The 57,671-nt window shown below is 64.5% G+C and carries 49 protein-coding genes (2 of these 49 cut by a window edge); 24 read left to right on the top strand and 25 right to left on the bottom strand.

Annotated features, from left to right (window positions below):
- The 4 genes from JQ591_RS00465 to JQ591_RS00450 all read right to left on the bottom strand — a co-directional run.
- A protein-coding gene (locus tag JQ591_RS00465) for a TIGR03809 family protein (protein WP_211394782.1) crosses the window boundary here: on the bottom strand, positions 1-459 show its 5' portion. It extends 183 nt beyond the left edge of the window; 459 of the gene's 642 nt are visible here — the first part of the coding sequence; the start codon lies at positions 457-459; its stop codon lies beyond the left edge, outside the window.
- Between the two features lie 510 nt (positions 460-969).
- Entirely contained in the window at positions 970-2,676 is a 1,707-nt protein-coding gene (locus JQ591_RS00460; protein WP_211394078.1) for a S8 family serine peptidase, read from the bottom strand.
- 15 nt (positions 2,677-2,691) lie between these two features.
- On the bottom strand, positions 2,692-3,387 hold the full coding sequence (locus JQ591_RS00455; protein ID WP_211394077.1) for a hypothetical protein: 696 nt from the start codon (positions 3,385-3,387) through the stop codon (positions 2,692-2,694).
- On the bottom strand, positions 3,384-3,953 hold the full coding sequence (locus JQ591_RS00450) for a sigma-70 family RNA polymerase sigma factor (RefSeq protein ID WP_211394076.1): 570 nt from the start codon (positions 3,951-3,953) through the stop codon (positions 3,384-3,386). The genes JQ591_RS00455 and JQ591_RS00450 overlap by 4 nt, the downstream gene beginning before the upstream one ends.
- A gap of 435 nt (positions 3,954-4,388) precedes the next feature.
- Here JQ591_RS00450 and JQ591_RS00445 point away from each other — a divergent pair, with 435 nt between their 5' ends.
- Together JQ591_RS00445 and JQ591_RS00440 are read left to right on the top strand one after the other, a co-directional pair.
- Complete coding sequence (locus JQ591_RS00445) at positions 4,389-5,546, top strand: GGDEF domain-containing protein (RefSeq protein ID WP_211394075.1); 1,158 nt, start codon at positions 4,389-4,391, stop codon at positions 5,544-5,546.
- Positions 5,547-5,609: 63 nt separating this feature from the next.
- Positions 5,610-6,713 (top strand): DUF2336 domain-containing protein, encoded by a 1,104-nt coding sequence (locus JQ591_RS00440; protein WP_211394074.1) that lies wholly within the window; start codon positions 5,610-5,612, stop codon positions 6,711-6,713.
- Between the two features lie 11 nt (positions 6,714-6,724).
- Here JQ591_RS00440 and paoC read toward each other — a convergent pair whose 3' ends face one another.
- The 5 genes from paoC to JQ591_RS00415 all read right to left on the bottom strand — a co-directional run bounded on the left by paoC (position 6,725) and on the right by JQ591_RS00415 (position 11,964).
- Positions 6,725-8,929, bottom strand: coding sequence for an aldehyde oxidoreductase molybdenum-binding subunit PaoC (gene paoC / locus JQ591_RS00435; RefSeq protein WP_211394073.1), 2,205 nt, complete (start codon positions 8,927-8,929; stop codon positions 6,725-6,727).
- Between the two features lie 3 nt (positions 8,930-8,932).
- A complete protein-coding gene (locus JQ591_RS00430; RefSeq protein ID WP_211394072.1) occupies positions 8,933-9,883 on the bottom strand; it encodes an FAD binding domain-containing protein in 951 nt (316 codons plus the stop codon).
- Positions 9,880-10,542 carry an aldehyde dehydrogenase iron-sulfur subunit PaoA gene (gene paoA, locus JQ591_RS00425; RefSeq protein WP_211394071.1) on the bottom strand — a complete coding sequence of 221 codons (663 nt, stop codon included), beginning with the start codon at positions 10,540-10,542 and terminating at the stop codon, positions 9,880-9,882. The genes JQ591_RS00430 and paoA overlap by 4 nt, the downstream gene beginning before the upstream one ends.
- A gap of 235 nt (positions 10,543-10,777) precedes the next feature.
- Positions 10,778-11,416, bottom strand: coding sequence for an NrsF family protein (locus JQ591_RS00420; protein ID WP_211394070.1), 639 nt, complete (start codon positions 11,414-11,416; stop codon positions 10,778-10,780).
- A gap of 2 nt (positions 11,417-11,418) precedes the next feature.
- Positions 11,419-11,964, bottom strand: coding sequence for a sigma-70 family RNA polymerase sigma factor (locus tag JQ591_RS00415; RefSeq protein WP_211394069.1), 546 nt, complete (start codon positions 11,962-11,964; stop codon positions 11,419-11,421).
- A 292-nt stretch (positions 11,965-12,256) separates the two neighbouring features.
- Between JQ591_RS00415 and JQ591_RS00410 the strand changes: the two genes are divergently transcribed.
- The 6 genes from JQ591_RS00410 (at position 12,257) to JQ591_RS00385 (ending at position 17,925) form a co-directional block, all read left to right on the top strand.
- Entirely contained in the window at positions 12,257-12,940 is a 684-nt protein-coding gene (locus JQ591_RS00410; protein ID WP_211394068.1) for a hypothetical protein, read from the top strand.
- 162 nt (positions 12,941-13,102) lie between these two features.
- Positions 13,103-13,882, top strand: a complete 780-nt coding sequence (locus JQ591_RS00405) for an enoyl-CoA hydratase (RefSeq protein ID WP_211394067.1) — start codon at positions 13,103-13,105, stop codon at positions 13,880-13,882.
- A gap of 188 nt (positions 13,883-14,070) precedes the next feature.
- Positions 14,071-15,501, top strand: coding sequence for a TolC family outer membrane protein (locus tag JQ591_RS00400; protein WP_433995192.1), 1,431 nt, complete (start codon positions 14,071-14,073; stop codon positions 15,499-15,501).
- 25 nt (positions 15,502-15,526) lie between these two features.
- Positions 15,527-16,084, top strand: a complete 558-nt coding sequence (locus tag JQ591_RS00395; RefSeq protein ID WP_211394065.1) for a hypothetical protein — start codon at positions 15,527-15,529, stop codon at positions 16,082-16,084.
- Positions 16,085-16,135: 51 nt separating this feature from the next.
- A complete protein-coding gene (locus tag JQ591_RS00390) occupies positions 16,136-17,098 on the top strand; it encodes an amidohydrolase family protein (RefSeq protein ID WP_211394064.1) in 963 nt (320 codons plus the stop codon).
- Between the two features lie 200 nt (positions 17,099-17,298).
- The gene (locus tag JQ591_RS00385; RefSeq protein WP_211394063.1) at positions 17,299-17,925 is read left to right on the top strand and encodes a LysE family translocator; all 627 of its coding nucleotides are present in this window, start codon (positions 17,299-17,301) and stop codon (positions 17,923-17,925) included.
- A 9-nt stretch (positions 17,926-17,934) separates the two neighbouring features.
- Here the strand turns inward: JQ591_RS00385 and JQ591_RS00380 are convergent, their stop codons facing one another.
- The 3 genes from JQ591_RS00380 to JQ591_RS00370 form a co-directional block, all read right to left on the bottom strand.
- Positions 17,935-21,051 (bottom strand): efflux RND transporter permease subunit, encoded by a 3,117-nt coding sequence (locus tag JQ591_RS00380; protein WP_211394062.1) that lies wholly within the window; start codon positions 21,049-21,051, stop codon positions 17,935-17,937.
- Positions 21,052-21,080: 29 nt separating this feature from the next.
- Positions 21,081-22,325, bottom strand: coding sequence for an efflux RND transporter periplasmic adaptor subunit (locus tag JQ591_RS00375; protein ID WP_211394061.1), 1,245 nt, complete (start codon positions 22,323-22,325; stop codon positions 21,081-21,083).
- 145 nt (positions 22,326-22,470) lie between these two features.
- Entirely contained in the window at positions 22,471-23,883 is a 1,413-nt protein-coding gene (locus JQ591_RS00370; RefSeq protein ID WP_211394060.1) for a CoA transferase, read from the bottom strand.
- Between the two features lie 55 nt (positions 23,884-23,938).
- Here JQ591_RS00370 and JQ591_RS00365 point away from each other — a divergent pair, with 55 nt between their 5' ends.
- Together JQ591_RS00365 and JQ591_RS00360 are read left to right on the top strand one after the other, a co-directional pair.
- On the top strand, positions 23,939-24,226 hold the full coding sequence (locus tag JQ591_RS00365; protein ID WP_008136644.1) for a hypothetical protein: 288 nt from the start codon (positions 23,939-23,941) through the stop codon (positions 24,224-24,226).
- 229 nt (positions 24,227-24,455) lie between these two features.
- Positions 24,456-25,226: an SDR family NAD(P)-dependent oxidoreductase gene (locus JQ591_RS00360; protein ID WP_211394059.1), complete on the top strand. Its 771-nt coding sequence runs from the start codon at positions 24,456-24,458 to the stop codon at positions 25,224-25,226.
- A 249-nt stretch (positions 25,227-25,475) separates the two neighbouring features.
- On the opposite strand, the gene JQ591_RS00355 is transcribed toward JQ591_RS00360, so the two are convergent.
- Genes JQ591_RS00355 through JQ591_RS00345 form a run of 3 tightly spaced genes read right to left on the bottom strand, consistent with a single transcriptional unit; the run spans position 25,476 to position 31,220 of the window.
- Positions 25,476-28,946 carry an error-prone DNA polymerase gene (locus JQ591_RS00355; RefSeq protein WP_211394058.1) on the bottom strand — a complete coding sequence of 1,157 codons (3,471 nt, stop codon included), beginning with the start codon at positions 28,944-28,946 and terminating at the stop codon, positions 25,476-25,478.
- Positions 28,943-30,535 carry a Y-family DNA polymerase gene (locus tag JQ591_RS00350; RefSeq protein WP_211394057.1) on the bottom strand — a complete coding sequence of 531 codons (1,593 nt, stop codon included), beginning with the start codon at positions 30,533-30,535 and terminating at the stop codon, positions 28,943-28,945. The genes JQ591_RS00355 and JQ591_RS00350 overlap by 4 nt, the downstream gene beginning before the upstream one ends.
- The gene (locus JQ591_RS00345) at positions 30,432-31,220 is read right to left on the bottom strand and encodes an ImuA family protein (protein WP_211394056.1); all 789 of its coding nucleotides are present in this window, start codon (positions 31,218-31,220) and stop codon (positions 30,432-30,434) included. The genes JQ591_RS00350 and JQ591_RS00345 overlap by 104 nt, the downstream gene beginning before the upstream one ends.
- Before the next feature lie 167 nt (positions 31,221-31,387).
- Here JQ591_RS00345 and JQ591_RS00340 point away from each other — a divergent pair, with 167 nt between their 5' ends.
- On the top strand, positions 31,388-32,797 hold the full coding sequence (locus JQ591_RS00340; RefSeq protein WP_211394055.1) for a UdgX family uracil-DNA binding protein: 1,410 nt from the start codon (positions 31,388-31,390) through the stop codon (positions 32,795-32,797).
- 98 nt (positions 32,798-32,895) lie between these two features.
- Complete coding sequence (locus JQ591_RS00335) at positions 32,896-34,524, top strand: inorganic phosphate transporter (protein WP_211394054.1); 1,629 nt, start codon at positions 32,896-32,898, stop codon at positions 34,522-34,524.
- 87 nt (positions 34,525-34,611) lie between these two features.
- On the opposite strand, the gene JQ591_RS00330 is transcribed toward JQ591_RS00335, so the two are convergent.
- Positions 34,612-35,784 (bottom strand): M20 aminoacylase family protein, encoded by a 1,173-nt coding sequence (locus JQ591_RS00330; RefSeq protein ID WP_211394053.1) that lies wholly within the window; start codon positions 35,782-35,784, stop codon positions 34,612-34,614.
- 200 nt (positions 35,785-35,984) lie between these two features.
- On the opposite strand from JQ591_RS00330, the gene JQ591_RS00325 reads away from it, so the two are divergent.
- The 8 genes from JQ591_RS00325 (at position 35,985) to JQ591_RS00290 (ending at position 42,098) form a co-directional block, all read left to right on the top strand.
- Complete coding sequence (locus JQ591_RS00325; RefSeq protein WP_211394052.1) at positions 35,985-37,604, top strand: GMC family oxidoreductase; 1,620 nt, start codon at positions 35,985-35,987, stop codon at positions 37,602-37,604.
- 10 nt (positions 37,605-37,614) lie between these two features.
- Positions 37,615-38,505 carry an alpha/beta fold hydrolase gene (locus tag JQ591_RS00320; RefSeq protein WP_211394781.1) on the top strand — a complete coding sequence of 297 codons (891 nt, stop codon included), beginning with the start codon at positions 37,615-37,617 and terminating at the stop codon, positions 38,503-38,505.
- Positions 38,506-38,677: 172 nt separating this feature from the next.
- Positions 38,678-39,622, top strand: coding sequence for a metallophosphoesterase family protein (locus JQ591_RS00315; protein ID WP_211394051.1), 945 nt, complete (start codon positions 38,678-38,680; stop codon positions 39,620-39,622).
- Positions 39,623-39,645: 23 nt separating this feature from the next.
- Complete coding sequence (locus tag JQ591_RS00310) at positions 39,646-39,972, top strand: cupredoxin domain-containing protein (RefSeq protein ID WP_211394050.1); 327 nt, start codon at positions 39,646-39,648, stop codon at positions 39,970-39,972.
- A 157-nt stretch (positions 39,973-40,129) separates the two neighbouring features.
- Positions 40,130-40,678 carry a sigma-70 family RNA polymerase sigma factor gene (locus tag JQ591_RS00305; RefSeq protein WP_211394049.1) on the top strand — a complete coding sequence of 183 codons (549 nt, stop codon included), beginning with the start codon at positions 40,130-40,132 and terminating at the stop codon, positions 40,676-40,678.
- Complete coding sequence (locus tag JQ591_RS00300) at positions 40,675-41,442, top strand: anti-sigma factor family protein (RefSeq protein WP_211394048.1); 768 nt, start codon at positions 40,675-40,677, stop codon at positions 41,440-41,442. Before JQ591_RS00305 ends, JQ591_RS00300 begins: the two co-directional genes overlap by 4 nt.
- A 58-nt stretch (positions 41,443-41,500) precedes the next feature.
- Positions 41,501-41,782 carry a type II toxin-antitoxin system RelE/ParE family toxin gene (locus JQ591_RS00295; RefSeq protein ID WP_211394047.1) on the top strand — a complete coding sequence of 94 codons (282 nt, stop codon included), beginning with the start codon at positions 41,501-41,503 and terminating at the stop codon, positions 41,780-41,782.
- Between the two features lie 10 nt (positions 41,783-41,792).
- The gene (locus JQ591_RS00290; RefSeq protein WP_211394046.1) at positions 41,793-42,098 is read left to right on the top strand and encodes a HigA family addiction module antitoxin; all 306 of its coding nucleotides are present in this window, start codon (positions 41,793-41,795) and stop codon (positions 42,096-42,098) included.
- 8 nt (positions 42,099-42,106) lie between these two features.
- Here the strand turns inward: JQ591_RS00290 and hpnO are convergent, their stop codons facing one another.
- Positions 42,107-43,498, bottom strand: coding sequence for an aminobacteriohopanetriol synthase HpnO (gene hpnO, locus JQ591_RS00285; protein ID WP_211394045.1), 1,392 nt, complete (start codon positions 43,496-43,498; stop codon positions 42,107-42,109).
- Between the two features lie 141 nt (positions 43,499-43,639).
- Here hpnO and JQ591_RS00280 point away from each other — a divergent pair, with 141 nt between their 5' ends.
- Entirely contained in the window at positions 43,640-44,272 is a 633-nt protein-coding gene (locus JQ591_RS00280; RefSeq protein WP_211394044.1) for a DUF2147 domain-containing protein, read from the top strand.
- Here the strand turns inward: JQ591_RS00280 and JQ591_RS00275 are convergent.
- Entirely contained in the window at positions 44,240-46,828 is a 2,589-nt protein-coding gene (locus tag JQ591_RS00275) for an MMPL family transporter (protein ID WP_211394043.1), read from the bottom strand. The genes JQ591_RS00280 and JQ591_RS00275 overlap by 33 nt on opposite strands.
- A 461-nt stretch (positions 46,829-47,289) precedes the next feature.
- On the opposite strand from JQ591_RS00275, the gene ispH reads away from it, so the two are divergent.
- Together ispH and hpnH are read left to right on the top strand one after the other, a co-directional pair.
- Positions 47,290-48,216: a 4-hydroxy-3-methylbut-2-enyl diphosphate reductase gene (gene ispH / locus JQ591_RS00270; RefSeq protein ID WP_027516858.1), complete on the top strand. Its 927-nt coding sequence runs from the start codon at positions 47,290-47,292 to the stop codon at positions 48,214-48,216.
- 35 nt (positions 48,217-48,251) lie between these two features.
- Entirely contained in the window at positions 48,252-49,412 is a 1,161-nt protein-coding gene (hpnH, locus tag JQ591_RS00265; protein WP_211394042.1) for an adenosyl-hopene transferase HpnH, read from the top strand.
- Between the two features lie 108 nt (positions 49,413-49,520).
- On the opposite strand, the gene JQ591_RS00260 is transcribed toward hpnH, so the two are convergent.
- From JQ591_RS00260 to JQ591_RS00235, 6 genes are all read right to left on the bottom strand, one after another.
- Positions 49,521-50,270, bottom strand: a complete 750-nt coding sequence (locus JQ591_RS00260) for a phosphorylase (protein WP_211394041.1) — start codon at positions 50,268-50,270, stop codon at positions 49,521-49,523.
- The gene (gene shc / locus JQ591_RS00255) at positions 50,267-52,234 is read right to left on the bottom strand and encodes a squalene--hopene cyclase (RefSeq protein ID WP_211394040.1); all 1,968 of its coding nucleotides are present in this window, start codon (positions 52,232-52,234) and stop codon (positions 50,267-50,269) included. The genes JQ591_RS00260 and shc overlap by 4 nt, the downstream gene beginning before the upstream one ends.
- Before the next feature lie 73 nt (positions 52,235-52,307).
- Positions 52,308-53,564, bottom strand: a complete 1,257-nt coding sequence (hpnE, locus tag JQ591_RS00250) for a hydroxysqualene dehydroxylase HpnE (protein WP_211394039.1) — start codon at positions 53,562-53,564, stop codon at positions 52,308-52,310.
- Positions 53,564-54,403 carry a presqualene diphosphate synthase HpnD gene (gene hpnD / locus JQ591_RS00245; RefSeq protein WP_211394038.1) on the bottom strand — a complete coding sequence of 280 codons (840 nt, stop codon included), beginning with the start codon at positions 54,401-54,403 and terminating at the stop codon, positions 53,564-53,566. Before hpnD ends, hpnE begins: the two co-directional genes overlap by 1 nt.
- A complete protein-coding gene (gene hpnC, locus JQ591_RS00240; RefSeq protein WP_211394037.1) occupies positions 54,393-55,277 on the bottom strand; it encodes a squalene synthase HpnC in 885 nt (294 codons plus the stop codon). The genes hpnD and hpnC overlap by 11 nt, the downstream gene beginning before the upstream one ends.
- 193 nt (positions 55,278-55,470) lie before the next feature.
- Positions 55,471-55,704: a hypothetical protein gene (locus tag JQ591_RS00235; protein ID WP_007593627.1), complete on the bottom strand. Its 234-nt coding sequence runs from the start codon at positions 55,702-55,704 to the stop codon at positions 55,471-55,473.
- Positions 55,705-56,164: 460 nt separating this feature from the next.
- Between JQ591_RS00235 and JQ591_RS00230 the strand changes: the two genes are divergently transcribed.
- A complete protein-coding gene (locus JQ591_RS00230; protein WP_211394036.1) occupies positions 56,165-56,662 on the top strand; it encodes a hypothetical protein in 498 nt (165 codons plus the stop codon).
- A 121-nt stretch (positions 56,663-56,783) separates the two neighbouring features.
- On the opposite strand, the gene JQ591_RS00225 is transcribed toward JQ591_RS00230, so the two are convergent.
- Positions 56,784-57,671, bottom strand: partial view of an efflux RND transporter permease subunit gene (locus JQ591_RS00225; RefSeq protein WP_211394035.1) — the final stretch only. The gene runs 1,479 nt beyond the window's last position; 888 of the gene's 2,367 nt are visible here — the last part of the coding sequence; its start codon lies off the right edge, out of view — the gene reads right to left on this strand; it ends in the stop codon at positions 56,784-56,786.

Here is a 57,671-nt window from a genome sequence, read left to right as displayed (position 1 = left end):
CATCGCAACGGGCGCGGTGGGCGGCGCCATGGCAGCCGGCACCTGGAGCGGCGCCATCTCAGCAGGCGCGGCGGCCGGCGCGACCGGGGCTTCGGAGATTTCGGCGAGAACGCCCGGCTTAGGATCGAGCCTGACCGGCACGGCGCTCTCCGGGGCGATGTGCACGGCCTTCGGTTGCACGGTCTGCGCCTGCTGCTCGCGCGGAAACACGCGGGGCATCGTCGCCGGCGACCAGCCGAATGCGGGCGACACACTGGCGGCCGCCGTGGCGACGTCAGCGCCGGTGGCAAGCGCGCGCCAGGTCTGAACGGCGCGCTTGGCTTCCTGGATGTTTTCGAGAAATGCGATCTCGGAGTGATAGCGGCGCCAGCGCCCGGTCTCGAACATTTCGGAAAGATGCACCAGCCGCTGCTCGGCGAGAGCGCACCAGCGTGCCGCAATGTCGCGGCCAATAGCCACGTCGCGAACAGCCTCTTGGCGATGTGTCATAAACCAGCCCGTCAGGAGAAAAATACGGACGCGACGCAACGCACACGAATCAATTTAGACGCGACATGAATATTTTGTGGAAAAGTTTTGACTTGTCCAGCAACGACAAGGTTTTCGTCGCCAAACTCCGTAGTCGTGCGGAGATTCAAGCGGTTTTGGAGTCAAGCTTCGCACAAGCATAGGGCGCCTGCGGTGTGCCGGCAGAGCGACGGCGATGAGTGAGCCGCGATCTCTCAACCAGAAGCTGATCTCGCGCAGGGCTTCGAGGAATCGGACATCCAAAAAGAAAAGACCCGTCCGGGGGGACAACCGGACGGGTCGAGCCATATGGGCGCTTGGGGTGGATGGGCGCTCGCGCCTGATATGACTTATGGGGAGGGATGACCGCTCCCACATAATTTGGTCGTGGCAGCGGGCCGAACGTTCAATGCAGCGTTTGATTTTTCGACCTTCGCGCCGCGCGCAAAGTTGTCGCAGCCGCTATCGCGTCGCCGGCCTATCCGCCTGAGAAACCGTGGCTTTATCGCCGGTGCCCGACAACGAGGGTTGCTCTATTGCGCGGATGCCAGGCTCGTCGCGACGCTTCTCGGAATCTTCACGTTTTGTTGTACCGGACGCGGCCGCGACCGGCGTCGCGCCGTCGGCGGGAACGGCCATGACTGCGGCAAACGCATCGGCCTCGCCATCGCCGAAGAGATCATCACGCCCGGGTGAACCGAGGTCGCGCGCCGTCTTCGCCAGCGTCATGCGCAGCGCTTCCGGCTTCAAGGCGTAGTTGCGCTCGAGCAGCAGCGCCGCGACGCCGGAGACATAGGCGGCCGAGAACGAGGTGCCCGACGTCATCTGGTATTTGCCGTCGGGCGCCGGCAGGAAGATATCGACGCCGGGTGCCGCGACCGCGATGTAGTTGCCGCGGTTGGAGGCGGTGAACAGCCTGTCCTGCTGATCGGTCGCGCTGACCGCGATCACGTTGGGATTGGCGGCCGGATAGAGCGGCGGCGACTTCGCGCCGGCATTGCCGGCGGCGGCGATCAGCACCAGGCCACGCCCGGCGGTCGCCGCGATGGCCCGCTCGATCACCGCGTCTTTCGGACCGGCAAAGCTCATGTTGACGATCTGCGCGCCGTGCTCGGCGGCATAGTTCAGCGAGCGCAGGATGATGTAGGACGAGCTCTGGGCCCCGCCGGTGGTGCCGCCAAAGGCGCGGATGGCGATGAGGCGCGCTTCTGGCGCGCTGCCCATCAGCTTGGCATGCGCCACGATGGCGCCGGCAATGCCGGTGCCGTGAACGTGCGGACCCTCGGCGCTGCCGAGCGCATCGAAATTGTCGGCAATGGAATTGGCAAGTTCCGGATGTTGGGCGTCGATACCGGAGTCGATCACGGCAACCGTCACATTGACGCCATGCGCCAGCGCATGTGCCTGTGGCAGGCGGAGCTTGGCCAGCGCATATTGCGCGGGATCTCCCTCGGTCGGCACCGACGATTTCTGGTCCTGGAGCAGGTAGCGGAAGTTCGGCTGGACCGAGCGCACGCTGCCGTCGGCGGCGAATTCGCGCCGCACCGTCTCGTAAGCGCGCCCGTCGGTGATGCGGAACAGTCCGAACGTTGCCCCGATCAGCGGAAAATTCTCGGAGGACACGCGCGTCAGGCCATGACGGCGCGCAAGCTCGTCGGCCTCGGTCAGCGACAGCCCGCCGTCGATCTCGGCGACGAATTCGTTGGCGAAGGTGCGCAAGTCCACGGCGACCGGCGTATTGCTGCCGCGCCCCTTCCCGCTGGTCTTCTTGCCCGATTTGCCCGAGCCATCGCCGCCTGCGTTCTGCTGCGCCAGGCACTCGCCGGCCGCGTCGCGATAGGGCGCGGTACAGGCGGGATAGAGGTTCGGGGAGTAGCGCGCATAAGGCAGCACCGGCGTCGGCCCCATCCGCGCCGAAATCCTCGTCGTCACGATCGGACCGGGTCCGCGGCCGACGGCCACCACCCTGGCGGCAACACCCGGACTGACGCGGGCGGCGATGCCAGGAGAAATGGTCGGCGTGCGGGAGGGGACGCTGATCGTCGGCGTGCGCATGATCGCCTGCGCCTGCGCAACCTCGACGCCGAGACAGGCGGCGAGCAAAAGCGCCGCTCCGACCGACGAAGCGTAGGCCCCGGCTCGCGACTTACTCTCGGACTTGCGCGTCATCGGTTTGGAAGCGCCTTACGGCGCCGCGACGGCGAGGTTGACGAACTTCTCGCGCTGCATCTTGCCGAGCAGCGAGGCGAGTTCGTCCCGGCTCATCGCCTTGTCGAACTGGAGACGGAACATGCCGCCCCTGGCATCACCGATGATCGAAGCCTGGTAGCCGTCGAGCAATGCCGTGATGTCGGCGACGCGCGCTTCGGGCGTGAAGCGCACCAGCGCGCGCGCTGGCGGGACAGTCGCTCCGAGTTCGCGTGTGATCGGAGCACTGGTCGAGAGCGAAGCAGTCTCGAAGGTCGCAGTCTGGGTCTTCGTCAACACGGCGCCGATGATTCCGGCTTGCAGCACGAGCGCCATGGCGCCAAGGCTCGCCGACCAGGCCAGAGTGCGCGGCGACAGGCTCGCAAAGAAGGTGGCGATGCGCGCCGACAGCGGCAGCGAACCGGCCGCCCGCGCCGGCTCGGCGTCGATCGAGGCGAACAGCTTCTGCATCGCGCGCGCCGACGGAGCACCCAGGCTCTCGTTCAGATGGATGGTCTCTTCGTACTCGCCGCGGATCGCGGCATATTGCTTCGCGAGCTGGGGATCGCTCGCCAGCGCTTCCTCGACGCGGCGCGCATCGCGCGCGTTCAGCGTCCCGGCGGCGTGCCACGGCAGCAGCAGTTCAATTTCACTGGGCTCTTGCTCCAGCATCTTCTTGCTCAAAGCCATCATGGCCAGCCTCGCTCAATGCCGGCTGCCTTCAGCAGTTCGGCCAATTTCTTGCGCGCATAGAACAAGCGCGTCTTCACAGTGTTCTCCGGGATGCCAACGATTTCGGCCACCTCTTCCACGGACTTCTCGTGGTAGTAGACGAGATCGACGATTTCCCGATGATCCGGCGAGAGGCCCGTCAGACACTCTCGCAACGCTTCACTGGTATCCTTCTTCTGCACCACCGTTTCCGGATCGTCGGACGTATCCTCGATCGCGTTCGCGGCTTCGTCGTCCAACTCAAAATCCTTCCTGCGCCGGAGCGCAGACAGGGCCTTGAATCGGGTGATGGCCAGCAGCCAGGTGGAAACGGCGGATCGGCCCTCGAACTTGCCGGCTTGACGCCAGACGTCGAGAAACACCTCACTGATGAGGTCTTCCGCCGCCTGCTCGTCCCGCACGAGCCGGAGGCCGAACCGATACACCCTGACATGGTGCCGCCCGTACAGCACCTGCATGGCGAGCCGGTCGCCTTGAGCGATCCTGGCGATCAGGACCTCGTCCGAAGCCGCTTGTGTCACGCTCAAAGGCCGTCTCGCAAGATTGGTCGGGTCGATGCGGCAGACGGTTCGACGGGAGGGGCAAAATTGTTCAACCTACCGCAGTCATACGGGAGGCTGTGTGATCTACCCCACATACGCGAAATTTCCTTTTGCCACCCGCGGCTGGGCGCCTCGCTCAAGAACGGTAACATAGTAATGAAGCACTTTCCTGCGCAATGCCGTCCCGGCGTAGACGGCCCCGACGTGCATGGAACCATAGCAGCCTAGCACGACGTATGTCTTCCGAAGCCCCGCTTTGGCTCGACCGCATCGCACACGATGCCTAATCGACGTCAAATTCCTCGGTTGGTCGACGTCCTCCGCTCCCGCGCTGCACAGTGCGGATTCGGTTTCTAAGGATACCAAACCTAAAGGCTTGCCACGTAGATTTTTGGGCTGAGATCCACCACTGGCGGGACCATGAGCACGGCTGCGACGTCCTTTCCCGAGAGGAATGCCGCTGAGGTCGCGGATCTCGTCCTCGTGCCCGATGCAGCTGCGCCCCAGGTGCGGGCGCGTCGGGTGCGGCAGCGCCGCCAGATATATATCGGCCAGGTCGCCAGCTACTCGCTCGGCGCCTTCGTCCTGCTGCTCTACGGCTACGACGGCGCCGTTGCGATGAACGTTCCATCGCTGTTCTGGGTCGGCGGTCTCTCGATCATCGGCATCTTCGTCGTGATGTCGGAAGCGGGCGTCGGCGACAAGCATACCGACCACTATCTCACCGTGTTCCAGATCTCAGCGCATATGGCGCTGCAATTCGTGTTCCTGCTGTCGGTGCCGGCCATCGGCGTCGCCTTCCTCAGCGTGCTGTTCCTGATCTTCGCTTTCGGCACGCTGCGCATGACATCGGCCCAGGCGATGCTGACCTGGGCGATCGCGACCGCCGGCCTCGCCGCCGTCTTCCTCGCCTCCGACCTGCCGATCGGCATGCCCGTTGCAACGCGGCTGCAGCGGACCGCGTCGATGCTCTGCTTCGTGCTGGTGATCGGCCAGTGCGCCTTCCTCGGCCTGTTCGGCGCCACGCTGCGCAAGATCCTGTACCGGCGCAGCATCGAGCTGAAGGCCGCCTATCAGCGCATCGAGGAGCTGGCGGAGCTCGACGAGCTCACCGGCTCCTACAACCGCCGCTGCATCATGCGGCTTCTCGACGCCGAGATCGAAAAATCGCGGCATGCATCGACACCTTGCGCGATCGCACTGATCGATCTCGACTGGTTCAAGCGCATCAACGACGCCCACGGCCATCCCGTCGGCGACGAGGTGCTGCGCACCTTCGCGATCACCATTTTTGCCAATATCCGCCCGGCCGACTGCTTCGGCCGTTACGGCGGCGAGGAATTCCTGCTGCTGCTGCCGGAAACGGACGGCGAAGCGGCGTCGCGCATGCTCGACCGGCTGCGCGGCATCGTCGCCGATCTGGACTGGAGCGCATTCTCCCCGGGCATGCGCGTGACCATTTCCGCGGGCGTCGTGACGCTACGCGACAACGATACTGCCGACACATTTCTCGTGCGCGCCGACAGCGCGCTCTATTCCGCCAAGGCACAAGGGCGCAACCGCATTGCAACGAGCTGACCAATCCATTTTCTCCCGGCGCGACAGAAGCCGCCGCCGGGCCGAACGCTCCAGGACAGGGCAATGAGATCCAAATCCGCGAAATCATCCGAGAGTCTGCTCGAGGAATTGCAAACGGCGCTCTCGCACGGCACCGTTGCGCACCGGGTCGAGACGCTGCGCCGCGTCACCGATCTCTTCTTGGGCAACGTGGTGGACTATTCCGACGACCACGTCCGCGTGTTCGACGACGTGTTCCAATGCCTGATCGAGCAGATCGAGACGTCCGCCAGGGCGCTGCTCGCCGACCGCCTCGCACCGATCGCGGCTGCGCCGCCGAAGACCATCCGCACGCTCGCGCTCGACGAGGTGATCGAGGTTTCCGGCCCCGTGCTGTCGAAATCCGAACGGCTGGACGAGGCGACCCTGATCGAGATCGCGCGCACCAGGGGCCAGGCCCATCTCAAGGCGATCTCGCTGCGGCGGGTGCTGTCGGAAGCGCTGACCGACGTGCTGGTGACCCGCGGCGACGAGGACGTGGTGCAATCGACCGTCGGCAATCCGGGCGCGCAGCTGTCCGAGGGAAGTCTCGCCGACCTCGTGACCCGCGCCGAACGTGACGACGACCTCGCCACCTGCATCGGCCTGCGGCCCGACCTGCCCCGCCATCATTATTTGAAGCTGGTCGCGAAGGCGTCCTTGACCGTGCGCAGGAAGCTGGAGGCAGCGCATCCGGAGCTCGCGGAGGACGTGTCCAGCGTGGTCCAGGAAGCCGCCCAGCGGATCCGTGCCGCCACAATGACCAGGCAGACCGAGATGGCGCGGGCGCTGGTGAAGTCGCTGCACGCGGACGGCCGCCTCACCGAGCTCCAGGTCGCCACCTTCGCGGAGCAAGGCAAGTTCGACGAGACCAATGCGGGGCTCGCGGCGCTTGCTGGCGTCGCGGTCGAGACCGCCGAGACCATGATGATCGAAAGCCGGACCGAGGGCGTGATGATCCTCGCCAAGGTCGCGGCCATGCAATGGTCGAGCGTGCGCGCCATCATCGCCCTGCGCGAAAAGCTGTCAGGCGGCTCGCAGACCGACATGTTGACGCTGCGCGACGCTTACGAGGCGCTGCGCAGCTCGACCGCGCAGCAGGTGCTGCGCTTCCACCGCATGCAGCAGGGCGCGACGCCGGCGGCGTGAAGCCGTCACCGTCATGCGTCGGGCATGCGTTGCAGCAGCTTGTCGAGCGTGATCGGGTAGTCGCGCACGCGTATGCCGGTCGCGTTGTAGATGGCGTTGGCGAGCGCGGCAGCGACGCCGCACAGCCCGAGTTCACCGATCCCCTTGGCCTTCATCGGCGAAGACATCGGGTCCGTTTCGTCCAGGAAGATGGTGTCCTGGTGCGGAATGTCTGCATGAACCGGTACTTCGTAGCCGGCGAGATCATGGTTGACGAAGAAACCGGTGCGCTTGTCCACCGCCAACTCTTCCATCAGCGCCGCGCCGACGCCCATCGTCATTGCGCCGATCACCTGGCTGCGCGCCGTCTTCGGATTGAGGACACGGCCTGCGGCACAGACGGCGAGCATGCGGCGGACACGAATCTCGGCCGTCGCCACATCGACGCCGAGTTCGACGAAATGAGCGCCAAACGTGGATTGCTGATGCGTCTTGGCGAGATCACCATACTCGATCGAATCCTCCGCCAGAAGTTCGCCGTCCGACGCAGCCTGTCCCAGCGGGACGCTTCGGTTGCCCGACGACACCTGCCCGTCTGAAAACGCGACGTCAGCGGAATTGAAGCCGAGCTTCTGCGCCACCGTCTCGCGCAACTTGACGCAAGCGGCATAAACGCCTGAGGTCGAATTGTTCGCACCGAACTGCCCGCCGGAGCCGGCGGATACGGGGAAGCTGGAGTCGCCGAGGCGCACCACGACCTTTTCGAGTGGCAGCCCCATCATCTCTGCCGCGGTCTGGGCGATGATGGTGTAGCTGCCGGTTCCGATGTCCGTCATGTCGGTCTCGACGGTGACGGTCCCGCTTCTGTCGAGACGAACGCGCGCGCCCGACTTCATCAGAAGGTTGTTGCGGAACGCCGCCGCCATGCCCAAGCCCACCAGCCAGCGGCCTTCCCGCCGCTTGCCGGGCTCGGCATTTCGCGCGCTCCACCCAAAGCGTTCCGCACCGATCTTCATGCACGCGACGAGCTGCCGCTGCGAGAAAGGACGGTTCGTGTGTTCGGGATCGACCTGGGTGTCGTTGCGCGCGCGGAATTCGATCGGATCGAGATTCAGCCGCTCCGCCATCTCGTCCATGGCGATCTCCAGCGCCATCATGCCGGGCGCCTCGCCAGGCGCACGCATGGCGTTGCCCTCGGGCAGGTCCAGCATGGCCAGACGCAACGCCGTCATCCGGTTCTCGCCGGCATAGAGCAGACGGGTCTGCTGGACCGCCGTCTCCGGCCTGCCTTCCGGCAAATTGCCCGACCAGCTTTCGTGTCCGATCGCGGTGATCTTGCCGTCCCTGCCCGCACCGATGCGAATCCGCTGGATCGTCGCCGGACGATGCGTGGTGTTGTTGAACATCAGCGGGCGCTGCATCGCGACCTTGACCGGACGGTTGGCAGCGCGCGCGCCCAATGCTGCGAGGATCGCGTCCGAACGGAGAAACAGTTTTCCTCCAAAGCCCCCTCCGATGAAGGGTGAAATCAGGCGAACGTTTTCCTTGGGCAGACCGAGCGTCTTCGCAACGTCCCCGGTGGTCCAGGCAATCATCTGGTTGGATGTCCAGAGCGTAAGCTTGTCGCCGTCCCACGCCGCCATCGACGCATGCGGCTCCATCATGGCATGGGCTTGATCCGGGGTGGTGTAGGTCGCATCGAGTTGCACCGGCGCGGCGGCGAAGGCACTGGGAAAATCGCCGACATTCGTGTCCGGCTGGTCGTCGCCGCGACCGGGAGGTTTTGCGGCGCCGTCCCGTCCGGCGGCCAGGTCGAACGAGCCCTTCGCCGCGCTGTAATTGACCTGGACAAGCTGGGCCGCGGCGCGGGCCTGTTCAAAGGTTTCGGCAACGACGACCGCGACGGCCTGGTGGTAGTGGTCGATCTCGGGGCCGCCGAGCAGCTTCGCAGTGTTGTAATTGCCTTTACCGAGCTTGCCGGCATTTTCTGCGGTCACGATTGAAATGACGCCCGGCGCGGCCTTGGCGCGCGACAGGTCGATCGACACGATCCGGCCCTTGGCGATGGCCGAACCGACGATGTAGCCATAGGCAGGGCGCGAGCCGGCATCGTGCCATTCATAGGCGTAGGTTGCCCTCCCCGTTGTCTTGAGAGGGCCGTCGATCCGGCTGGTCGCGTGGCCGATGATCTTGAGCTGGTCGATCGGATTGGTGGTTGCGGGCGTATCGAACTTCATGGCTCAGCCCTTTGCTTCGGTGAGCACGGCGGCGAGCGTGCGCTCGACCAATGCCAGCTTGAACGCGTTGTCCCGGGTCGGCTTGGCACCGTCGAGCAAGCGTGTGGCGACGGCCTTGGCACCGCGCGGAATCTCCGCGTCGGCCGCCTCGACCCGCCACGGCTTGTGAGCGATTCCCCCGACAGCGACCCGTCCCGTTCCATCGCGCTGGACGATCGCTCCGACCGAAACCAACGCGAATGCATAGGAGGCGCGGTCACGCACCTTCCGGTAGACGTGCGTTCCGCCAACGGGCTTCGGAAGCGTCACGGATGTGATCAGCTCGCCGGCCACGAGCGTCGTCTCGAGATGCGGCGTGTCTCCCGGCAAGCGATGGAGATCGGCAATCGAAATATTTCGGGTCGTGCCATCAGGGCGAACCGTCTGGACGGTCGCATCGAGCGCGCGCATGGCGATCGCCATGTCGCTCGGGTGGGTCGCGATGCAAGCGTCGCTGGAGCCGATCACCGCGTGCTGGCGGGTGATGCCGCCGATGGCCGCGCAGCCGCTGCCGGGATTGCGCTTGTTGCAGGGCTGGTTGGTGTCATAGAAATACGGGCAACGCGTCCGTTGCAGCAGATTGCCTGCGGTGGTCGCCTTGTTGCGCAATTGGCCCGAGGCGCCGGCGAGCAGCGCGCGCGAAAGCAGGCCGTAGTCACGCCGCACACGCTGGTCCGCAGCCAAGGCCGTGTTGCGCACAAGCGCGCCGATGCGCAAGCCTCCCTCGGGAGTCGCTTCGACCTTGTCGAATGCCAGCCCGTTGACGTCGATCAGATGGGACGGCGTCTCGATTTCCAGCTTCATCAGGTCGAGCAGATTGGTGCCGCCGGCGATGAATTTTGCGTTGGTGGTGCGAACGGCCGCAGAGGCCGCCGCCGCGGGCGAATGCGCCTTCTCGTAAGTAAAGGATTTCATGCGGGCCTCCCGGCGACCTCGGTGATTGCCTCGGCGATGTTGGAATAGGCGCCACAACGGCAGATGTTGCCGCTCATGCGCTCGCGCAGTTCGGCGTTCGTCAATTCGGGCGCGACGTTCAGATCGCCAGTGACGTGACTCGGAATGCCGGCCTTGATCTCGTCGAGCACGGCCACCGCCGAGCAGATCTGGCCAGGCGTGCAATAGCCGCACTGGAAGCCATCATGCTTGACGAAGGCGGCCTGCATCGGATGCATGTGCTCCGGTGTACCGAGCCCCTCGATCGTGGTGACGCTGTCGCCCTCATGCATGACCGCGAGCGTCAGGCAGGAATTGATGCGCTGCCCGCCGACGGTCACGGTGCAGGCGCCGCACTGGCCGTGATCGCAGCCCTTCTTGGTGCCGGTGAGATGGAGATGTTCGCGCAATGCGTCCAGCAATGTGGTCCGGGTGTCCAGCTTCAGCGCGCGGACCTCGCCGTTGACGTTGAAAGACACCGTCGCCATCGCAGGCCCTTCTGCCACAGTCGCAGCGGTCAGAGGCTGCGCGGCTGAATTCTGAGCCTCGGCGGCGCGTGACGCGGCGCCGATCGCGACCGATGTGGCGGTTCCGATCAGAAGGTTCCGCCGCGACATTTCGAATGCGCTGGGTTTTCGCATGGTTGGGCATATCCCTCGCTACAGCAGCGTCCATCGACGCTCCGGATAGAAGTCGTCCAACCGAACTTAGTTTCTAGCCGCGACCGGGATTAGCCGTTCACAACGGCATGACCTTATGTCCGTCATTCATGAATGCAGGCGCGATTGCGCTGGCCGAAAGCCGGAAGTCGCGGCGATGTGACGCGACGTCGATTTTCGCGGAACGCCTGCAATAGCGCAGGACGCTGGTAGGACTCTAGTAGCGCAAGACTTTCGAGCCCACGAGCGCCCCGATCGCGGTCACCAGCGCGGTCGCGAGCGTGTACCAGGTCGCGACGAACAGCGGCGAATCGTCGGTGCAGTGCGAGGCGTACAGCGTCGCGGCGAGGCCCGCCGACACCAGGCCGGCGAGCGCGCCGGCGAGCGCGGGGTGCGACGGCGCGCCGTGGCGCAGGCCGAACAGCGCCCCGGCAAGCAGGGGGAGCGACATCGCGGGGATTGCGAACAGGCACACCCTGGAATTCTTGCCCATCAATCGCATCGTCATCGGCATGGCCGGCGCCATCATCGCCTCACTGCCGATCGCCACCGCGAGCAGCCCGACGGGAAGCAGCAGCAGCCAACCCCAGCCGCGCAGCAAGGCTTCGGGACGCGACAGATGCAGACTGACGATGATCGCGGGGATCGCGAGCGACAGCGTGACCGCGAACTTCATGTCGAAGAACGGGTTGTGCATCGCGCTCATCACGTCGTGACGCACACCGAGGAAGGTGGCGAAGATCAGGATCGACAGGGGCGCGGCGACCAGCAGCGCCATGGTCAGTACCGCGCCGACGCGCGGCGCGCGATGGGCGTTGTCGGCCGCGAGCGAGCGAATGAGTTGATCGGTATCCATGACTACTGGTCCCGCAGTTTGGCAGTCAGCGCCGCAAGCCCGCGATGCAGCGCGACCCGCACCGCGCCCTCGCTCATCGAATATTTCGCCGCCGTGTCCTTGATCGAGGTGCTGTCGACCGCGATCGACTGCAACACATCGCGCTGGCGTTGCGGCAACGTATTGAGCTGGCTTGCGACCTCGCCGGCCGAAGCCGTCTCCTGCGGCACCTCGCCCGGCAAGGTCTCGGCGAAATCGTCGATATTGACGAAGATCCGCCTGCCCCGCCGCCGCAGCATGTCGATCAGCTTGTTGCGGCCGATCGCAAACAGCCACGGGGCGAAGGGGGCCTCGCTGTCCCAGGTGTGCCGCTTCAGATGCACCGCCAACAGAATCTCCTGCACGATATCCTCGGCCTGGTCGGGAGGCTGCCCGGCCCGCGCCAGGCCGCGCCTCGCGGCAGCGCGCAGCACAGGCGTGACCGCCTTCAACAGGCGATGATACGCCGCGTCATCGCCTGCCATGGCCGACCGCATCAGGCCGGTCCACTCGTCCTCACGTCCGCGCACGCGCGCCCCTCACCATGCAATTCGGCCGCTCTTTCAGTTTGTTACGCCGGCAGCGGCAAGATCACGAATTCGTGATCTTTGCTTGGCCACGCGACCGATACGGCCGTCAAGATCTGGGACGGCTCATAACACCGATCGGTCCCGTCCGCACCCGGCGGCCGGCTGCGAAGGCAACGGTTTGCCGCGCTTTTGCCCGGAGTGGCCCGAAGATTCCCATTTTCTGCCCCGCTGTCGTCACGCCCCAGGGTCTCTGTTCGGTCCCGGGACGGGCGGAATTGGGGAGATCTTCAACATGATGAAAGCCAGCGGGCGCGCGGCCGTGATTCTCCTGGCCGGGCTTTTCTTGGCCGGGCCTTTCTTGCTGTTCGGAGGCGTAGCACAGGCGGCGCCGGCTTCAGCCGCAAGCAGCAAGTCGGACAGCGCAGGCAAACAGGCCGACGCGGTCAAGCCGAGCAAGCAGGGGCGTCACACGTCGCGTCATCGCGACAGCACCAAGACGGCGCAGAAATCCGACGACAAGGCCGACAAGAAGGACGCCGCGGCAACGGCCGACGAGGCGAAGGCCGACAATGGTGACGTGCCGGCCTCGAGCCAGATGCCGCCGGAAGTCGCCAACGCCAATGCGCAGCTCGCCGCCGCCGATACGCCGACCGCGGCTGCCGCCTCCGCAATGACGGGTCGCGCCAACGACAACGTCCAGGCCGCGGCCGATAATACCGCCGCCCCGAACGCGGAGAGCCAGGTCGTCCCACCCGATCAGCTCAACGACATCGACCGCGCCGCCCTGCAACAGGACAACGCGCCGGCGCAGAAGGCGGTGATTGCCGCAATCGACGCGCAGCCGCGCCCGGCGCCGGTGATGGCAAGCAGCCAGCAGAGTTCGGCCTGGGACCAGAGCTCCCTGATCGGCAAGATCTTCATCGGCGTCGGCACGCTGCTGACGCTGGCCTCCGCCGCGCGCATGTTCATGGCTTGATTTTGGCTTGATTTTGGCCTGATTGCCCGCCCGCGGGACCTCGTCTGGAACGCGCATCTCGCCGCGTGTTCCGGCCGGCCTTGCTCCGATCGCTTTGGGGCCCCTTGAAGCCCACCGCGCCAGCGGGCACATTGCCCGCTCAATCAAAAGCGTGGGTGGAGCATGAGCACGTTCGAACACATCATCGTCGAAAGCAAAGGCGCGGTCGGCATCATCAAGCTGAACCGGCCGAAGCTGCTCAACGCACTCTCCTTCGGCGTCTTCCGCGAGATCGCCGCGGCAGTCGACGATCTCGAAGCCGATGACGCCATCGGCTGCATCGTCGTGACCGGCAGCGAGAAGGCATTTGCCGCCGGCGCCGACATCAAGGAGATGCAGCCGAAAGGCTTCATCGACATGTTCTCAGAGGATTTTGCCGCGATCGGCGGCGATCGGGTCGCGCGCTGCCGCAAGCCGACGATCGCCGCGGTCGCGGGCTATGCGCTCGGCGGCGGCTGCGAACTCGCGATGATGTGCGACTTCATCATCGCCGCCGACACCGCCAAATTTGGCCAACCCGAAATCACGCTCGGCACCATCCCCGGCATCGGCGGCACCCAGCGCCTGACCCGTGCGATCGGCAAGTCCAAGGCGATGGACCTTTGCCTCACCGGCCGCATGATGGATGCGGCCGAAGCCGAGCGAAGCGGTCTCGTCAGCCGCATCGTGCCGGCCGACAGACTGATGGACGAGGTGATGGCCACGGCCGAGAAGATCGCCGCGATGTCGCGGCCCGCGGTCGCGATGGCCAAGGAAGCAGTCAACCGCGCCTTCGAGACCACGCTCGCCGAGGGCATGAGCGTCGAGCGCAACCTGTTCCACTCGACCTTCGCGCTGGAAGACCGCTCCGAGGGCATGGCGGCGTTCATCGAGAAGCGCAAGCCGGTGAACAAGAACCGGTAGAGCCGACGAGCGGTCAGGCTGGTGTAAGGCTCTGCCGCTTTCCCGCAGAATCCCTGTGACGTACCTGCAACAAGCACGGAATACATGGGGGTTTTCCCCGCGGCAGTTTGCCTGCGGGACCTCGGCTGGTTAAACAGTTAAGAGAGCCGCCGTCGGCGGGGGCGGACAGCCGGGATTTGCGGGATTACATGATTGGGCGTGCCGCCAGAGCTGGTCGCGTGATGACGCGGCATCGATCGGGCGTGGCTCCTGTGCTCGCGACATGGACCACGCTGGCGTTCTGTTGCGCCCTGCCCTCTGCCGCATGGGCGGAAGCGCTGCCGGAGGCGCTGGCCAAGGCCTACCAGACCAATCCGCAGCTCAATGCCGAGCGTGCGCGGCAGCGCGCCACCGACGAGAACGTGCCACAGGCACTCGCCGGCTACCGGCCGCAGATCGTGGCAAGCCTCAGCGCCGGGCTGCAATCGGTGCGCAATCTGCTGCCCGACAACACCATCCAGACCGCCAATCTGAAGCCGTGGATCATCGGCGTCACCGTGACGCAGACCCTGTTCAACGGTTTCCGCACCGCCAACAACGTGCGCGCCGCCGAACTCCAGGTGCAGTCGGGCCGCGAGGCGCTGCGCAACGTCGGCCAGGGCGTGCTGCTCGACGCCGTCACCGCCTACACCAACGTGCTCGCCAACCAGTCGCTGGTCGAGGCGCAGCGCTCCAACGTCGCCTTCCTGCGCGAAACGCTCTCGGTCACCCAGCGCCGCCTCAACGCCGGCGACGTCACGCCGACCGACAGCGCCCAGGCCGAAGCGCGGCTCAACCGCGGGCTCGCCGATCTCAACGCCGCGGAAGTCGCGCTGGCGGTGAGCCAGGCGGTCTACGCGCAGGTGATCGGCAATGCGCCGTCGCAGCTTCGGGCCGCCGAAGTGGTCGACCGCTATCTGCCGAAGAGCCGCGAAGACGCGCTGACGATGGCGATCCGCCAGCACCCGGCGGTGATGGCGGCGGGCTTCGACGTCGATGTCGCCTCCACCAACATCCGCGTCGCCGAGGGCGCGCTGCTGCCGAGCGCGGGCGTCCAGGGCAGCGCCAGCAAGAGCCGCAACAACGACCCGACGCTCGGTACCTTCGCCGAAGACCAGGCCTCGATCGTCGCCAATGTCACCGTGCCGATCTACGACGGCGGCCAGGCGGCGGCGCAGACGCGGCAGGCCAAGGAGATCACGGCGCAGAGCCGGCTCGTGCTGGATCAGGTGCGCAACCAGGCCCGCACTGCGGCGACCAGTGCCTGGGTTGCCAACGAAGGCGCCAAGGTCGCGGTCTCGGCCTCGGAGTCCGAGGTCAAGGCGGCGACCGTCGCGCTCCAGGGCGTGCAGCGCGAGGCCGCCGGCGGACAGCGCACGACGGTCGACGTGCTGAACTCGCAGGCCGATCTGATCCAGGCCAAGGCCCGCCTGATTGGCGCGCTGCGCGACCGCGTGATCGCCTCCTACACGCTGCTCAGCGCCGTCGGCCATCTCGACGTCAAGACCTTGAGCCTGAACACGCCGGACTATCTGCCCGAGGTGCACTACCAGCAGGTCCGCGACGCCTGGCACGGCCTGCGCACGCCGTCTGGGCAGTAGTTTCAAATCGTCTGGCGTGGTGCCGATGAAAAGCCTCCGCATCCATCTGATGGGAGCTTCAGGCTCCGGCGTGACGACGATCGGCCGCGCGCTCGCCGGCCGGCTAGCGCTGCCGCATCACGACAGCGACGATTATTTCTGGCTGCCGACAGCACCGCCCTACCAGACCACGCGCCCGGCCGCCGATCGCCTGCGCCTGATGCGCGAGATGTTTCTGCCGCGTCTCGATTGGGTGCTGAGCGGAACCGTCACCGGTTGGGGCGACGAGCTTGTTCCGCTTTTCGATCTGGTCGTCTTCGTGAACACGCCGCGCGAAATCCGGCTGACGCGATTGCGCTCTCGCGAGGCCGCCCATTTCGGCGCTGACGCCGTCGCGCCGGGCGGCTGGCGTCATGATGAGACTGAATCTTTTGTCGAATGGGCCTCGCGCTACGAAGCCGGAGATCGCGAAGGCCGCAGTCTTGCAAAGGATGAAGCGTGGCTCGCGGGCTTGCCCTGCCCGGTGGTGCGCGTTGACGGCTCACGCCCGCTTGCGGACCTCGTCCAGCAGCTATGCAGCGAAGCGGAGCAGTTGCCGGGTTGATGTGATACCATCCGGGACCACTGCCAAATAATAAAATCAGGGAGAAAAACCATGCTGAACCGACGCAGCGTCCTACTTGCCTCCCTTGCCGCCGGAGTTGCCATGTCGAACAAAGCCAACGCACGTGCCGCGCAGCCCGCCACGCCGGTCAATTTCGACGTCCCGGCCCATGCCTGCGACTGCCACACCCACATCCATGGCGATGTCGAAAAATTTCCGTTCTTCGCGGGCCGCGTCTACACGCCGGAGCCGGCTTCGCCGGAGGAAATGGCCGCGTTGCACAAGGCGCTGCATATCGAGCGCGTGGTGATCGTGACGCCGAGCGTCTACGGCACCGATAATTCCTCCACCCTGTTCGGCATGAAGGCGCGCGGCGCGACCGCGCGCGGGGTGGCGGTGATCGATGACAAGACGACGGAGGCCCAGCTCGACACGATGCAGACGGACGGCTTCCGCGGCATCCGCATCAATCTCGCGACAGGCGGCGTCAGCGATCCAAATATCGGCCGGGCGCGCTTCACGGCCGCCGTCGAGCGCATGAAGGCGCGCGGCTGGCACGTGCAGCTCTACACCACGCTGCCGATGATCTCGGCGATCAAGGAACTCGTGCTGGCTTCACCTGTGCCCGCCGTGTTCGACCATTTTGGCGGGCTCGAGGCTTCGCTCGGGCTCGAGCAGCCGGGCTTTGCCGACCTGGTCGAGCTCGTCAAATCCGGCAAGGCCTACGTGAAAATCTCCGGCGCCTACCGCTCGTCGAAGCTCGCACCCGATTATCAGGACATGGTGCCGTATGCCCGCGCGCTGATCGCGGCGAATGCGGACCGCATCGTCTGGGGCACGGACTGGCCGCATCCGGATTCGAGCCGCGTCGAGGGACGTAAAGCCACGGACATCGCGCCTCTCTATCAGATTGACGATGGCCGCTTGCTCAACCAGCTTCCGGTGTGGACACCGGATGCGAATGTGCGCAAGAAGATCCTGGTCGACAACCCGTCGCAACTTTACGGGTTCTGAGTCGCGACACGGGGAATTAGGTTCAACGAAATGCGACGCAGTTCCATGTCAGTCGTGGAACTGTTGTCGTGAGAGCACAATGTCGTTGGACTCACACGAACGTGTTTGAGTTTCTTTTCGCCTTTCACCCGTATGGTTGAGGCGACGATTCATTTTCGCCGGTACCCACATGCACAGATTTCATCTGTTCGTGCGGTCGCATGCCTTTATCGCATTATCTTGCCGCGCTTTTTTCCGGCATTGGAATTGGTTTCACCGTCGCCGCCCCCATCGGACCAATGGGCATGCTGTGCATTCAGCGCACATTGGCATCAGGCATGGCCACGGGCCTCGCAACCGGCTTCGGCGCGGCGACCGTGCATCTCACCTACAGCGCCCTCGCGGTTTTGGGACTGGGCTCACTGGCACAGCCCTGGGTCGAAGCCAATGCCGTCGGCTTCGGCATCGTCTCGGCGCTGACGCTACTGTGGTTCGCGATCCGGACTCATCGCGGCTCCGTCGCGCTCCAGGCGACGGACGGCATCGGCAATGTGCGTCTGGCGCGCGCCTATCTCAGCGCCATCGCGCTCGGGTTCACCAATCCGCTGACCGTCATCCTGTTTCTGGCTGCGCTGCACGCCTTCTCCATGCAGGCCGCGGCAGCCCCGCTGATCACCGGCGTCTTCGTCGGTTCCGCGATCTGGTGGACCGTGCTCAGCACGATCGTGGCAACGGCGCGGTCACGGCTGACGCCGCGCATGCTGTCGATGAGCAGTCGGTTGGCCAGCCTGATGCTGCTGGGCCTCGGCACCATGATGCTGGTGCGGATCGCGCAGCAAATGCTGTGACAGACGGCGTCAGCGCGCGCGGCGGGAGAAGAAGGAGATCAGCACCGGCAGCGTCACCAGAATCACGATCGGGGCCAGCATCATGCCGGTCACCACGACCACCGCGAGCGGCTTCTGCACCTGCGAGCCGATACCTTCCGACAGCGCCGCCGGCAAGAGGCCGATGCCGGCGACGACGCAGGTCATCAGCACCGGCCGAAGCTGCAATTCGCCGGTGCGTATCACCGCGCTCATGCGGTCCATGCCCTCTTCGATGAGCTGGTTGAACTGCGACAGGATGATGATGCCGTCCATCACGGCGATGCCGAACAGCGCGATGAAGCCGATCGCCGCCGAGACGCTGAAGGCGGTGCCGGTGATCAAGAGACCGAGCACGCCGCCGAAGATCGCCATCGGGATCACGCTCATGGCAAGTAGCGTGTCGGTCATCGAGCCGAAATTGAACCAGAGCAGGACGCCGATCAGCGCGAGCGAGATCGGCACCACGATCGACAATCGCCGGATCGCGTCCTGGAGATTGCCGAATTCGCCGACCCAGTCCATGTGCGCGCCGGGCGGCAGCTGCACCTGATCGGCGATCTTCTGCTGCGCCTCGCGGATCGCGCTGCCGAGGTCGCGCTCACGCACCGAGAACTTGATCGGCAGATAGCGCTCCTGCTGCTCGCGATAGATGTACGCCGCGCCCGAGACGAGGCTGATGGTGGCGACCTCGCTCAGGGGTATCTGCGTGACGGTGCCGTTCGGTCCGGGCGCGCCGATCCGCAAATTCTGGATCGCCTCGGCGCTCCTGCGGAATTCCGGCGCAAGACGAACGATGATCGGGAAGTGGCGGTCGCTTCCCGCCTCGTAGATGTCGCCGGCGGTGTCGCCGCCGATCGCGACCTTGATGGTGGCGTTGATGTCGCCCGGCGCGAGGCCGTAGCGCGCGGCCTTGGCACGGTTGATGTCGATCTGGATGGTCGGCTGCCCGAGTGAGGTGAACACCGCAAGGTCGGTGACGCCCTGCACGGTGGCCAGCACCGACTTGATCTTGTTGGCGGTGTCGGTCAGCGCCTGGAGATCGCTGCCGAACAGCTTGATCGAGTTCTCGCCCTTCACGCCGGAGACGGCTTCGGAGACGTTGTCCTGGAGATATTGCGAGAAGTTGAACTCGACGCCGGGGAAGCGATCGTCGAGCTGCTTGAGCAGTTGCGCGGTCAGCTCTTCCTTGTCGCGGGTGCCGGGCCATTGGCTGGCGGGCTTGAGCGGCGCGAAGAACTCGGCGTTGAAGAAGCCGGCGGCGTCGGTGCCGTCATCGGGGCGGCCGTGCTGCGACACCACGGATTCCACCTCAGGCCGCGCGCGGATCAGCTTGCGCATCTCGTTGACATAGGAGTTGCCTTCCTGGAGCGAGATGGTCGGCGGCAGCGTGGCGCGGATCCAGAGATTGCCCTCCTCCAGCTTCGGCAGGAATTCGAGGCCAAGCAACCGGCTGAGCGCAACCGTCATCAGCACGAGGCCGAGCGCGCCACCGAGCATGATGCCGCGGTTGGCGACGGCCCAATTCAGCACCGGCATGTAGACCCGGTGCAGGATCAGCATCACCCTGGTCTCGGTTTCCCTCACATGCGCGGGCAGGATGATCGCGGACAGCGCCGGGGTGACGGTGAACGTCGCAAGCAGACCGCCAGCCAGCGCATAGGCATAGGTCCGGGCCATCGGCCCGAAGATGTTGCCCTCGACGCCGGAGAGCGTGAACAGCGGCAGGAAGGCCGCGATGATGATCGCCGCAGCGAAGAAGATCGAACGTGAGACGTCGGCCGCCGCGCTGAGGATGGCGTGGCTCTTCATGCCGAACAGCGTCTCGGACGACATCTGTTCGGATTCCGACATCGGCGTCGTCTGCGTCAGGCGCCGGAAGATCGCCTCCACCATGATGACGGTGGCATCGACGATCAGGCCGAAGTCGATCGCACCGACCGACAGCAGGTTCGCCGATTCCCCGCGCAGCACCAGGATGATCACCGCGAAGAACAGCGCGAACGGAATGGTGGCGCCGACGATCAGCGCACTGCGGAGATCGCCGAGGAAGATCCACTGCAGCAGCACGATCAGCAGAATGCCGATCACCATGTTGTGCAGCACGGTGTGGGTGGTGAGCTCGATCAGGTCGCCGCGATCGTAGATGCGCTCGATGCGCACGCCGGGCGGCAGGATGCTGGAGTCGTTGATGGTTTGAACGAGCTGGTGGACGCGCTTGATGGTCGGCGAGCTTTGCTCGCCGCGACGCATCAGGACGATGCCCTGCACGATGTCGTCGGACTCGTCGAGGCCGGCAATGCCGAGACGCGGCTTCTGACCGACGGTGACGGTGGCGACGTCCTTGACCAGCACCGGGTTGCCGTTGGTCTGCGAGACCATGGTGCTGGCGAGGTCGTCGATCGAGCGGATCAGGCCGACGCCGCGCACCACGGCCGATTGCTGGCCGATATTGACGGTGTTGCCGCCGACATTGACGTTCGCATTACCGACCGCCTGGAGCAGTTGCGGCAGCGTCAAGCCGTTGGCGACCAGCTTGTTGAAGTCGACCTGGAGCTCGTAGGTCTTGCTCTTGCCGCCCCAGCCGGTGACGTCGATCACGCCGGGCACGGCACGGAAGCGCCGCTGGAGAATCCAGTCCTGGATGGTCTTGAGGTCGAGCACGCTGTAGTTCGGCGGACCGACGAGACGGTAGCGGAAGATTTCGCCAATCGGGCTGAGCGGCGAGATCTGCGGCTGCACGTTGCCGGGCAGCGGCGCGAGCTGCGCCAGGCGGTTCAAGACCTGCTGCAACGCCTCGTCATAGGTGTAAGCGAAGGAGAACTGCAGTTTGACGTCGGAGAGGCCGTAGAGCGAGATGGTGCGAATGGTCGTCAGGTTCTTCAGACCTGCGACCTGGGTCTCGATCGGAATCGTGATGTAGCGCTCGATCTCCTCCGCCGACAGGCCCGGACTCTGCGTCACGATGTCGACCATCGGTGGGGTCGGATCGGGATAGGCCTCGATGTTGAGCTGGTTGAACGCAATCAGGCCGCCGAAGAGCACGGCGACGAACATGCCGACCATCAGGAAGCGCCGGTTGACGGCAAGGGCGACGAGGCGATCCATTCAGGTCTTCAATTTTCTTGGGTCGTCGATCAGCTGCCGGACGCCGCGCGGTCGATGAACAGGCTACCTTTGGTGACCACCTGCTCGCCGGGCTTCAGATTGCTGGTGACCTCGACGAGGTTACCATTGATGAGGCCGATCTTGATCTCGCGCAGCTCGACCGACTTGTCCTCGCGTGCGACCCAGAGGCGGACCTTGTCGGCTTCGTAGATCAAGGCCTGCTTCGGTACCGCCGGCGCGGCGCGGTCGCCGGACGAATAGATCGTGACGTTGGCAAACATCTCCGGCTTCAGCAGGCCGTCCTTGTTGTCGATGGTGGCGCGGACCAGCAGGCGACGGGTGTTCGCATCGATCGCGGCGGCGACGTAGTTGATCCTGGCGGTCAAGGGGCGGCCCGGCAGCGCCATCACGTTGACGGTGATGTCCTGCCCGATGCACACGGCGGCCGCATCGCTCTCGCGCACGAAGGCGGTGAGCCAGACCGTAGAGAGGTCGCCGACCACGAAGACCGGATCGCTGGCGCCGGAATTGACGTACTGGCCGGGGCCGATCTTACGCTGCACGACCGTCCCCGCGATCGGCGAATAGATCGTGACTTCCGGATTGATGATGCCCTTGTCCTGGAACGCCTTGATGGTCTCGTCGGTGAAGCCGAGGATACGCAGCTTGTTGCGCGCGGCTTCCAGCGCCGTCGCCGAGGAGCGCATGTCGTTCTGCGCCTGAACCTGGGTCGCTTCCGCCTGCTGATAGTCCTTCAGTGGGATGGCATGGCCCTCGTAGAGGTCCTTGGCGCGCTTGAACTGGATGTCGGCAAGATCGATCGCCGACTTCGCCTTGTTCTGCGAGGTCATCGCCGCGATGAAATCGTTCTGGGCCTGCACGGTGTCGGCGGCCTCGATCGTGAACAGCGGTTGACCTTGCTTCAGCATCTCGCCGGGCTTGGCGAGCAGCTTGGTCACCCGGCCCGCATAGGGCGAAAACACCGGCGTCGAACGGTCCTCGTCGACCGCGACTTTGCCCTCAGTGACATACTCGGCGCGGAAGGTCTTGGCCTTGACCGGCTCGATTGTCAGCGTCGCCCATTCCGACGGCGTCGGCGTGAAGTTCTGCGCATTCCTGCGCGACTGGCTGGAGATCTCGGAGTGGCTCTTGTCCTTGGCTCCCGCATAGAGGAAGCCGTAGGCCCCGGCACCGGCAAGAGCTAGTAAAACTACGGATGTGATCACCCGTTGTTTTGTAAGCACCTGCAATCGCTTGGTATTTTCAACTACCATGGGGCCCGGTCATGTCTGCGATGATACCGGCGGATGCCTGCCTCATCGGTCGCGCTAATAGTGCCGAATTGAGATTTCAAACAACCTAAAAAGTACCGATCGCCTTGAGGTTTGCGTTAAAATTTTGCGACACGTCAGCCCCACGTCAGGTTCGCACTGGCCACTGTGCAGGATGACTGCCGAGCGGCATCGCCGGACGCGCCCATTGCGCCGGCGTCTTCGACAGCAGTGCTGAATGGCGCACCGCCTTCAACGTGCCGAAGCCAGATGGCATGCTTTCAATGAATGCAGCATGTACGGCCTCGCCCGTAATATCCGGGGTGTTCAGGCCACCTTCGAGCCGTCCGAGATTCCACAGCCAGCGCCCGGTCTGCGCCAGCGACACGCGCACGTGCCAGCTGCCACCTTCGCGGGCCTGGCGGGCCTTGGCCATCATCGCACCGAACGCCATCAGATAGCCGGTGGCGTGGTCGAGCATCTGTGCCGGCAATTCCTTCGGCCCGTCGAGGCCGGCGGCCTGTCCCTCGGCATGGTTGAAGCCGGTCGTGGTCTGCACCAGCGAATCGAAGCCGCGCCGCTCCGCCCAGGGACCGGCATGGCCGTAGGCCGACAGCGTCACGTAGACGATGCCGGGATTGATTTTCGCGGCGTCCTCCGGCGTAAAGCCGAGAGCGGCGAGCGCGCGCGGGCGATAGCCTTGCGAGAAGATGTCGGCATCCTTCAACAGCGCGCGCATCTGCGCTCTGCCCGCCTCGCTCTTCAGCTCGATGAAGGTGGTGAGCTTGCCGCGGCCGGTTTCGATGGTCAGCCACGGAATGGCCGGCAGCGCGGGGCCTGACACGAGCAACACATCCGCGCCGTGCGCGGCGAGCGTGCGGCCGGCGACGGGGCCCGCGATGACGCGAGAGAGATCGAGCACGCGCAGGCCTGAGAGCGGACGATCGCCGTTCGACAGTTCTTGCGGCCACGGCTTTGGCGGGGCCTCGCCGATCTTCTCGATCGAGACCAGCGGCAATGCGGCGAGCGCGCGAGCCTGCGGCAGCGCCGACCATTCGTCGTAGGAGCGCATCAGGGCCACAACGCCGCCCGCAGTGTAAGCCGCAGTTTCGAAATCCTCGCCCTTCCATTGCATCAATGCGGCCTGCACCTTCTCGCGCTCGGGTTCGCAGGCGAGAACCTTGCAGACGGCGTCGCGATGATGCGGGAAATTGGTGTGGCAGCGGACGAAGCGATTGTCACCGGTTCTGTAGACGCCAGCGATGGCGTCCCAGGCGGGCGGCGGCGGCTTGTCGTCGACGCGTAAATAGCGCTCGGAGCGGCATTCGGCGACGGCATGGCGCAGGTCGACGCTAACGTCCTGCGCCTCGCCGCTGCGCAATCTCCAGATTTCGGCGGCGGCGAGGCCGGCGGCGGCGATCGTCGTCTGGCCGGCAATTGCGACGCGAAACGAGGACGGGATCTGCGGCTCTTCGCCCGTCAGCCGCACGCGCGCAAGCGCGGCTTTATCACCGCCCGCGGCGGTCCAGATGCCACTAAGAAATTCGGTGGGGCTTTGCATGACCCTTCTCTCCCTTTAGTTTTGCGACCATCGCATTAGCACACAAGGACATGCAATGGCCGCCATCGATCCCCTCACCGCAGGCGCCGTGTTCATCGCAACGGCGGCCACCGACGCGGTCTATGTCATGTTCACCTCGGCCGTGATCGCGCGCAAGCGCGTGCCCGCGGCGAACTGGAGCGCGGTCTGGTACCTGCTCTCCTCCTATGCGGTGATCAGCTACACCGAAAACGCTTTCTATGTGGCGTTCGCCGCGATCGGCTCCTGGGCCGGCGCCTATGCCTCACTGACATTCCTGCACCGCCCGCCCGGCGGCCCGCCGGTGGGGGCGGCACCGGAGTGAGGGCCATCGATGTGAGCGGCGCGATCGACCACACGCTTGGCGTCGTCCTGGCGAAAGCCAGGACCCATTGCCCCGGTCGAATGTTGTGGCCATATGCCCTGGCCACAGCATCGCGTAACGACTGCGGCCTGTGGTAATGGGTCCTGGCTTTCGCCAGGACGACATTGGGGAGGCATTGCGCTTCACTTGCCACAACGGTGCACACGATCAACAAAAAGGAAAACCAACAATGGATCTCGGTCTCGAAGGCAAGAACGCCATCGTGCTCGGCGGCACGCGCGGCATCGGGCGGGCGATTGCGGCGACGCTGGCCGGTGAAGGCGCCAATGTCGCGGTGTGCGCACGCAACGCCGATCAGGTTGCCACCACGGTTGCGGAGTTGAAGGCCAGCGGCATCCGCGCGACCGGCGGCCCGGTCGACGTCACCGACGGCGCGGCGCTGAAATCCTGGATCGAGAATGCTGCAAAGGAGCTTGGCGGCATCGACATGCTGTTCTCCAATGCGGGTGCGATGGCGCAAGGCCATGATGCCGCATCTTGGGAGCAGAATTTTCGGCTCGACCTGCTCGGCGCCGTCCATGCGTTCGACGCCGCGCGGCCGTTCCTCGAGGCCAGCGGCGAGAAGAGTGGCGACGCCGCCTTCGTCATCATCTCCTCGATCTCAGCGGCGCAGGCCGATCTCGCGAGCTCCTACGGCCCGATCAAGGCGGCACTGATCCACATGGCCAAGGGACTGGCGCGGCAATACGCGAAGAAGAAGATCCGCGTCAACGTGGTCTCGCCTGGCACGGTCTATTTCAAGGGCGGCGTCTGGAATACGATCGAGCAGAACATGCCCGAGCGCTACAAGGATGCGATGAAGCGCAATCCAACGGGACGCATGGCGACGCCGCAGGAGATCGCGAGCGCCGCGGTGTTTCTGGCAAGCCCGGTGTCGGGGTTCACCACAGGCTCCAATCTGGTCGTGGACGGTGCGATCTCGAACCGGGTGAATTTTTAGGGACACACTGTCATCGCCCGACTTGATCGGGCGATCCAGTACTCCGAGGGGGCGGATTGAACCGAGCAGCCGCGGTGTACTGGATACCCCGCCTCCGCTGGGTATGACACCGAGCGTGTGGAAGTCATCACCTCAAAAAACGCGTCATTGCGGGCGCAGCGAAGCAATCCAGCATCTCTCCGCGGTGACAGTCTGGATTGCTTCGCTGCGCTCGCAATGACGGTGTGGCAGCAGAGAGCGCTACATTCCTCAATGAAAATCCCGCGACGGCGGCAGGATGCGGACGTTGCGGGGATGGCGGATTTTTTGCGCGGGCGCATCCGTGCGGGCGCGAGGGTCGTCGTTGAGCGGCGCGATCGGGGCGGCGCCTGCCGGCATCGGATGCTTGCGGCTCAGGGCGTCGTCGGCGAGGCCGACCAGATCGTGCGAGCGGTCGATCATGCGCTGGGCGATAAGGTGCGTCACCTTCTCGGGGCTGCTCTGGATGTAGCCCTCGACCAGGATGAGGCGCGCGCCCATCACCTCTTTGCGGTACTGCTCCATGATCTTCGGCCATACCACCACATTGGCGATGCCGGTTTCGTCCTCCAGTGTCATGAACACGACGCCGCTGGCGCTGCCCGGCCGCTGCCGTACCAGCACGACGCCGGCACAGCGGACGCGGCGCCGCTCGTTCTCATGATTGATGTCCTTGCAGGCGACGATGCGCTCGCGCGTAAACATCTCGCGCAAAAATTCCATCGGATGGCCTTTGAGCGAAAGGCGAATGGTCTGGTAGTCCGCGACCACCTGTTCGGCACGCGGCATCACCGGCAACGGCTTGGCGTGCTCGTCCGGCTGCTCGCGTGCGGTGGCCACCTCGAACAGCGGCAGCGGCACATCGTCGGGCAAGCGCCGCACCTGCCACAGCGCCTCGCGGCGGTCGAGCCCGAGCGAGCGAAACGCGTCGGCATCGGCGAGCAGGATCAGCGCGCGCTTGGGCAGCCCGGTGTCGCGGGCGAAGTCTTCCAGCGAGGTGAAGGGCCGGCGGTTGCGGGCGGCGACGATGCGGTCGGCCCAGTCTTTCGACTTGTCATTCCGGGACGACGCATCGACCCCGGAATCCATGCCTCCAGGCGTATGCGGTCCGATGGATTCCGGGCTCGCGCCGAGTGGTGCGCCCACATTGCGCAATTGCGCAATGGAGAACGACGATTGGAGACGTTTCAGGCGCTCCTCATCCTGATCGAGCCAATGGAAACCGTCGATCTGGCGAAAGCCCAGGCGCACGGCGCAATATTTGCCGCCTCCCTCTTCCAGCGTGTTCTGAGCAAAGCTGCAGGACACGTCGATGTCGCGCACCTCGACGCCGTTCTTGCGGGCGTCGCTGACGATTTGCGCCGGGGCGTAAAAGCCCATGGGCTGCGAGTTCAGGAGGCCACAGCAGAATGCATCAGGGTGATAATGCTTCAACCATGAGGAGATGTAGACAAGCTGTGCAAAGCTTGCAGCATGGCTTTCCGGAAAGCCGTAACTGCCAAAACCCTTGATCTGTTCGAAACAGTTTCTGGCGAAATCAGGCGCATAGCCGCGCGCGATCATGTTACCGATCATCTTGTCTTCGAACTTGCCGATGGTGCCGACATTGCGGAACGTTGCCATCGCACGGCGCAGGCCGTTGGCCTCCTCGGCCGTGAACCTCGCGGCTTCGATCGCGATTCGCATCGCCTGCTCCTGGAACAAGGGCACGCCGAGCGTCTTGTGCAGCACTCTGTAAAGCTCGTCCTTGTCGCCATGCTCCGGTGACGGCGATGGATAGTTCACTTTTTCCAAGCCGTTCCGCCGCCGCAAATAGGGATGCACCATGTCGCCCTGGATCGGTCCCGGCCGCACGATCGCGACTTCGATGACGAGATCGTAGAAGGTCCGTGGCTTCAGCCGCGGCAACATGTTCATCTGCGCGCGGCTCTCGACCTGGAACACGCCGAGCGACTCTCCATCGCACAGCATGTCGTAGACTTTGGAATCATCCTGCGGGACGCTCGCCAGCACCCAGCGTTCACCCTTGTGCTGGTCGATCAGATCAAAGCACTTGCGGATGCAGGTCAGCATGCCCAGCGCGAGCACGTCGACCTTCATCATGCCGAGCGCGTCGACATCGTCCTTGTCCCATTCGATGAAGGTGCGATCGTCCATCGCGGCATTGCCGATCGGCACATAGGTGTCGAGCCGGTCTTGCGTGAGCACATAGCCGCCGACATGCTGGGACAGATGACGCGGGAATTCGATCAACTCGGTCGCGAGCTCGACCGCGAGGTTGATCATGGAATTTTGCGGATCGAGGCCGGCCTGTCTGACCTGCATGTCGTTGAGACCCTTGCCCCAGCTTCCCCAGACGGTGTCGGCGAGTGCGGCGGTGACGTCCTCGGTCAGGCCCAGCGCCTTGCCGACGTCGCGGATGGCGCTGCGCGGGCGATAATGAATGACGGTGGCGATGATCGCGGCGCGATGGCGGCCGTAACGGCGATAGACATATTGCATCACCTCCTCGCGCCGCGAATGCTCGAAATCGACGTCGATGTCGGGCGGCTCCAGCCGTTCCTTGGAGATGAAGCGCTCGAACAGCAGATCGACCTTGGTCGGGTCGACCGAGGTGATGCCGAGCACGTAGCAGACCGCCGAATTCGCCGCCGATCCACGCCCCTGGCACAAAATGCTCTGGCTGCGCGCGTAATGCACGATGTCGTGCACGGTGAGAAAGTAATGCGCGTATTTCAGCTCGGCGATCAGCGCGAGTTCTTTCTTCAGGGTGGCGCGCAGCTTGTCGTCGATCTTGCCATCGAAATATTTGTCGACGCCGGCCCAGGTCAGATCCTCCAGATGCCCTTGCGCGGTCTTGCCCCGCGGTACCGGCTCGTCCGGATACTGGTATTTGAGCTGGTCGAGCGAGAAGGTGATCTTGTCCGCAAAGCGCGTGGTCTCCGCGATAGCCTCAGGGAAATCGCGGAACAGCCGCGCCATCTCCCTCGGCGTCTTCAGAAACCGCTCTGCATTGGCTTCCAGCTTCCGGCCGACCGCCTCGATCGTGGTTTTTTCCCGGATGCAGGTCAGCACGTCCTGGAGGGGACGGCGCGCGGGGTGATGATAGAGCACCTCGTTGGTCGCAAGCAGCGGCACTTTTGCTTTTGCGGCGAGATCATCGAGCTGCGCGAGGCGGCGGCGGTCGTCACCGCGATAGATCAGGCTCGCCGCCAGCCACACGCCCTCGGCACCACTTGCCTTCAGCTTGGCGAGGATGTCCTGCGCTTGCGCCGCATCGAAGCGATGCGGCAGCGTCAGGATCAGGAGCTGGCCTTCCGAAAACGCAAGGAGATCGGCGAAGGTGAGATGGCACTCGCCCTTCACGATCCGCGTGATGTCGTCGCCGCGCTTGCCCCTGGTGAGAAGCTGGCACAGCCGGCCATAGGCGGCGCGGTCGCGCGGATAGACCAGAATATCGGGCGTACTATCGATGAAGACGATGCGCGTGCCGATCAGAAGCTTCGGCTTGTGCAGCACCTTGTCATTGTCGAGCTCCTTGTAGGCGCGCACCACACCGGCGAGCGTGTTGTGATCGGCAATGCCGATCGCGGGAATGCCGAGGATGCTGGCCTGGTGCACATAGGCGCGCGGATCCGACCCGCCGCGCAGGAAGGAGAAATTCGTGGTGATGCCGATCTCGGCATAAGCGGGCGTATTCATGCGAAGAGACCGTGCACGTACCAACCGGGAGGAACGGGCTTGCCGTCGGCGTCGAAGCACTCTCCCTCGTAAAGACCGTCGCGAAAGATCCAGAAGCGAAGGCCCTCGGCATCCTCGATACGGAAATAGTCCCGCGTCAGCTGCTTGCCGTCCTGCCGCCACCATTCCATGGCGATGCGCTCGGGGCCTTCCACCCGCACCACCGCATGCAGCGCGCGGCGCCAGGTGAATTGATGCGGCGGGCCGTCGGGCACGGTCGCGAACGGAACCGTGACCGGCTCCGGCTTGTCGAACAGCCGCAAGGGGCGCAGTGGCGGCTCACTCTCGGTGCGCGCGGGCCATTCGGCCTGCATGGCCACGGCGAGATGATGCTGCGCCGGTGCGGCCAGCACCGCACATTCAGGGATATGCGTGTCCTGCGGCAGATGCACGACGACGCGCTTTCCGCCGATGCGCGCGGCGATGCGGTCGATCAGCGCGGCAAGCTCGTCATTGTCGTGGACATGGGCGTCGAGATCGCGCTGCTCCTGCACCACGATCTCGGTGCGGCTTGCCGACAGCCGCACCATGTCGAAGCCGAAGCCGGGATCGAGAGGATCGGCGAGCGCATCGAGGCGCTCGCGGAACAGCCGGTCGATCACCGCACTCCGCGTCACGGGACGTCCGGTCTCGACCATGATCGCGCGCACCACGCCGTCGGTGCGGAAGAAGGCGGCCTCGAGCCGGCGCGCGCCCTTGCCCTGCTTCTCCATCGCCGCGATCAACGTGTCCGCCAGGCGCGACAGCGTCATCGCGATCATGGTGTCGGTCGCGATCGGCTCGGCAAAGCGTTTCTCCACGATGTAGTCGGGCAGCGGCTTTCGCGGGCTGATCGGCGCATCGCCCTGCCCCAGCGCATGTGCGAGCAGCGTGGAGAACCGTGCGCCGAACCGCGCCGTGATTTCGCTCGGCGTGCGCGAGGCGACATCGCCGATGGTCTTCAGGCCGGCACGGCGCAAACCCGTGGTGATGGCCTCGCCCGCACCAAGCGCTGACACCGGAAACCGGCTGATCGCCGCTGCCTCCCCGCCATCGGCGACGATGGTGCCCGTGACCTGCCGCGTCAGCGTGCGCGCGCAGACCGAGGTGCCGGCGATCGCCGCGCTGACGGCAAAGCCCTGGCGATCGAGGGCACGGACAAGGGTCTGCAACAACGCAGCCTCGCCGCCGAACAGATGCGCACAGCCGGTGATGTCGAGGAACAGTCCATGCGGCGGATCGAGCGCCACCAGCGGCGTGAAACGATCGCACCAGTCGGCGACGTCGCTGATCGTCTTCGCATCGGCCACGGCATCGGCGTCGAACACCTTTAAATCCGGACACATCGCCCGGGCATTGGCCAGGGGCTGGCCGATATGCAGACCGAGGCGCTCGGCGGCCTCGTCCAGCGCATGGATCACCAGCGCGTTGTTGTCCTTGGCAACGACGATGCAGGGCTCATCATTCTTATGCAGTCCGACGTTGCCAAAGAACCGCTGGATCCGGTCGATGGGCAGGCGCGGCAGCCACAGGCTGAGGATACGTCGACGATTCAGAGAACTGGCACTCATCACATTTCCATTCCATGATCCACCGGCCGCACGGGCCATGACGATTGCGCAAGAGCTCGGCATCGAAGCGCGGCGCGCCCCAAGCACTCCACACCGGCCCCGGCGGCGAATGCGCCGCGCGCAGCATCCATCTGGTCTCGGCGGTCGAGGGTAAAGGTTGCGCGGCCATGCGTAGCAAGAGCCCGGTCACACCTGACGCTTGTGCGGCGAGCGTCAGCTTGCGGCTCGCCACGAGATCGAACTGACTGGTCTCACCCCAGAGCTCGAGCACGACGGCCCCCAGCGCGTCGCAGGCGAGCGCATCGGCCGAAGTCCGTAGCGCACTCTCCACGTCGGCGGCGCGCACCATCACCATGCGGCGTGGATCGAGACCGATGTCGGCGAGCCCGCTCATCGACAGCGCGCCGGTTTCAATTTCTGAAAAATCCTGCCGCACCCACAGCAACGGTTTGCGTGCCGTCACGCGCCCCGCAAGGCCGGTGACAAAGCCCGTCGCGGCCGCGCCCTGACGTCCTTCGCAAAACACCTCGTGGATTGCCGCGCGCGCGAGCCCGCCATTCAGCGCGCTGTCGGCCTCGCTATGGCCGAGCGCGACGCGGTCGCGATGATGCACGACCTCCGCCGTCTCGATGCGCTCGATCTGGCCGCGCAAGGTCGCAAGCGCGCTTCTTCGTGCGCCGCTCATGCTCGCCGCTCCTTCAGGGGGTGATTGCCGGTGGCTCTCAAAAAGAGAACCAACGGCTGGCTCAATTGTTCATGGTATGTTCTAATATAAAGCTAACGGCGTCCGGAGAGTCAATCGAATTGGCGCGCCCATGGATTCATGAGCGAAATCAAGAGGATTCGAGTACCATGTACTTCATCACCCTGGACAGCGAGACCGATTTCGACGGCTGGCGTAAAACCGCACGCGCATTCGCGCTGCATCAAGTCGCACCGGCGGACGTGGTGTGGAACGTGCAAGGTCAAACGAAAGACCAGATGCCACCCGGCCTGTCCGAAGCGCCACGCCTTCCGCCGGTCGAGACCGAGAGCACGTTCACCGTGCCGGCCAATTTCATCGAGCTCGCCCGTGTCGCGATCCTGCATCGCGACGAGGAGCGCTTTGCGCTGCTCTATCGCCTGCTGTGGCGACTGAAGGCCGATCACGATCTGCTGGGCGTGATGAGCGATCCCGACGTGGCGCAGGCAACCGCGATGGCAGGCGCTGTGCAGCGCGATGCTCAGCGGATGCGTGACCTCGTCCGCTTCCGCGAGATCGGGCGCGAGCAGAAGGCGCACTACGCCGCCTGGTTCGAGCCGGAGCATCACATCGTCGCATTCGCCGCGCCGTTCTTCGCGCGTCGTTTTGCCGATATGCCCTGGTCAATCCTCACGCCTGATATTTGTGCCCATTGGAACGGTCACGCGATCTCCTTCACGCCCGGGATCAGCCGGACGGAGTGGCCGGCCCCAGGCCGCCTCGAGGAAACCTGGCGGCGCCATTTCCAACCCGGCCGGCTGATGACGACTGATGCGCCGGTGAAGCCCCGGAGGAACCTCCAGGACACATCGATACTTGGATCGATACTCGGACCTCTGCTCGCCGATGCCGAACGCTGGACCGGCGGACGGATCTCCCCACGTCCGGAAGCCATCATGGGACGCAAAGCTGCTGCCGACGACCTCGATGCGCTCCGCGAGGAGGCCGCGCATTGCCGGGCCTGCCATCTCTACAAGGACGCCACCCAGACCGTGTTCGGCGAAGGCCCGAAGTCCGCCAATATCATGCTGGTCGGCGAACAGCCCGGCGACAAGGAAGACCTCGCCGGCCATCCCTTCGTCGGTCCGGCCGGCCAGATGCTCGACCGCGCATTGGCGGAAGCCGGCGTCGACCGCAAGAAGGTCTATGTCACCAACGCGGTGAAACACTTCAAATTCGTGCCGCGCGGCAAAATCCGCCTGCATCAGAAGCCGAATACGCCTGAGATAAAGGCCTGCCGGCAGTGGTATGAGCGGGAAGTCTCCGTAATCCAGCCCGATCTCATCGTCGCGATGGGCGCGACCGCCGCGCAGAGCGTGTTCGGCAAGATCACCCCGATCGGCAAAACCCGCGGCCGGCTGATCGACCTTCCCGACGGTCACAAGGCGCTGGTGACGGTGCACCCGTCCTATCTGCTGCGATTGCCCGATCCGGAAGCCAAGGACTTGGAATATCAGCGTTTTGTCGACGATTTGAAAATCGTCGCCAGTTTGCAGAAGAAAGCGGTACGCGCCGCCTAAATACAGGCGGGAAAACGGCTTTCAAGCCTCGGTTGTCATCCAGCCTTCAAATCCATCGGGGACAATAGCCCTTACAGAAAGTTAAGGGGCGTCCAGACATGACCGATGTTGCATTCGACCGCGCGGTAGCCGATCCCGCGCCGATCCAGCCGGCCTCGCGGCCAAATCTCGACAAGGGCTTCAATCCGCTGACGATGATCCTGTTCTTCGGCATCCTCGCCGCGGGCCTGCTCTATGTGGCCTACAGCATCTATTCCGATGTCGATGCGACCGGCACCAGGGTCACGAGCTACCTGCCCTATATCCTCCTTATCGTTGCGCTCCTGATCGCGCTCGGCTTCGAATTCGTCAACGGTTTCCACGACACCGCCAACGCGGTTGCGACCGTGATCTACACCCATTCGCTGCCGGCCGAAGTCGCGGTGATGTGGTCGGGCTTCTTCAACTTCCTCGGCGTGCTCATGTCCTCCGGCGCGGTGGCTTTCGGCATCGTCTCGCTGCTGCCGGTGGAGCTGATCCTGCAGGTCGGCTCAAGCGCCGGCTTCGCGATGGTGTTCGCGCTGCTGATCGCCGCGATCCTTTGGAACCTCGGCACCTGGTATTTTGGCCTGCCGGCCTCCTCCTCGCACACGCTGATCGGCTCGATCATCGGCGTCGGCGTTGCCAACGCGCTGATGCGCGGCCGCGACGGCACATCGGGCGTGGACTGGGGCAAGGCCACCGAGATCGGCTATGCGCTGCTACTGTCGCCGCTGGTCGGCTTCGTCTGCGCCGCCGGCCTGCTGCTGCTGCTCAAGGTGATCATCAAGAACCCGGCGCTTTACGCCGCCCCCGAGGGCAACAAGGCCCCGCCGATCTGGATCCGCGGCCTGCTGATCCTGACCTGCACCGGCGTCAGCTTCGCCCATGGTTCGAACGACGGTCAGAAGGGCATGGGCCTGATCATGCTGATCCTGATCGGCACCGTGCCTACGGCCTATGCGCTCAACCGCGCATTGCCGGAGTCGCAGGTTGCCCAGTTCGCGAAGGTTTCGGAAGCCGCCTCCAAGGTGGTTGCGGCCAAGGGCGCCGGCCATGCGATCATCGGCGATCCCCGTCCTGCGGTGACACGGTACGTCACCTCGCATCACATCAGCGAAGGCACCTACCCTTCGCTGTCAGTGCTGGTGAAGGATGTCGGCGAGCAGGTTGCGAAATACGGTTCGCTGAACAAGGTGCCGGCGGAAGTCGTCGGCAACACCCGCAACGACATGTACCTGACCTCGGAAGCGATCCGCTTCCTGATGAAGGACAAGGAAAACGACCTCAACAAGGACGAGGTCGCGACCTTGAACGCCTACAAGGGCGGGCTCGACAGCGCGACCAAGTTCATCCCGACCTGGGTGAAGGTTGCAGTTGCGATCGCGCTCGGCCTCGGCACCATGATCGGCTGGAAGCGCATCGTCGTCACCGTCGGCGAGAAGATCGGCAAGACCCATCTGACCTACGCGCAGGGTGCCTCCGCCGAGCTCGTCGCCGCCGCCACGATCGGCGCCGCCGACGTGTTCGGCCTGCCGGTCTCGACAACCCACGTGCTGTCGTCCGGCGTCGCCGGCACCATGGCCGCGAACGGCTCGGGTCTCCAGGTCGCCACCATCAGGAACATGGTGATGGCCTGGGTGCTGACCTTGCCGGTCGCCATCCTGTTGTCGGGCACGCTGTACGTGATCTTCTCGCGGATCTTCTGAAGCCGATCGCGTCACTCCAAGACAAAGGGTCCGTGCGATGCACGGGCCCTTTTCATTTGTTCTTTAGGCTTGGCCTTACACTTGACCTTACGCAGCCGCGAGTGATTCCTCGACCAGCTTGACCCAATACGACGTGCCGTAAACGATCGCCTCGTCGTCGAAATTGTAGGCGGGGTGATGCAGGCCGGCGCTGTCGCCGTTGCCGCAGAAGATGAAGGCGCCGGGGCGCGCTTCCAGCATGTAGGCGAAATCCTCGCCGCCCATCAGCGGCGACATCTCGTGCACGTTGGCCTCGCCCGCGACCTGCCCGGCGATGCGACGTGCAATCTCGGTCTCCGCGGCGTGGTTGTTCACCACGGGATAATTGCGCTTGTAGTGCAGGTCGATCTTGGCGCCGGTAATCTGCGCCACGCCCGCCACCACCTCGTGCACACGTTTCTCGACCAGCTTGCGCACCTCCGGCGACAGCGTGCGGATGGTACCCCTCAGTGTCGCGGTTTGCGGAATGACGTTGCGGGCGTTGCCAGCGTGAAACTCGCAGATCGAGATCACGGCCGATTCCAGCGGATCGACGCTGCGCGCGACGATCGACTGCAGCGCCGTGATCACCTGCGCGCCGACCAGAACGGAATCGACACATTTGTGCGGCCGCGCGGCATGGCCGCCGAGACCCTCGATCAGGATATCGACCTCGTCGGTCGCCGCCATGATCGGACCCGGCCGGATCGCGAACGAGCCCACCGGAATGCCCGGACCGTTGTGCATGCCGTAGACCTGCTCGATGCCGAAGCGCTCCATCAGGCCGTCCTTGACCATGGCCAGGCCACCGGCGCCGCCCTCCTCGGCCGGCTGGAAGATCACCACCGCATCGCCGGCAAAATTGCGGGTCTCGGCGAGATAGCGGGCCGCGCCGAGAAGCATCGCGGTGTGGCCGTCATGGCCGCAGGCGTGCATCTTGCCCGGAGTCTTCGAAGCGTAGGGCAAGTTGGTCTGCTCCTCGACCGGCAGCGCATCCATATCGGCACGCAGACCGATGGTCTTCAGGCCCTCGCCGGCTGGCTTGTTGCCCTTGATCACACCGACCACGCCGGTTTGGCCGAGGCCCGTCACGACCTCATCGCAGCCGAATTCGCGCAGGCGGTCCGCGACGAATGCTGCGGTGCGGTGGACGTCGTACAGCAGCTCAGGATGCTCGTGGATGTCCCGGCGCCAGGCCTGAATATCGGGTTGAAGGTCGGCGACACGGTTCACGATGGGCATGGAGGGTCTCAAGCTTTGTTGAAAAGGCAGGAATGTCTACCATGCAAGCACCAGTCCACCCAACTGCCGGGGGTCTGGGGTAGCTCTGTCCTCTCGTCATGGCCGGGCTTGTCCCGGCCATCCACGTCTGACTATTAGAATGGAAAGCGCGTGGATGCCCGGGACAAGCCCGGGCACGACGCCTGTTGGGTGGAAGCAGAATGCCAAGGCGGCTCGAAGGTGAGTTTGACTATATCGTCGTTGGGGCCGGCACGGCGGGCTGCATCGTCGCCAACCGGCTGTCGGCCGATTCCAGCAATCGCGTCCTCGTCCTCGAAGCCGGCGGCGACGACAACTGGATCTGGTTCCACATTCCCGTCGGCTATCTCTTCGCCATCGGCAATCCGCGCTCGGACTGGATGTTCAAGACGGAGGCCGAGCCCGGCCTGAACGGCCGCTCGCTTGCCTATCCCCGTGGCAAGGTGATCGGCGGCTCTTCAGCGATCAACGCCATGATCTCGATGCGCGGACAGGCAGCGGACTACGATCATTGGCGCCAGCTCGGCATGACCGGCTGGGGTTATGACGACGTGCTGCCGCTGTTCAGGCGGCTCGAGGATCATTTCCTCGGCGCGAGCGAGCATCACGGCGCCGGCGGCGGCTGGCGCATCGAGGCGCCGCGGCTGTCGTGGGACGTTCTCGACGCCGTCGGCGACGCGGCCGAGGAGATGGGCATCAAGCGCATCCCGGATTTCAACACCGGCGACAACGAAGGCACCAGCTATTTCCACGTCAATCAGAAGCGCGGCCGGCGCTGGTCGTCGGCGCGCGGCTTCCTCAAGCCGGCGCTGAACCGCCAAAATCTGCGGCTCGAGAAGCACGTGCTGGTCGACCGTCTCATCATCGAGCAGGGCCGCGCCGTCGGCGTGCGCTTCATCCAGAACGGCGAGATCATCGAGGCGCGCGCCAAACGCGAGGTGATCCTCTCGGCAGGCTCGATCGGTTCGGTGCAGGTGCTGCATCGCTCCGGCATCGGGCCCGCCGACTGGCTGTCGCCGCTCGGCATCGACATCGTGATGGACAAGCCCGGCGTCGGCCGCAATCTGCAGGATCATCTCCAGCAGCGCGCGATCTACAAGGTCGAGGGCGTGCGCACACTGAACGAGACCTATTACAACCTATTTCGCCGCGGCTTGATGGGGCTCGACTACGCTTTCCGTCGTCGCGGTCCCCTGACCATGGCGCCGTCGCAGCTCGGCATCTTCACGCGCTCCGATGCGACGCGCGCACGCGCCAACATCCAGTTCCACGTGCAGCCGCTGTCGCTCGACAAGTTCGGCGATCCCCTGCACCGTTTTCCAGCGATCACGGTGAGCGCCTGCAATCTCCAGCCGACATCGCGCGGCACGGTGCGTCTGCGTTCGGCGACGCCGGACGAGAAGCCAATCATCGCGCCGAACTATCTTTCAACGGATGACGACCGTCAGGTCGGCGCCGATGCCATCCGCACCACCCGCCGCCTGATGCAGCAGAAGGCGCTCGCAAAATATCGCCCGAGCGAATATCTGCCCGGCCCTACCGTTGGCGACGACGATGCCTCGCTCGCGAAGGCTGCCGGCGACATCGGCACCACCATCTTCCATCCCGTCGGCACCGCGAAGATGGGCGCGGTGAGCGATCCGATGGCTGTAGTCGACGAACGCCTGCGCTTCTACGGTCTCGGTGGCCTTCGCATTGTCGATGCCTCGATCATGCCGACCATCACGTCGGGCAACACCAACACGCCGACCGCGATGATCGCCGAGAAGGGCGCGACGATGATTTTGGAGGATGCGAAGTAGCATCTCCACCATGATCAACCCGCACCGCTTTTCGATCGGCCCCGCTGATGCGCAGATCGCCATGCTGCAATGGGGCGAGAGCGGGATGCCGCCCGCGCTCCTCGTGCACGGCACCGGCTTCGTCGCCGACGTCTGGGACGAGGTCGCGCGCGAGCTTGCATCGACCTACACCGTCTACGCGCTCGACCGCCGCGGTCATGGCGCCAGCCACAAACCGGGCGCCTATCATTTCCTGGATTTCGCCGAGGATGTTGGCCGGGTGATCGACGCACTCGATCTGCGCCACATCTACGGCATCGGCCACAGCGCCGGTGCGACCGATCTTCTGCTTACAGCGAAACTTCGGCCGGGCTGCTTCACGCGCCTGTTCGTGATGGAGCCGACCGTGATGGATCCGCGCACGGCGCGCTCCGGAGGATTGAACGACGAATCCCTCGCCGGCGTCGAGGGCACGCTGCGCCGCCGCGCCGAGTTCGACAGCGCCGAGTCCGTGTTCGAGCGCTACCGCGCCGCGTCGACGTTTGCCGATTGGACCGAGACGTCGCTCCGGGCCTATGTCCAACACGGCTTCGTGCCGCTGGGCGATGGCCGGGTGCGGCTCTGCTGCACGCCCGAAATCGAGTACGCGATGCTGCGTCCGATCTATGAGGCGATGGAGCAGGTTTACGTTGGTGATGCGCGCGGCAACCCGTTTGGAGGACTCGCCGAGATCGACTGCCCGGTGTGCATCACGACCGCCGTGAAGTCCGGATCGATCTACAAGGTGATGGCGTCGCGTGCCGTGTCGCTGATTCCGCAGGTCAGCACGCTGGTCTTCGAGGGCGCCGGGCACTGTGTCGCGCAGGAAGTGCCGGCGCGCGTGGTGGAGGCTGTGCGGGAATTCGCACGTTTCGGTCCGTAGCCCGGATGGAGCGAAGCGCAATCCGGGGCCTGTCGCGCCCCGAATCCCGCATTCCGCTGCGCTCCATGCGGGCTACAACACCCTCACGAAAACGTCATCGCAACCGGGAATAAGTCCCTTCCTCCCCCAATCACCTCCCCGAAGCCCAATTCCGGGCCAGAGGAGACGCGCGATGAGCGGACATGATCACGGGGACGACGGCGTCAGTCGCCGCAAGGTGCTGGAATGCATGACCTGGGCCGGCACCGGCGTGCTCTGGACCATCACGGGCGGCGTGCCGCGCTCGCTCGGCATCATCGATTCCGCGCAAGCTGCGACCGCGGCCGCGCCCGGCATGACCTTCCTCCAGATCAGCGACAGCCATGTCGGGTTCGACAAGCCGGCCAATCCCAACGCGCTCGGCACGCTGGAGGAAGCCGTCAACAAGATCAACGCGATGCCGGTCAAGCCGTCGTTCATGATCCACACTGGCGACATCACGCATCTCTCCAAGGCCGCCGAGTTCGACAATGCCGATCGCATCATCTCGCAGAGCAAGCTGGACGTGCATTACGTGCCCGGCGAGCATGACTTCCTCGACGAGGAAGTAAAATTCTATCGCGAGCGCTACGGCCACGGCACCAAGGGCGCGGGCTGGTATTCGTTCGACGCCGGCGGCGTGCACTTCATCGGCCTCGTCAATGTCGTCGACCTCAAGGCCGGCGGCCTCGGCAATCTCGGTGCCGAGCAGCTCGCCTGGCTCGCGGACGATCTGCGCGGCAAGTCGAAATCGACGCCGATCGTACTGTTCGCCCACATCCCGCTCTGGACCGTCTACCCCGAATGGGGCTGGGGCACCGAGGACGGCGCCCGCGCGCTGGAACAGGTGAAAGGCTTTGGCTCGGTCACCGTGCTGAACGGTCACATTCACCAGGTGATGCAGAAGGTCGAGGGCAACGTCACCTTCCACACCGCACGCTCCACCGCCTTCCCGCAGCCGGCGCCGGGAGCCGCACCCTCGCCCGGACCCATGAAGGTCGAGGACGCAAAGCTCCGCGCGATGCTCGGCGTTGCCAGCATCAACTTCAAGCAGAACGAGCAGCGGCTCGCGATCATCGACACGCCGCTCCAGGGTTGATGCAGGGCTAACGGAAGCTGACAATGAAGACACTCAATCGCCGCGACTTCGGTGTCGCTGTGGCCGCGGCCCTCCTGCTGCCCATCACAACCGTCCGTGCCGACGACAACATGGAAGTGCATATCGACAATTTCGTCTTCCAGCCGGCCGAGCTCAAGATCAAGGTCGGCACCACCGTGACCTGGACCAACCGGGACGACATCCCCCACACCGTGGTGTCAGCCGGAAAGTTCAGGTCCAAGACCCTGGACACCGACGACAAGTTCTCGTTCACCTTCACCAATGCGGGCGACTACAAATATTTTTGTTCTCTGCACCCGCACATGACGGGGATGATCAAGGTTGAGTAACATCTCGAACCAAGGCATCAACGTCTTGCCCGGTCGGTGGTCCCACGCCGGCCGGGCTCGTGTGCCTTCCGTCACACGCGCCGACCAAGCGAACTTGGACGAACCGAACAGGGACGAAACGACGCAACGACCAGAACAAGAGGCAAAGCGAGGAGCGATGCCCGTGAGCGACGATTTGCAGAAGGCGCAACTCTTCCGCGAGGCGGCGCTGCCCTATCTCGACGACGTCTACACGCTCGCGCGTTATCTCTTGCGCGACGCCTCCGATGCCGAGGACGCGGTGCAGGAGTGCTACCTGCGCGCGCTGAAGCATTTCGACAGCTATCGCGGGCCGGCGATGAAGCCCTGGCTGTTCGCGATCCTGCGTAACGTCTGCAATGCCGAATATGCACGGCGCGCGCACAGGCACAGCGCGATCGAAGATACGCCCGGCGCTGCCGAGCAGACGCCGATCTGGCAGGAAACCGAGGCAAGCCCCGAAACCGAAGTGCTGCGGAGCCGCGATGCGGGCGCGATCCGCAAGCTGATCGACGCGCTTGCCGAGCCGTTCAAGGAGACATTCGTGCTGCGCGAGATCAACAACCTGTCCTATCGTGAAATCGCCGAGGCCGTCGGCGCGCCCGTCGGCACCGTGATGTCCCGCCTCGCCCGCGCCCGCGCCATGCTGCGCGCGGCCTGGACGGCGGATGAGGAGCAAGCAAGATGACCTGCGACGAAGCAAGAATCCTGCTTCACGCGCTGCTCGACAACGAGCTCGATGCCGGCCATGCGCGCGAGGTCGAAGCCCATATCGCCGGCTGCCCGGCCTGCGCCGCGGAGTTCGCCGCACAACGCGACATGCAGCGCGTACTCGCGGACGCCAATTTGCGCTACACCGCACCGGCGAGCCTGCGTGCGCGTATCGAGGCTTCGCTGCCGCAGCCGCAGCGTCGACAGCCGAGCCGCCGCTCCGTGCTGCGCGGCTTTGCGATGGGCTCGGCAGTCTCCGCGCTCGCCGCCTCCGGCGTCGTCGCCGTGGTGCTGCGCCAGGATGACCAGCAGCGCATCCTGTCGGAGGTCGTCTCCGCGCATCTGCGCTCGCTCCAGGCCGGCCACCTCATCGACGTGGTCTCGACCGACCAGCACACGGTGAAGCCGTGGTTCAACGGCAAGCTCGACGTCGCCCCGCCCGTGATCGACCTCACCGCGCAAGGTTTTACGCTGGTCGGCGGCAGGCTCGATTATATCGACGCACGCGCCATCGGTGCCGTCGTCTACAAGCGCCGGCAGCACGTGGTCAATCTGTTCGTGTCGCAGACATCGAACGCGGAATACCGCGCGCCCAAGACCGAAACCATGCAGGGCTTCAACTGCCGGCGCTGGGGCAATCGCGGCCTGAACTTCTGGGCCGTCAGCGATCTCGGCGCCGACGAGCTCGCCGAGTTCGTCGACAAGTTCGAGGCGGCGATGAAGGCGAATGTGGAGGGGTAGCGGCCTCGTTGATACGCGTGGCCTTGAATTGTGTATCAGATAATGATACATTGCTTGAGTGATCAAGACCTTCAGGGATAAGACGACTGAGGCGGTCTTTGACGGCGAAAGCCCTAAAGGCTTTCCGGCTGATCTGGTGAAGGTTGCGCGTCGGAAATTGCGCTATCTGCACGCAGCAAGCGAACTCAGCGACTTAAGGGCGCCGCCGGGCAACCGTCTGGAGGCCCTCGCGGGCGATCGCAAGGGACAGCACGCGATCAGGATCAACGATCAGTTCCGAGTGTGCTTCGTCTGGACAGCGCAAGGCGCCGCCGAGGTCGAGATTGTGGACTATCACTAGGAGACGCGAGATGGCCAAAAAACTAAAGCCCATGCATCCTGGTGAGATTCTTCGGGAGGAATTTCTGGCTCCGCTAGACATGTCGGCTGGCGCGCTCGCCAAGACATGCGGCCTTCCTCGCACGCGAATCGAGCGAATCGCGAGCGAACAGACTGGGGTCACCGCCGACACAGCACTTCGACTCGCCAAGGCCCTCGGTACGACAGCCGAGCTTTGGCTCAATCTTCAGAATGACTACGATATCCAGATCGCAAAACGCGATCTCGGCAAAGCGCTCGACCGCATCGAGACTGTAAACAAGCCCAAGGCGGCGTGAGCGCCACGCTACGCCGACCGCCGCACCGCGTTGTCCACCAGCGTCTTGCCGAGCGACCAGATCGCGCCGGGGACCTTGTGGCTGCCGGCGATGACGTCGTCGAATGCGCGCTCGATCCAGCCGCAATCTTCCTCGGTGATGGTGAGCGGCGGCAGAAGCTTGATGGTGTGGCTGCCATGGCCGGCGACTTGCGTGAGGATCTTGTGGTCCTTGAACAGCGGCACGGTGATGAGCTGACAGAACAGGCCCTTGTTGGCCGCCTCCAGCACGTTCCAGGACGCCCGCAGCCGCAACGATTTCGGCGGGCCGAACTCGACGCCGATCATCAGGCCCTTGCCGCGGACTTCCTTCAACAGCTCGTAGCCCGGCACCATGCGCGTGAGCGCGAGGCGCAGCTCGGCACCGCGCTTGGCGGCGGACTCGATCAGCTTCTCGGACTCCATGACGTCGAGCGTGGCAATGCCGGCCGCCATCGCCAGGTCGTTCTTGGAGAAGGTGGAGCCGTGCACCACCGCGCGGTCCATCTGGTTGAAGATCTTGTCGAAGATGCTCTTGCGCGTCAGCACGGCGCCAACCGGCACGTGGCCGCCGGATAGCGACTTCGACAGCAGCACCATGTCGGGCTCGACGTTCCAGTGCTCGACCGCGAGGAAGCGGCCGGTACGGCCCATGCCGGTCTGGATCTCGTCGGCGACGAACAGCGTGCCGTATTTCTTGCAGAGCGCCGCCGCACCCGGCAGGAACTCGTCGGTGGGCATGTTGACGCCCTTGCCCTGGATCGGCTCGACGACGAAGGCGGCCACCTCGCGCGATGCCAGCGCCTTTTCGAGCGCGGCGAGATCGTTGAACGGGATCGAGGTGCAGCCCGGCAGCAGCGGCTCGAAGCCCGTGCGGAAGTTCGAATCACCGGTCAGCGACAGCGCGCCATAGGTCAGGCCGTGATAGCCGTGGGCACAATAGACGATGCCCGGGCGGCCGGTGGCGCCGCGGGCGAACTTGATCGCCGCTTCGACGCATTCGGCGCCGGAATTGGCGAAGAACGCCTTGTCGAGATAGGGGACGTACTTCAAAAGCCGCTCGGCGAGCACGCCGGCGAGCACCGAGACGTCGAACTGGACAAGGTTGGGCAGGTCGGCATCGAGCACGCTCTTGAGCGCCTCGCGCATGACAGGATGATTGCGTCCGATCGCAAACACGCCAAAACCGGACAAGAGATCGAGATAGCGCGCCCCGTCGCGGTCGTAGAGGTACTGTCCCTGCCCCTTCTGGAAGCCGACATCGTAGCCGATGGTCTTCAGAACCCGGACGAACTGCTCGTTCAGATGCCGATTATGCAGGACGCTGCGCTGGGCCTGGCGGTCCGCGAACAGCTGAGACATGTCTGGATTTGGGCTGTGCATCCGCTACATACTTCGGTTGAGGGCCGTCTCGTCAACTGAAAACGGACCGTTGCCAAAAACGGTCTGTGCGGCCTTTTGCCCTTTTTCGGACCATCTTCGCAAGCAGAGCTTTAGACCATGTTGCACTGCCAAGGAACTATCATGCGTTTAGCCCTTTACACCGGACTAATACTGGCTGGCGGTTACACCTGCCTGACCCCGGCGCTCGCCGCCGATCCGACCGGCGACTGGCGGGTTGCCGACGGCGTCGCCAACATTCGTGTCGCCCAATGCAATGGCAGCATGTGGGGCGCGGTTTCCTGGGAAAAACAGCCCGGCGGCCGCGACGAGAACAATCCGGACGCGTCGAAAAAGACCCGGCCCACGCTGGGCATGGCGACCCTGATCGACATGAAGAAAAAGCCCGGCGCCGATCAATGGGAAGGTCAGGTCTACAACGCCAAGGACGGCCAGCTCTACAGCGCGACCATCACGCCGGTTGGCACCGACCAGCTCGAGATCAAGGGCTGCGTGATGGGCTTCCTGTGCGGTGGCGAGACCTGGACCCGGGTCAGCCCCCCGATTCCCTTGAGCCCCGCCAACGCCATGGCCAAGGGCGCGCCGAAGTCCACCGGCGCGGCGCCGAAAGCCCCGGGAACGACGGGCGCTACAGCGGCGCAGCCTGCGCCCGCAGCCCCGAAGGCCGCCGGCACTGCCAAACCCGGTCAGAAGGGCGCCGCCGACCAGGTCGGCGACATCTGCCTACTCCCTGAGATTGCGGGGTTTGCCCATTAGGGCCGGCTGAAACAGCAGCACGGCGGCGAGCGTCGTCACCAGCGACAGCGCGAGCAGCTTGCCCATGCTGGACGTGCCGGGATGGCTCGACAGCCACAGGCTGCCGAACGCGGTCGCCGTTGTCAGCGCGCTGAAGAAGATCGCACGCGTCAGGCTGGTCTGGAGCAGGTTTGTCCTGCCCGAGCGCCAGGCCACGACATAGTAGATCTTGAAGGCCACGCCGACGCCGAGCAGCAGCGGGAACGCGACGATATTGGCGAAGTTGAGCGGCAAGCCGATCAGCACGCAGATCTCGAGCGTCACCGCGCCGGCCACCAGCAGCGGCACCAGCGTCATCAGCACGTCGACGAACCGGCGCAGCGTGATCCACAGCAACAGGCCGATCACCAGCAGCGCGTAAATGCCGGCATGGATAAACGCCTTCACCACGGTGTCGCCGGATTTCAGGATCGAGACCGGACCGCCGATTGCGGTCGGCTCGGCAACGAGCACCGCCGCCGCAAATTTGCGCAGCGTGTCGTTGTCGTTGGGATCGCCCTTCGGCAGCGCTTCGACGCGGATGATGCCGTCCTTGCTCTTCCAGGCGCTGACGAGATCTGCCGGCAATGACTTCAGCGTGACCGGCTCGGCCCGCATCGCGTTCCGGAGCTGGTCGAACACGATCTTCATCGGCGCGACGAACACGTCCTGCGCCTTGTTCCGCGTGCCTTCGTCACCATTGGCGAGCTTTTCCAGCGCGTCCGCGAGCCGACGCGAGGCGACCGCACCCGGGCCCTTCGCATCGCCTGCGGTCCGGCGCAGATTGTCGACCGAGGATTTCAGCGCGTCGACGTTTTCCTTGTCCGACGGCGCGGCGTCGATCTGGTCGGGATTGAGCGCGGGGTTCAGCACCTTGGCGCCCTGCGCGAGCAGCTTCAGCTTCGGCGGCTGGTCTTCAGGAACGAAGCTGTTGAGCGACATCACGCGCAACACCTCCGGCACCTTCTCCAGCTTCGCCTCCACCTGCCTTGCCTGCTCTTCCGACGTGGTCATCACGTTGATGGCATTGGCGCCGGTGTTCGGATCCTTGCGCAGATCGAGGAAGGTCGCGATCGATTCGGCCTTCGGGTTGCGCAGGTTCATCGGGTTGAAGTCGAACTTCATGAAGTAGAGCAGCGGCAGGCCAGCGACCGCCAGAAACATCGTACCACCGACGACCAGCACACGGTGCTTCTCCAGGAAGTGATCGAGCGGCGCCAGGAAGGCGTAGCCGACCGGCTCTTTCTCGCCGGGCGGGTTCAACAGCTTCAGCATCGCCGGCAGCACGGTGATGCTGGTGAGGAACGCGACCAGCATGCCGACGCCGGCGATCTGGCCGAGTTCGGCGATACCCTTGTAGTCGGTGGGGATGAAGCAGAGGAAGCCGGCCGCGGTCGCCATTGCCGCCAGCGACAACGGAATTGCCGAGCGCTTGGCAGCCAGGATCAGCGCCCCCGAGAGATCGTTGTGCTTGTAGCGCTCGGAGCGATAGCGGACGCTGTACTGAATGCCGAAATCGACGCCGAGGCCGACGAACAGCACGGCGAACGCGATCGACAGCAAATTGAGCGAGCCCACCATCATCAGACCGGCGGCGGTGGTCAGCGCAAGACCCACGAAGAGATTGACGAACACCGCGAAGATGATCTTCGCCGAATGCAGCGCCAGCCACAGGATGAGCAGCACGACGAGGACCGTGCCGACGCCGTTGACGACGGCGCCTTCCTGGACGGTTGCATATTCCTCATTGGCGATCGGGACCGGACCGGTCAGCCGCACGCGCGCCTGATATTTGGTCGAAAAATCCAGATCGACTGCGGCCTTGCGGATCGCGTCGGTGGCGCCCTTGCCGGGCTCCAGCGCGTTGTAGTCGAGGACTGGCTTGAACTCGATGAAGGCGCGCTTGTCCGAATCCGTCAGCGGCTCGTCACTGACGAGCTCGCGCCAGGAGAAGGTCGCGTTGCCCTTGTTGAGCACGGTCTCAACCGTCTTTGCGATCTGGTTGAAGGGCCGCTCGGTGCTGTCGAGCTTGACCTGGCCGCGCTTGACGCCGGCAAGTCCCGTTTCCAGCGCGCCGGTCAGGCCGCGGATCGAGGGATCGCCCGCCATGATCTCGATCAAGGGGGCCGCGGATTCGAACTGGCCGGTGACCTTGGCGACTTCCTCTGTCGGCAGGAACAACAGGCCATTCTTCTCGAAGAACTCGCCGGTGCCGAGCTGCTGCATCGACTGGAAGTCGGTCTTGTTGTCCTTCAGCTTGGCATAGAGCGCGTCCGACGCCGCGGTCGCCATCTCCGGCGTTTTGGCTTCGACGACCGCCGTAATCGTGGCATCGCGGTCGAAGGCGCGATCGAACTGCTGGTCGCGTTGGCGCCAGTCCAGATTTTGGGCAATCAGCGAATTGATGTCGGTGTTGATGGCAAAGTGCTGGGATGTGTAATAGCCCGCCCCCACCGCCAGCAGGAGCCCGAGAACGACGACGAGGGAGGCAAACCGGGTGCAGGCCCTGACGATGGCAACGACTACGCTTTGCAGCACTACTTTTCTTTCTGCGGTTAACAGCTTGCCGGAAACGCCCGCTGTTTAACGGAGTTCCCGACCGAAACCTATCGCTGTTTTAAGGGTTATCGCCGTCAGAACGCTCGAGGTAAACGGCGACAGACCGTGGCAAAATCATGCGGGGCGGTCGGTATAGCCGTGGAGTTGAGGCGGGAAAGTGACGAAGGGGCAAACACGAATGTCACCGCTTTGCTGACCATGCGAACGCTACTATAATACCGCAAAAGCGATCCGGCAGGGAACCAAAGTTCATTCCTTCTTTCCTTGCTGCCGATTTTTTGACACAAAGTGCTGCGCCTCCATGCACCGGAGCCCGACAGGGGTGGGCGGCTACCGCGTGGGCGAAACCGATGGTGCGGATATTGCAGCTCATTGGTTCGTATCGGGGTGTCCCCTGAGACTTGAGAGCGGATTGGTGCAACTTGCGTGATGGGCGTCCAATGGAAGTTTATCTGGCGCAACCGCGCGGCTTTTGCGCGGGAGTGGTGCGTGCGATCGAGATCGTGGAACGGGCGCTGGAAAAGTACGGCCCGCCCGTCTACGTGCGCCATGAGATCGTGCACAACAAGTACGTCGTCGAGAGCCTGAAAAACAAGGGCGCGATCTTCGTCGAGGAACTGTCAGAGGTGCCGCCAAAGGCCGTGACGGTCTTCAGCGCCCATGGCGTCGCCCGCAGCGTCGAGGAAGAAGCGGCCGCGCGCGACCTTCCGGTGCTCAATGCCACCTGCCCCCTGGTCACGAAAGTTCACAATCAGGGGAAGCGCTACATCGCCAGGGGCCGTACCCTGATCCTGATCGGTCATGCCGGCCACCCCGAGGTCGAGGGTACGATGGGCCAGGTTCCCGCCCCCGTATTGCTGGTCCAAAGCGTTGAAGAGGTTAAGGCCCTTGAGCTGCCGGCGGATACGCCAGTGGCCTATATCACCCAGACCACCCTGTCGGTGGACGACACCAAGGACATCATTTCGGCCCTACAGGCCCGCTTTACAGATATTCAAGGCCCGGATATCCGGGATATCTGCTATGCGACACAGAACCGCCAATCTGCGGTAAGGGACTTGAGCAAGCTGGTCGACGTGATCTTGGTGGTGGGCGCTGCCAATAGCTCGAACTCGAACCGGCTCCGCGAAATCGGCACTGAGGCCGGCGTCGCGAGTTATCTGATTGCCGACGGCAGCGCGCTCAATCCGGAGTGGTTGAAAGATGCCAGGATCGTCGGCGTCACGGCCGGCGCTTCGGCGCCCGAGGTACTCGTGGATGACGTGATCGAAGCGATGCGGCGGATCGGACCAGTAAAGGTCTCGGTGCTGCCGGGCCGCGAGGAAAACATCGAATTCCGGCTTCCGGCCCAACTGGCTGCGAGCTGACCCACCCGAATTTCAAGCCCAGAAAGAAACTTGTAATGGCTATCCCCTTCTTCAAGGAAATGCGTATCGGCGGTTATTTGCTCAAGCAGAAACTGCTTGGCCGCAAGCGCTATCCGCTCGTACTGATGCTGGAGCCGCTGTTTCGCTGCAACCTCGCCTGCGTCGGCTGCGGCAAGATCGACTATCCGGACGCGATCCTCAACCGCCGCATGACCGCACAGGAGTGCTGGGACGCAGCCGACGAGTGCGGCGCGCCGATGGTCGCCATTCCCGGCGGCGAGCCGCTGATCCACAAGGAGATCGGCGAGATCGTGCGCGGCCTCGTCGCGCGCAAGAAGTTCGTCTCGCTCTGCACCAACGCGCTGTTGCTCGAGAAGAAGCTCGATCTGTTCGAGCCTTCTCCCTATCTGTTCTTCTCCGTGCATCTCGACGGCCTGAAGGAGCACCACGACAAGGCCGTGTCGCAGAAGGGCGTGTTCGACCGCGCCATCTCCGCAATCAAGGCGGCCAAGGCCCGCGGCTTCACCGTCAACGTCAACGCCACCATCTTCGACGGCCATCCGGCCGAGGAGATCGCCAAGTTCCTCGACCTCACCGTCGAGCTCGGTGTCGGCGTCTCGATGTCGCCGGGCTATGCCTATGAGCGCGCGCCCGACCAGGAGCACTTCCTCAACCGCACCAAGACCAAGAAGCTGTTCCGCGACGTCTTTGCGATGGGCAAGGGCAAGAAGTGGAATTTCATGCATTCCGGCCTGTTCCTCGACTTCCTCGCCGGCAACCAGGAATACGAGTGCACGCCCTGGGGCATGCCCGCGCGCAACATCTTCGGCTGGCAGAAGCCCTGCTACCTGCTCGGCGAAGGCTACGCCAAGACCTTCAAGGAGCTGATGGACACCACCGACTGGGAAACCTACGGCACCGGCAAATACGAGAAGTGCGCCGACTGTATGGCCCATTGCGGCTACGAGCCGACGGCGGCGACCGCAGCCATCAACCACCCGCTGAAGGCGATGTGGGTGTCGCTGCGCGGCATCAGGACCACGGGTCCGATGGCGCCCGAGATCGACATGACCAAGCAGCGTCCGGCGCAGTACATCTTCTCGGCGGAAGTGCAGAAGCGCCTGTCGGAGATCCGCAAGGACGAGGCCGCCGCCGCGCAGGAGAAGGCTGCACGGAAGGCTTCGACCGCCGCGTAAGCACGCGTGTCGTAAGCAGCGCGTGTCGGCGTCGTAGCCCGATCAAAACAAAAGGCCCGATCGCCAATGGCGACCGGGCCTTTCCTTTTTATGGATCGAAGAAACCGCTCAGGCCGCCTCGGAGACCAGCGCCTCGCTCTCCACGAGTTCGGTGCCGATCAGGAAGTCGCGGCAGCCGCGCAAGGAGCGCAGCGCGCGGTTGAAGTCGAGGCCGGTCGAGACCAGTCCATGCAGCGCGGTCGGATTGCGCGCGATGCCGCGCAGCACGGCCAGCACGTCGATCTGGCCGTTCGGCTTGATGGCGGCGCGGGCGAGCGCCGGCAGCGCGCGATGGGCGGGATCGCTGATGACGCGAACCGCGGCGAACGGCAAGCCGGCTTCGGCGGCGTAGGCCGCCGCGATGTGGCTTTCCATGTCCACGGCCGCAGCTCCAGTCTCCGAATGCAGCGCCGCCTTGCAGGAGCGCCCGGTGACCACCTCCTCGGCACCAGCGAGGCTGCCGCGCACCACGCGGCGGCGCCCCGACGTCAGGCGGTCGATGAGGTCGTCGCCGAGCGAGAGGCCAGCGGCCCAGCGGGTATCGCCGGCGAGCACCTCGGTCGCCAGCACGACGTCGCCGGAACGCAGCGTCGGGTCGAGCCCGCCGGCCACGCCAAAGGAGATGACACCGCGAATCGTCTCGGGATCCAGCACCGTCAGCAGCGCCCGCAACTGGGTCGGGCTGCTCGACGAACAGATGACCGCCATTCCGGGCCCGGCCGCGATGCGGGCCTCCTGAACCAGTCCAGTCACGATCAATATCGGCCGCGGATCAACGGTTTGACCCGCGGTAAGATAGTCCCCCATCCCCAAAGTCACATTCCGACCCCTACCACCCTGCTGTTGGTATTCCGCAAGTTCCGATACCGCGCCAACGCCCACAGCGGGAAGAACTTCGGGTAACCATGATATCGAAGGTAGAATACACGAGGAAAGCCTGTGGCGGTGTACCGCTGCTCGTCCCACAGTCCTTTTTCGTTCTGTGTTGCAATCAGGTACTCCACCCCTCGGGCGACGGCCGGGTGATCAACCTCGCCAGCAGCCATCAGGGCAAGCAAGGCCCATGCCGTTTGCGAGGCGGTCGAGGGGGCGGCCTCCCAGCCCCGGTAGTCCAGCCGGTAGCTGACGGCGTCCTCACCCCAGCCACCGTCCTGGTTCTGGATCGAGGCCAGCCAGTCGGCCGCCTTGCGCATCATCGGGTCGTCGTGGCGGACGCCAGCCATGTTGAGGGCGCACAGCACCGACCAGGTTCCATAGATGAAGTTCATGCCCCAGCGGCCGTACCAGGACCCTTCAGGGTGCTGGGTCTTCCGGAGGTAGGCGATCCCGTCCGCGACGTGCTTGCTGGTCTTCTCGGTCTCGCCGAGCTGGGCCAGCATCGAGATACAGCGTGCGGTAACGTCCTCGGTCGGCGGATCGAGCAGCGCGCCATGGTCGGAGAACGGGATGTTGTTCAGATAATATTCGAGATTGTTGACGTCGAAGGCAGCCCAGCCGCCGTCGTCGCTCTGCATGCCCTCGATCCACTCCCGGGCACGGTCGATCGCGGCGTCATAACCGGTCGCACCGTGCTCCCGGCGCATGCGGTCCATCGACATCACGACCACCGCGGTGTCGTCGAGATCGGGATAATGGGCATTGTTGTACTGGAAGGCCCAGCCGCCCGGGCGCACGTCGGGCCGCTTCACCGCCCAGTCGCCCTTTACCTCGAGCTCCTGCTTCGGGATCAGCCAGTCGAGGCCCTGCTTGGCGGCAGGCACCGCCTTGTCACCGCCGGCTTCCAGCAGCGCATGCGCGGTCAGCGTCGTGTCCCACACCGGCGAGACGCAGGGCTGGCAATAAGCCTCGTCGTCGTTGATCACGAGCAGCTTGTCGATGCCCCGGCGCGTGATCGCACGCGGCGGGAAGTTCTCGTCCTTGCCGAGCGCGTCGTACATCATGACGATGTTGGCCATCGGCGGATAGATCGCGCCCATGCCGTCCTCGCCATTGAGCCGCTCCTCGGTGAAGGCGAGCGCCGCGTCGATGGCACGCTTGCGCAGGCTCTTGGGAAACATCGGCTCGACCACGCGCAGGATGCGGTCGAGCGCGCGGAACAGCACGAACCAGGCCATGCTCTGGTGCGGCGCCTTGGCGGTCATGCCGATCGAGCGCGGATCCTGCAGGAACAGCTCGTCGATGCCGACGCCCTTGGGATTCTTCGCCCGTGGCTTCAGCGCGGCGATGACCATCAGCGGCACCATGGTGGTGCGCGCCCAGTAGGAGATCTTGTTGATGTGGAACGGCGACCAGAACGGCAGCAGCACGATCTCGATCGGCAGCACCGGTACCGCGCGCCAGGTCACGACGCCAAACATCGCAAGCATGAAGCGCGTAAAGACGTTGCTGTGAATGGCGCCGCCGCGGGAATGGATCGCCTCGCGCGCGCGCACCATATGCGGGCTGTCTGCGGAATCGCCGATCATCTTCAGCGCGAAGTACGCCTTCACGCTGGCACTCATGTCGAATTCGCCGTCATGCACCAGCGGCCAGCCGCCATGAGCACCCTGAACGCGGCGAAGATAATTGGCGATCTTGGCTTCGAGCACGGCATCGACCGGCTCGGCGAGATAATGGCGCAGCAGGACGTATTCGGCCGGAATCGTGCAATCGGCCTCGAGCTCGAACACCCAATGGCCGTCGGATTGCTGGAAGCCGAGGACGCCTTCGGTGGCCGACGCAATGCTCGATTCCAAGTTCCTCAATTCTTGGGCTTCGCGGCTGGTCGCGTTCACGGAATCCATCTCGCTCGATTGCTCCGATAGTCGATTGAATTGGCCGAAATTGATCGGGACAAATGCCCGTCAGGGCCGCCTGTCAGTATCCCTTGGCGGCCAGAACCAGATCGGCGGCGCGATCACCGGATCGGACCGATCCCTCGATGGTTGCAGGCAATCCCGTAGCAGTCCAATCGCCTGCGAGAAACAGGTTTTTCAGCGCAGTGACCGGCCCTGGACGCAGAGCATTCTGCGCCGGCGTCGCCGCAAATGTGGCACGGCGCTCGCGCACGATCTGCCAAGGGGGCAGCTCGCCGGAAACGCCGCCCGCCTTGCAGACGTCGTTCCAGATCGCCTGCGCGAGTTCCTCGCGCGGCATGTCGACCAGACGGTCGCCGTTGCTGATGGTGACGGAAAGCCGGTTCGGGAACGCAAACAGCCATTCCACGACGCCGCCGATCACGCCGAGGATCGGAGCCGATCCCGCTGGCGGCTCAACGCGGAAATGCGCATTGACGATGGCGCGGAATTCGGTCGGCGTCTTCAGGCCCGGCAGCAGGTTGGAGGCAGCGCGCGGCGGCACCGCCATCACGACGACGTCGCCCTCGCCGATCCGGATCACATCCTCGCCGCCGAAATTCAGCGCGCCGACCTTGCCGTCATTGGTCGCAAACGAGCGCAGCTCATGGCCGAGCTGAACAGTGTGCCCGCGCTCCTGCAGGAACGTTACGGCAGGCTCGATCAGCACCGCGCTGAGCCCGTCGCGCGCGATCAGGGGACGGCAGGCCTGCCCGCCGGCGAGCAGCGTCTCGCGCACGATCGCGCCGGCAAGCCCCGCCGAGCCTTCGGGAGGATCGACGTTGAGCGCCGCGAGCAACAGCGGCTGCACCAGGCGCTGATAGAGGACGCCCTCGCAGGGAATGGACTTGCCAACCAGCGTCTCTTCCGACGCCCAGATCAGCGGCGCCAGCTTCAGATAATCGGTAAGCCCGGTGTCGGGGACGCGGCGGCTCTCGTCGAGCACCCAGGTCGGCCACCGGCCGTCGCCGAGATCGATCTGCCAGCGCTGCCCGGTCGTGATATCGACGAAGGGAAACTGCGCGCGCTCCGGGCCGACGAGGCCCGCCTCGGTGCCGATCGAGCGCGCATAGGCGCGCGCATGGCTGTTGCCGGACAGCAGCAAATGGTTGCCGTTGTCGATGGTGAGATTGGTGGCGCCGTCGAAATAGGAACGGCAGCGGCCGCCGGCCTGCTGCGTCGCCTCGTGCACGGCGATCTTGAAGCCGGCATTGGCAAGCCGCACGGCGGCGGAGAGGCCGGAAATTCCAGCGCCAATGATGTGAGCTGTTTTTTGCATCAGATGAGAGCGTAACGGAGAAGGATGGCGATGCGTGTGACCTTCGACACACGCACCGGCTCACGCGGCGCGTTGAACCCGCGCGCGATCAGGAGATCCAGAATGGCATGATAGTATTTCGACATCATCCGCGGCGCGCGCACCGAGCGGCGCCGGTTGCGGTTCATGATCTCGTCCGACTTCTCGAAATACACCTTTGCGCGCTGCGCCAGCGGCAGGCAGACCTTCGGCAGCGCGCGCTCGACGATCACGCGGTTCGGATCGTTGGAGGTAATGCCGGCATGCAGCAGCGCTTCGCGCGGCAGATAGAGCCGGCCGAGGCCCGCGTCCTCGTCGATGTCGCGCAGGATGTTGGTGAGCTGGAGCGCGCGGCCGAGATGATGGGCGAGCTCAATGCCGTCTTCTTCCGGCAGGCCAAACACCCGGACTGACAGCCGCCCCACGGCGCTCGCGACGCGATCGCAATAGAGATCCAGCGTCGCCATGTCGGGCGCGCGGATGTCCTGCGGCACGTCCATCTCCATGCCGTCGACGATGGCGAGGAAATCCTCGCGCTTGAGGCCGAAGGTTTTCACCGAGGCGACGTAGTCCTTCAGCCGCGGCGGCGGATTGCCCTGGTAGAGCGCATCGATGTCATTGCGCCACGCCTGAAGGGCGGCGAGCCGCTCGTCGCGCGGACCATCGGAATCGGCGATGTCGTCGACCTGACGGCAGAAGCTGTAGATCTGGAACATCGCTTCGCGCTGGTCGTGCGGCAGGATGCGCATCGCGGCGTAGAACGAACTGCCGGATGCGGTCGAGCCATAACTGGCGCCGGGCGAGGTCGCCTCAAGCGTCATGTGCAGTCCCCGGTCTGGAAATGGCCTTGCGCCCGATCGCGCGGCGGCCGACTTCGCCGATCATGCCGGCGAGGCTGAAGGTGAGGAGTTCGAGCTTGTTCAGGTGCACGCGCTCGCGCAGCGGATCGCGCACCTTCAACAGGCGCACGATGCGGTCGGCATAGGCCTGGATCACCGAGACGTCGACGCCGAGGCGGAAATCCCTGATCTCCGCGCTGAGCGACCTGCCCTCGTCGAGCAGCGCTTCGTTGCGCACGGCGAGAGCCTGAAGGCAGGCCAGCATCGCCGGCGGCGACTGCGCCAGTCCGAGCTGCTCGACCGAGGCGCCACTCGCGGCCAGCGCATCGCGCGGCAGATAGACGCGGTTGAGCTCGCGGAAATCCTTACCGCAGTCCTGAAGGTGGTTGTTGATCTGCAGCGCTGCGCAGAGCGCATCCGACGCGGCCCAGGTCGCGGTGCTCTCACCATGGACGTCGAGCATGAAGCGGCCGACCGGCATCGCCGAGTAGCGGCAATAGTGGATGACCTCGTCCCAATTCTCGTAGCGCAACTTGGTCACGTCCATCCGGAACGCGATGAGCACGTCGAGCGCGTGGCGCGGCGCCATGCCGCGTTCGGCCAGTGCGTGCCGCAAGCTGACGGCCTCGGCCTGGGTGTCGCCCGTGCCGAGCAATTCCGCCTCGAGCAGGTCGAGATAAGCGAGCTTCTCGTCCGGCGGCAGCGTGGCGTGGTCGGCGATGTCGTCGGCGGTGCGGACGAAATTGTAATACGCCAGGATCAGCGCGCGATGACGCGGATGAATGATCCAGGACGCGACGGGAAAATTCTCGTCGCGCTCACCCTTGCCGGATCGCAATTCGCTCGCAGAGGTCATCGAGGGCTGGTCTACAATCGTTTGGACAGGAAGGGCTTTTTGCTCGCGCGGGCCCGTGCCGGCGATGCCGCCGCGGCCCCCATATAGGGGAATACGGCCGCAAAACCAATCCTGTCTCTCGATGGCTGCCCTGTGCGGATCAGGTCCGAAAAGGCGGCCCCGGGGGCCGCCTTTTGTGGGCCAGTGGCCGAGCTTACTGGTTGTGGTTCTTCAGGACCTGGTCACAGGCCTGCGAAATCTTGGCCCGGTTCTCCTTGAGGCAGGCCAGGATGGTGAAATCGCCCTGGTCGATGACCGGACGGCAGAGCTTCTGCACATCGCGCGAGCAGGCCTTCTGCTCGGCGTCCGTGCCGCGCCCTTGCTGGGCGAACGCTGCGGTCGAGAGGGAAGCCGACAGCAAGGTGAGAGCGACGAGAAGCTTACGCATTGTATTCCTTCATTCTGACGGCAGAATCGCACCAATCCCGGACAGCACAGGGCGACGACCGGAATGGATTGTTCTGATGGCAAGTCGCCGCGGGAGTAGCGGCCTCGGAGAAGGCACAAGCACTGGCAAATGCGGCCAAATTGGCGCCACGTCCACCAAATCAGGTCTTCCCTACGCCTTCTCTGGCAAATGTAAGAGACTGATACTACGTCATAATTCAGGTGCGCCGCGTTTTGCTGCGCACCTGTTGCAGAGCTGCATCTCTCCATCCTGCCTTGGGCGCCAGAAACATACCGAAACGCAGAGAACCCGGAGGCGAACCATGGCAAGCGCGCTTCGCCATGCCAACATGTGGAGCGGCCAGACATTGAACCTGACACAGGCTCGGAACACTAAACCTTCGATGTGGCGAGACGTTCTTAGTGATAAGCGGACGTCGTTCCAAAACGGGATATTTGAGATGAAATTCTTTGGGCGATCTGAACTGGCAATCAAGGCGGCCGGCATCGGCGCTGTGCTGCTGTTCTCGGTTTCGGCAAGTCAGGCTCAGTCGTCCGGACCGTTTGCCGGTTTCGACGGCGCATGGACCGGCACCGGCACGGTGTCGCTGTCCGACGGCTCCACCGAACGCATCCGCTGCAAAGCGGACTACAAGGTCGCCGGCAGCGGCCTCAACCTCAAGCAGGCGCTGCACTGCGCGTCCGACAGCTACAAGTTCGACCTGACCAGCGACGTGACGAGCCAGGGCGAGCGCATCTCCGGCAACTGGAGCGAGGCCAGCCGCAACATCTTCGGCAATCTCCAGGGCACCGCCGGCGGCGGCCAGATCGACGTGTTCGTCGAGGCCAACGGCTTTGCCGCCAATTTGTCGCTGCGCACCAACGGCACCAAGCAGACGGTGCAGATCTCATCCAAGGGCGAGATCCGCGGCGTCAACATCACGATGACGAAGGGCTGATAGCTCTTACCGCTTCGAAAGCAGCAAGCCCCGGTTCTCGCGAACCGGGGCTTGTTGTTTTTCGGAAACACGGCGCAGTCGCCCAGACCGCGCCGATTCCATGTCCGATGGATGACCCCGCTCAGATCGCCGGCTTGTCGGTGCCCTGAAGCTTGGCGTGCAGATTGATCAGCCACATCGCCGTCGGCCGGAGGATGAAGAGGTCGGCGACGAGCGCCATCACCATCGAGAAGGCGCTGAGCCAGCCGAACAGCCGCAGCGATGGCAGGTCGGAGAACACGGTGACGACGAGGCCGCAGGCCAGCACCAGCGTGGTCAGGATCAGCGCCGGGCCGACCAGCACGGTCGCCCGCTCCACAGCGAGCGCCGAACCGACGCCCGGCTTGCTCTCGAGCCTGAGGCGATTGAGGAAGTGGATGGTGGCGCTTAAGCCAAGGCCGAACGAAACGGTCAGCGCCACGACGCTGGCGAATTGCAGCCCCTCGCCCATCGCCCACAGCACCGTTCCCGACATCACCACCGGGAAGATGCCGGGCAGGATGCAGGCGAACATCACGACCCAGGAGCGGAAGGCAAGGCCGATGAAAATCGCGACCAGCGCGAATTCGACGGTGAGCCCGCGGTTGAGCTTCTCGATCATGCCGGCCGAATTGCGCGCGGCAATCGCGGCAAGACCCGTGACCGCCACTTCATAGCCGGGATGCTTCTTGCGGACGGCGTCGAGCTCGGAATCGAGCTTGTCGACGATCGGGAGGAGCTGGCTGGAATCCTTGTCCGGCACGCGGCCTGCGACCACGACGGCGTCCTGCTCGGCATCGATGAACCGACGCACCAGATGCTCCGGAATGACGCTGACATATTCCTTCAGCGTCGCGACGTCGGCGCTGCCGGCCTTTTCCGCGAGCCAGCGGCGCAGGGTCTCGACCGACCAGACATTGCCGACACCGGCCGCCTTCTCCACCGTCGCGTGCACGTCCGCGATGGTCTGAAGCGTCTCCGGCGAATAGAG

Origin of the sequence: Bradyrhizobium canariense, from assembly GCF_018130465.1 — a bacterium.
In the GTDB taxonomy this organism is placed as follows: Bacteria; Pseudomonadota; Alphaproteobacteria; order Rhizobiales; family Xanthobacteraceae; genus Bradyrhizobium; species Bradyrhizobium canariense_C.
This window is presented reverse-complemented; position numbering and strand designations above follow the sequence as displayed.

Excerpts from the sequence above, each read along its gene's own strand:
- hpnD (WP_211394038.1), bottom strand. The coding sequence starts at position 54,403 with ATGACGCTTGAGGCGACCTCGCCCGGCGCCAGTTATGGCTCGACCGCA.
- JQ591_RS00410 (WP_211394068.1), top strand. The coding sequence starts at position 12,257 with ATGATGAAAGCCAGCGGGCGCGCGGCCGTGATTCTCCTGGCCGGGCTT.
- JQ591_RS00340 (WP_211394055.1), top strand. The coding sequence starts at position 31,388 with ATGTACTTCATCACCCTGGACAGCGAGACCGATTTCGACGGCTGGCGT.
- JQ591_RS00315 (WP_211394051.1), top strand. The coding sequence starts at position 38,678 with ATGAGCGGACATGATCACGGGGACGACGGCGTCAGTCGCCGCAAGGTG.
- hpnE (WP_211394039.1), bottom strand. The coding sequence starts at position 53,564 with ATGCAAAAAACAGCTCACATCATTGGCGCTGGAATTTCCGGCCTCTCC.
- ispH (WP_027516858.1), top strand. The coding sequence starts at position 47,290 with ATGGAAGTTTATCTGGCGCAACCGCGCGGCTTTTGCGCGGGAGTGGTG.
- JQ591_RS00385 (WP_211394063.1), top strand. The coding sequence starts at position 17,299 with ATGCCTTTATCGCATTATCTTGCCGCGCTTTTTTCCGGCATTGGAATT.
- JQ591_RS00335 (WP_211394054.1), top strand. The coding sequence starts at position 32,896 with ATGACCGATGTTGCATTCGACCGCGCGGTAGCCGATCCCGCGCCGATC.
- JQ591_RS00365 (WP_008136644.1), top strand. The coding sequence starts at position 23,939 with ATGGCCGCCATCGATCCCCTCACCGCAGGCGCCGTGTTCATCGCAACG.
- JQ591_RS00405 (WP_211394067.1), top strand. The coding sequence starts at position 13,103 with ATGAGCACGTTCGAACACATCATCGTCGAAAGCAAAGGCGCGGTCGGC.
- paoA (WP_211394071.1), bottom strand. The coding sequence starts at position 10,542 with ATGCGAAAACCCAGCGCATTCGAAATGTCGCGGCGGAACCTTCTGATC.
- JQ591_RS00370 (WP_211394060.1), bottom strand. The coding sequence starts at position 23,883 with ATGCAAAGCCCCACCGAATTTCTTAGTGGCATCTGGACCGCCGCGGGC.
- JQ591_RS00430 (WP_211394072.1), bottom strand. The coding sequence starts at position 9,883 with ATGAAATCCTTTACTTACGAGAAGGCGCATTCGCCCGCGGCGGCGGCC.
- JQ591_RS00460 (WP_211394078.1), bottom strand. The coding sequence starts at position 2,676 with ATGACGCGCAAGTCCGAGAGTAAGTCGCGAGCCGGGGCCTACGCTTCG.
- JQ591_RS00445 (WP_211394075.1), top strand. The coding sequence starts at position 4,389 with ATGAGCACGGCTGCGACGTCCTTTCCCGAGAGGAATGCCGCTGAGGTC.
- JQ591_RS00420 (WP_211394070.1), bottom strand. The coding sequence starts at position 11,416 with ATGGATACCGATCAACTCATTCGCTCGCTCGCGGCCGACAACGCCCAT.
- JQ591_RS00320 (WP_211394781.1), top strand. The coding sequence starts at position 37,615 with ATGATCAACCCGCACCGCTTTTCGATCGGCCCCGCTGATGCGCAGATC.
- JQ591_RS00325 (WP_211394052.1), top strand. The coding sequence starts at position 35,985 with ATGCCAAGGCGGCTCGAAGGTGAGTTTGACTATATCGTCGTTGGGGCC.
- JQ591_RS00230 (WP_211394036.1), top strand. The coding sequence starts at position 56,165 with ATGAAATTCTTTGGGCGATCTGAACTGGCAATCAAGGCGGCCGGCATC.
- JQ591_RS00360 (WP_211394059.1), top strand. The coding sequence starts at position 24,456 with ATGGATCTCGGTCTCGAAGGCAAGAACGCCATCGTGCTCGGCGGCACG.
- JQ591_RS00375 (WP_211394061.1), bottom strand. The coding sequence starts at position 22,325 with ATGGTAGTTGAAAATACCAAGCGATTGCAGGTGCTTACAAAACAACGG.
- JQ591_RS00290 (WP_211394046.1), top strand. The coding sequence starts at position 41,793 with ATGGCCAAAAAACTAAAGCCCATGCATCCTGGTGAGATTCTTCGGGAG.
- JQ591_RS00355 (WP_211394058.1), bottom strand. The coding sequence starts at position 28,946 with ATGAATACGCCCGCTTATGCCGAGATCGGCATCACCACGAATTTCTCC.
- JQ591_RS00455 (WP_211394077.1), bottom strand. The coding sequence starts at position 3,387 with ATGATGGCTTTGAGCAAGAAGATGCTGGAGCAAGAGCCCAGTGAAATT.
- JQ591_RS00380 (WP_211394062.1), bottom strand. The coding sequence starts at position 21,051 with ATGGATCGCCTCGTCGCCCTTGCCGTCAACCGGCGCTTCCTGATGGTC.
- paoC (WP_211394073.1), bottom strand. The coding sequence starts at position 8,929 with ATGAAGTTCGATACGCCCGCAACCACCAATCCGATCGACCAGCTCAAG.
- JQ591_RS00390 (WP_211394064.1), top strand. The coding sequence starts at position 16,136 with ATGCTGAACCGACGCAGCGTCCTACTTGCCTCCCTTGCCGCCGGAGTT.
- hpnC (WP_211394037.1), bottom strand. The coding sequence starts at position 55,277 with ATGACCTCTGCGAGCGAATTGCGATCCGGCAAGGGTGAGCGCGACGAG.
- shc (WP_211394040.1), bottom strand. The coding sequence starts at position 52,234 with ATGGATTCCGTGAACGCGACCAGCCGCGAAGCCCAAGAATTGAGGAAC.
- JQ591_RS00310 (WP_211394050.1), top strand. The coding sequence starts at position 39,646 with ATGAAGACACTCAATCGCCGCGACTTCGGTGTCGCTGTGGCCGCGGCC.
- JQ591_RS00280 (WP_211394044.1), top strand. The coding sequence starts at position 43,640 with ATGCGTTTAGCCCTTTACACCGGACTAATACTGGCTGGCGGTTACACC.
- JQ591_RS00330 (WP_211394053.1), bottom strand. The coding sequence starts at position 35,784 with ATGCCCATCGTGAACCGTGTCGCCGACCTTCAACCCGATATTCAGGCC.
- JQ591_RS00395 (WP_211394065.1), top strand. The coding sequence starts at position 15,527 with ATGAAAAGCCTCCGCATCCATCTGATGGGAGCTTCAGGCTCCGGCGTG.
- JQ591_RS00345 (WP_211394056.1), bottom strand. The coding sequence starts at position 31,220 with ATGAGCGGCGCACGAAGAAGCGCGCTTGCGACCTTGCGCGGCCAGATC.
- JQ591_RS00350 (WP_211394057.1), bottom strand. The coding sequence starts at position 30,535 with ATGAGTGCCAGTTCTCTGAATCGTCGACGTATCCTCAGCCTGTGGCTG.
- JQ591_RS00400 (WP_433995192.1), top strand. The coding sequence starts at position 14,071 with ATGATTGGGCGTGCCGCCAGAGCTGGTCGCGTGATGACGCGGCATCGA.
- JQ591_RS00440 (WP_211394074.1), top strand. The coding sequence starts at position 5,610 with ATGAGATCCAAATCCGCGAAATCATCCGAGAGTCTGCTCGAGGAATTG.
- hpnO (WP_211394045.1), bottom strand. The coding sequence starts at position 43,498 with ATGCACAGCCCAAATCCAGACATGTCTCAGCTGTTCGCGGACCGCCAG.
- JQ591_RS00300 (WP_211394048.1), top strand. The coding sequence starts at position 40,675 with ATGACCTGCGACGAAGCAAGAATCCTGCTTCACGCGCTGCTCGACAAC.
- JQ591_RS00305 (WP_211394049.1), top strand. The coding sequence starts at position 40,130 with ATGCCCGTGAGCGACGATTTGCAGAAGGCGCAACTCTTCCGCGAGGCG.
- hpnH (WP_211394042.1), top strand. The coding sequence starts at position 48,252 with ATGGCTATCCCCTTCTTCAAGGAAATGCGTATCGGCGGTTATTTGCTC.
- JQ591_RS00235 (WP_007593627.1), bottom strand. The coding sequence starts at position 55,704 with ATGCGTAAGCTTCTCGTCGCTCTCACCTTGCTGTCGGCTTCCCTCTCG.